The sequence below is a fragment of the Methylobacterium sp. E-066 genome (assembly GCF_022829635.1).
GTDB lineage: Bacteria > Pseudomonadota > Alphaproteobacteria > Rhizobiales > Beijerinckiaceae > Methylobacterium.
The window spans coordinates 1-55,203 of sequence record NZ_JAKSYO010000100.1 but is presented as its reverse complement, the minus strand read 5'-3'; the positions used below and the strand labels follow the sequence as shown (position 1 = coordinate 55,203).

Annotated in this window: 53 protein-coding genes, 1 other RNA gene and 1 riboswitch (1 of these 55 only partly in view); of the genes, 16 read left to right on the top strand and 38 right to left on the bottom strand. The window is 69.4% G+C overall.

Annotated features, from left to right (window positions below):
• On the top strand, nt 1-744 hold the 3' portion of the coding sequence (locus tag MKL20_RS14165; RefSeq protein WP_244037200.1) for a dienelactone hydrolase family protein. Its footprint begins 810 nt before the window's first position; only the last 744 of its 1,554 coding nucleotides appear in the window; its start codon lies beyond the left edge, outside the window; its stop codon occupies nt 742-744.
• A 54-nt stretch (nt 745-798) separates the two neighbouring features.
• Here MKL20_RS14165 and MKL20_RS14160 read toward each other — a convergent pair whose 3' ends face one another.
• Complete coding sequence (locus tag MKL20_RS14160) at nt 799-1,296, bottom strand: MarR family winged helix-turn-helix transcriptional regulator (protein ID WP_244037199.1); 498 nt, start codon at nt 1,294-1,296, stop codon at nt 799-801.
• 109 nt (nt 1,297-1,405) lie between these two features.
• On the opposite strand from MKL20_RS14160, the gene MKL20_RS14155 reads away from it, so the two are divergent.
• Nucleotides 1,406-2,308, top strand: a complete 903-nt coding sequence (locus MKL20_RS14155; RefSeq protein WP_244037198.1) for a DMT family transporter — start codon at nt 1,406-1,408, stop codon at nt 2,306-2,308.
• Nucleotides 2,309-2,456: 148 nt separating this feature from the next.
• Here the strand turns inward: MKL20_RS14155 and MKL20_RS14150 are convergent, their stop codons facing one another.
• The 4 genes from MKL20_RS14150 to MKL20_RS14135 form a co-directional block, all read right to left on the bottom strand.
• Nucleotides 2,457-2,780, bottom strand: coding sequence for a YbaB/EbfC family nucleoid-associated protein (locus MKL20_RS14150; RefSeq protein WP_243944965.1), 324 nt, complete (start codon nt 2,778-2,780; stop codon nt 2,457-2,459).
• Between the two features lie 80 nt (nt 2,781-2,860).
• On the bottom strand, nt 2,861-4,741 hold the full coding sequence (locus MKL20_RS14145; protein ID WP_244037197.1) for a DNA polymerase III subunit gamma/tau: 1,881 nt from the start codon (nt 4,739-4,741) through the stop codon (nt 2,861-2,863).
• Nucleotides 4,742-4,787: 46 nt separating this feature from the next.
• Nucleotides 4,788-4,886: signal recognition particle sRNA small type (gene ffs / locus MKL20_RS14140), an RNA gene on the bottom strand.
• A gap of 41 nt (nt 4,887-4,927) precedes the next feature.
• Nucleotides 4,928-5,188 (bottom strand): PepSY domain-containing protein, encoded by a 261-nt coding sequence (locus tag MKL20_RS14135; RefSeq protein ID WP_244037196.1) that lies wholly within the window; start codon nt 5,186-5,188, stop codon nt 4,928-4,930.
• Nucleotides 5,189-5,345: 157 nt separating this feature from the next.
• Here MKL20_RS14135 and MKL20_RS14130 point away from each other — a divergent pair, with 157 nt between their 5' ends.
• Together MKL20_RS14130 and MKL20_RS14125 are read left to right on the top strand one after the other, a co-directional pair.
• Nucleotides 5,346-6,884: a YifB family Mg chelatase-like AAA ATPase gene (locus MKL20_RS14130; RefSeq protein WP_244037195.1), complete on the top strand. Its 1,539-nt coding sequence runs from the start codon at nt 5,346-5,348 to the stop codon at nt 6,882-6,884.
• Complete coding sequence (locus MKL20_RS14125) at nt 6,881-8,623, top strand: bifunctional protein-serine/threonine kinase/phosphatase (protein WP_244037194.1); 1,743 nt, start codon at nt 6,881-6,883, stop codon at nt 8,621-8,623. The genes MKL20_RS14130 and MKL20_RS14125 overlap by 4 nt, the downstream gene beginning before the upstream one ends.
• 276 nt (nt 8,624-8,899) lie before the next feature.
• Here the strand turns inward: MKL20_RS14125 and MKL20_RS14120 are convergent, their stop codons facing one another.
• From MKL20_RS14120 to MKL20_RS14100, 5 genes are all read right to left on the bottom strand, one after another.
• Nucleotides 8,900-9,619, bottom strand: a complete 720-nt coding sequence (locus tag MKL20_RS14120; RefSeq protein ID WP_244037193.1) for a glutathione S-transferase family protein — start codon at nt 9,617-9,619, stop codon at nt 8,900-8,902.
• Between the two features lie 59 nt (nt 9,620-9,678).
• Nucleotides 9,679-10,125: a hypothetical protein gene (locus tag MKL20_RS14115; protein ID WP_244037192.1), complete on the bottom strand. Its 447-nt coding sequence runs from the start codon at nt 10,123-10,125 to the stop codon at nt 9,679-9,681.
• 136 nt (nt 10,126-10,261) lie between these two features.
• Nucleotides 10,262-10,651, bottom strand: coding sequence for a hypothetical protein (locus tag MKL20_RS14110; RefSeq protein WP_244037191.1), 390 nt, complete (start codon nt 10,649-10,651; stop codon nt 10,262-10,264).
• A gap of 34 nt (nt 10,652-10,685) precedes the next feature.
• A complete protein-coding gene (locus MKL20_RS14105) occupies nt 10,686-12,566 on the bottom strand; it encodes a methylmalonyl-CoA mutase family protein (protein WP_244037190.1) in 1,881 nt (626 codons plus the stop codon).
• A 96-nt stretch (nt 12,567-12,662) separates the two neighbouring features.
• Nucleotides 12,663-13,466, bottom strand: coding sequence for an undecaprenyl-diphosphate phosphatase (locus tag MKL20_RS14100; RefSeq protein ID WP_244037189.1), 804 nt, complete (start codon nt 13,464-13,466; stop codon nt 12,663-12,665).
• Between the two features lie 253 nt (nt 13,467-13,719).
• On the opposite strand from MKL20_RS14100, the gene MKL20_RS14095 reads away from it, so the two are divergent.
• On the top strand, nt 13,720-14,412 hold the full coding sequence (locus MKL20_RS14095) for a glutathione S-transferase family protein (RefSeq protein WP_243966410.1): 693 nt from the start codon (nt 13,720-13,722) through the stop codon (nt 14,410-14,412).
• A gap of 2 nt (nt 14,413-14,414) precedes the next feature.
• On the opposite strand, the gene MKL20_RS33150 is transcribed toward MKL20_RS14095, so the two are convergent.
• Nucleotides 14,415-14,564 (bottom strand): hypothetical protein, encoded by a 150-nt coding sequence (locus MKL20_RS33150; protein ID WP_244037210.1) that lies wholly within the window; start codon nt 14,562-14,564, stop codon nt 14,415-14,417.
• Between MKL20_RS33150 and queG the strand changes: the two genes are divergently transcribed.
• Both queG and MKL20_RS14080 read left to right on the top strand, forming a co-directional pair.
• A complete protein-coding gene (gene queG / locus MKL20_RS14085; protein WP_244037208.1) occupies nt 14,496-15,587 on the top strand; it encodes a tRNA epoxyqueuosine(34) reductase QueG in 1,092 nt (363 codons plus the stop codon). The genes MKL20_RS33150 and queG overlap by 69 nt on opposite strands.
• Complete coding sequence (locus MKL20_RS14080; RefSeq protein WP_244037188.1) at nt 15,584-16,447, top strand: SDR family oxidoreductase; 864 nt, start codon at nt 15,584-15,586, stop codon at nt 16,445-16,447. Before queG ends, MKL20_RS14080 begins: the two co-directional genes overlap by 4 nt.
• On the opposite strand, the gene MKL20_RS14075 is transcribed toward MKL20_RS14080, so the two are convergent.
• Genes MKL20_RS14075 through MKL20_RS32980 form a run of 3 tightly spaced genes read right to left on the bottom strand, consistent with a single transcriptional unit; the run spans nt 16,448 to nt 18,260 of the window.
• Nucleotides 16,448-17,272, bottom strand: a complete 825-nt coding sequence (locus MKL20_RS14075; protein ID WP_244037207.1) for a metal ABC transporter permease — start codon at nt 17,270-17,272, stop codon at nt 16,448-16,450. It lies immediately after the preceding gene.
• Nucleotides 17,273-17,319: 47 nt separating this feature from the next.
• The gene (locus tag MKL20_RS14070) at nt 17,320-18,129 is read right to left on the bottom strand and encodes a metal ABC transporter ATP-binding protein (protein WP_244037187.1); all 810 of its coding nucleotides are present in this window, start codon (nt 18,127-18,129) and stop codon (nt 17,320-17,322) included.
• On the bottom strand, nt 18,126-18,260 hold the full coding sequence (locus tag MKL20_RS32980) for a hypothetical protein (RefSeq protein WP_279594748.1): 135 nt from the start codon (nt 18,258-18,260) through the stop codon (nt 18,126-18,128). The genes MKL20_RS14070 and MKL20_RS32980 overlap by 4 nt, the downstream gene beginning before the upstream one ends.
• Before the next feature lie 123 nt (nt 18,261-18,383).
• Here MKL20_RS32980 and MKL20_RS14065 point away from each other — a divergent pair, with 123 nt between their 5' ends.
• Entirely contained in the window at nt 18,384-18,869 is a 486-nt protein-coding gene (locus MKL20_RS14065) for a transcriptional repressor (protein WP_243966405.1), read from the top strand.
• Between the two features lie 4 nt (nt 18,870-18,873).
• Here MKL20_RS14065 and MKL20_RS14060 read toward each other — a convergent pair whose 3' ends face one another.
• Nucleotides 18,874-20,382 carry an undecaprenyl-phosphate glucose phosphotransferase gene (locus MKL20_RS14060; RefSeq protein ID WP_243966404.1) on the bottom strand — a complete coding sequence of 503 codons (1,509 nt, stop codon included), beginning with the start codon at nt 20,380-20,382 and terminating at the stop codon, nt 18,874-18,876.
• A gap of 492 nt (nt 20,383-20,874) precedes the next feature.
• A complete protein-coding gene (locus tag MKL20_RS14055; protein ID WP_244037186.1) occupies nt 20,875-21,222 on the bottom strand; it encodes an antibiotic biosynthesis monooxygenase family protein in 348 nt (115 codons plus the stop codon).
• A 484-nt stretch (nt 21,223-21,706) separates the two neighbouring features.
• Here MKL20_RS14055 and MKL20_RS14050 point away from each other — a divergent pair, with 484 nt between their 5' ends.
• Nucleotides 21,707-22,117 (top strand): helix-turn-helix domain-containing protein, encoded by a 411-nt coding sequence (locus MKL20_RS14050; protein WP_243966402.1) that lies wholly within the window; start codon nt 21,707-21,709, stop codon nt 22,115-22,117.
• 90 nt (nt 22,118-22,207) lie between these two features.
• On the opposite strand, the gene MKL20_RS14045 is transcribed toward MKL20_RS14050, so the two are convergent.
• The 4 genes from MKL20_RS14045 to cbiE are packed head-to-tail and all read right to left on the bottom strand — an operon-like array spanning nt 22,208 to nt 25,918.
• Entirely contained in the window at nt 22,208-23,527 is a 1,320-nt protein-coding gene (locus tag MKL20_RS14045) for a cobyrinate a,c-diamide synthase (protein ID WP_244037185.1), read from the bottom strand.
• Nucleotides 23,524-24,300 carry a precorrin-4 C(11)-methyltransferase gene (gene cobM / locus MKL20_RS14040; protein WP_244037184.1) on the bottom strand — a complete coding sequence of 259 codons (777 nt, stop codon included), beginning with the start codon at nt 24,298-24,300 and terminating at the stop codon, nt 23,524-23,526. Before cobM ends, MKL20_RS14045 begins: the two co-directional genes overlap by 4 nt.
• Nucleotides 24,297-24,701: a cobalamin biosynthesis protein gene (locus MKL20_RS14035; RefSeq protein WP_244037183.1), complete on the bottom strand. Its 405-nt coding sequence runs from the start codon at nt 24,699-24,701 to the stop codon at nt 24,297-24,299. Before MKL20_RS14035 ends, cobM begins: the two co-directional genes overlap by 4 nt.
• Complete coding sequence (gene cbiE, locus MKL20_RS14030; RefSeq protein ID WP_244037182.1) at nt 24,698-25,918, bottom strand: precorrin-6y C5,15-methyltransferase (decarboxylating) subunit CbiE; 1,221 nt, start codon at nt 25,916-25,918, stop codon at nt 24,698-24,700. The genes MKL20_RS14035 and cbiE overlap by 4 nt, the downstream gene beginning before the upstream one ends.
• Between cbiE and MKL20_RS14025 the strand changes: the two genes are divergently transcribed.
• A complete protein-coding gene (locus MKL20_RS14025; RefSeq protein ID WP_244037181.1) occupies nt 25,917-26,714 on the top strand; it encodes a cobalt-precorrin-6A reductase in 798 nt (265 codons plus the stop codon). The genes cbiE and MKL20_RS14025 overlap by 2 nt on opposite strands.
• On the opposite strand, the gene cobJ is transcribed toward MKL20_RS14025, so the two are convergent.
• From cobJ to MKL20_RS13975, 10 genes are all read right to left on the bottom strand, one after another.
• Nucleotides 26,681-27,442 carry a precorrin-3B C(17)-methyltransferase gene (cobJ, locus tag MKL20_RS14020; RefSeq protein ID WP_244037180.1) on the bottom strand — a complete coding sequence of 254 codons (762 nt, stop codon included), beginning with the start codon at nt 27,440-27,442 and terminating at the stop codon, nt 26,681-26,683. The genes MKL20_RS14025 and cobJ overlap by 34 nt on opposite strands.
• Nucleotides 27,439-28,218, bottom strand: coding sequence for a precorrin-2 C(20)-methyltransferase (locus MKL20_RS14015; RefSeq protein WP_244037179.1), 780 nt, complete (start codon nt 28,216-28,218; stop codon nt 27,439-27,441). The genes cobJ and MKL20_RS14015 overlap by 4 nt, the downstream gene beginning before the upstream one ends.
• Entirely contained in the window at nt 28,218-28,898 is a 681-nt protein-coding gene (locus tag MKL20_RS14010; RefSeq protein WP_244037178.1) for a precorrin-8X methylmutase, read from the bottom strand. Before MKL20_RS14010 ends, MKL20_RS14015 begins: the two co-directional genes overlap by 1 nt.
• Complete coding sequence (cobG, locus tag MKL20_RS14005; RefSeq protein WP_244037177.1) at nt 28,895-30,328, bottom strand: precorrin-3B synthase; 1,434 nt, start codon at nt 30,326-30,328, stop codon at nt 28,895-28,897. The genes MKL20_RS14010 and cobG overlap by 4 nt, the downstream gene beginning before the upstream one ends.
• On the bottom strand, nt 30,325-33,828 hold the full coding sequence (cobN, locus tag MKL20_RS14000) for a cobaltochelatase subunit CobN (RefSeq protein ID WP_244037176.1): 3,504 nt from the start codon (nt 33,826-33,828) through the stop codon (nt 30,325-30,327). The genes cobG and cobN overlap by 4 nt, the downstream gene beginning before the upstream one ends.
• Nucleotides 33,829-33,839: 11 nt before the next feature.
• Nucleotides 33,840-34,445 (bottom strand): Uma2 family endonuclease, encoded by a 606-nt coding sequence (locus tag MKL20_RS13995; RefSeq protein WP_244037175.1) that lies wholly within the window; start codon nt 34,443-34,445, stop codon nt 33,840-33,842.
• Nucleotides 34,446-34,588: 143 nt separating this feature from the next.
• Nucleotides 34,589-35,623, bottom strand: coding sequence for a cobalamin biosynthesis protein CobW (gene cobW / locus MKL20_RS13990; RefSeq protein WP_244037174.1), 1,035 nt, complete (start codon nt 35,621-35,623; stop codon nt 34,589-34,591).
• Entirely contained in the window at nt 35,620-36,018 is a 399-nt protein-coding gene (locus MKL20_RS13985; protein ID WP_244037173.1) for a DUF1636 family protein, read from the bottom strand. The genes cobW and MKL20_RS13985 overlap by 4 nt, the downstream gene beginning before the upstream one ends.
• Nucleotides 36,011-36,745: a CbtA family protein gene (locus tag MKL20_RS13980; protein WP_244037172.1), complete on the bottom strand. Its 735-nt coding sequence runs from the start codon at nt 36,743-36,745 to the stop codon at nt 36,011-36,013. The genes MKL20_RS13985 and MKL20_RS13980 overlap by 8 nt, the downstream gene beginning before the upstream one ends.
• A 16-nt stretch (nt 36,746-36,761) precedes the next feature.
• The gene (locus MKL20_RS13975; RefSeq protein WP_244037171.1) at nt 36,762-36,938 is read right to left on the bottom strand and encodes a CbtB domain-containing protein; all 177 of its coding nucleotides are present in this window, start codon (nt 36,936-36,938) and stop codon (nt 36,762-36,764) included.
• A gap of 33 nt (nt 36,939-36,971) precedes the next feature.
• Nucleotides 36,972-37,167: riboswitch (cobalamin riboswitch) on the bottom strand.
• 239 nt (nt 37,168-37,406) lie between these two features.
• Between MKL20_RS13975 and MKL20_RS13970 the strand changes: the two genes are divergently transcribed.
• The 3 genes from MKL20_RS13970 to MKL20_RS13960 all read left to right on the top strand — a co-directional run bounded on the left by MKL20_RS13970 (nt 37,407) and on the right by MKL20_RS13960 (nt 41,677).
• Nucleotides 37,407-38,426: a DUF4424 domain-containing protein gene (locus MKL20_RS13970; RefSeq protein ID WP_244037170.1), complete on the top strand. Its 1,020-nt coding sequence runs from the start codon at nt 37,407-37,409 to the stop codon at nt 38,424-38,426.
• A gap of 179 nt (nt 38,427-38,605) precedes the next feature.
• Nucleotides 38,606-39,961 (top strand): discoidin domain-containing protein, encoded by a 1,356-nt coding sequence (locus MKL20_RS13965; RefSeq protein ID WP_244037169.1) that lies wholly within the window; start codon nt 38,606-38,608, stop codon nt 39,959-39,961.
• A 369-nt stretch (nt 39,962-40,330) separates the two neighbouring features.
• A complete protein-coding gene (locus MKL20_RS13960; protein WP_244037168.1) occupies nt 40,331-41,677 on the top strand; it encodes an MFS transporter in 1,347 nt (448 codons plus the stop codon).
• Between the two features lie 245 nt (nt 41,678-41,922).
• Here the strand turns inward: MKL20_RS13960 and MKL20_RS13955 are convergent, their stop codons facing one another.
• The 6 genes from MKL20_RS13955 to secG all read right to left on the bottom strand — a co-directional run bounded on the left by MKL20_RS13955 (nt 41,923) and on the right by secG (nt 48,796).
• A complete protein-coding gene (locus MKL20_RS13955; protein ID WP_244037167.1) occupies nt 41,923-42,765 on the bottom strand; it encodes a glycosyltransferase family 2 protein in 843 nt (280 codons plus the stop codon).
• A 35-nt stretch (nt 42,766-42,800) separates the two neighbouring features.
• Entirely contained in the window at nt 42,801-43,598 is a 798-nt protein-coding gene (locus MKL20_RS13950) for a class I SAM-dependent methyltransferase (RefSeq protein ID WP_244037166.1), read from the bottom strand.
• A 759-nt stretch (nt 43,599-44,357) separates the two neighbouring features.
• A complete protein-coding gene (locus tag MKL20_RS13945; protein ID WP_244037206.1) occupies nt 44,358-45,947 on the bottom strand; it encodes a S10 family peptidase in 1,590 nt (529 codons plus the stop codon).
• 2 nt (nt 45,948-45,949) lie between these two features.
• Complete coding sequence (locus tag MKL20_RS13940) at nt 45,950-46,402, bottom strand: DNA polymerase III subunit chi (RefSeq protein WP_244037205.1); 453 nt, start codon at nt 46,400-46,402, stop codon at nt 45,950-45,952.
• Between the two features lie 114 nt (nt 46,403-46,516).
• Complete coding sequence (locus tag MKL20_RS13935; RefSeq protein WP_244037165.1) at nt 46,517-48,145, bottom strand: CTP synthase; 1,629 nt, start codon at nt 48,143-48,145, stop codon at nt 46,517-46,519.
• Nucleotides 48,146-48,394: 249 nt separating this feature from the next.
• A complete protein-coding gene (gene secG, locus MKL20_RS13930; protein ID WP_243966369.1) occupies nt 48,395-48,796 on the bottom strand; it encodes a preprotein translocase subunit SecG in 402 nt (133 codons plus the stop codon).
• Between the two features lie 262 nt (nt 48,797-49,058).
• Between secG and MKL20_RS13925 the strand changes: the two genes are divergently transcribed.
• Complete coding sequence (locus MKL20_RS13925) at nt 49,059-49,517, top strand: nuclear transport factor 2 family protein (RefSeq protein ID WP_244037164.1); 459 nt, start codon at nt 49,059-49,061, stop codon at nt 49,515-49,517.
• 17 nt (nt 49,518-49,534) lie between these two features.
• Here the strand turns inward: MKL20_RS13925 and ppk2 are convergent, their stop codons facing one another.
• Together ppk2 and tpiA are read right to left on the bottom strand one after the other, a co-directional pair.
• Entirely contained in the window at nt 49,535-50,446 is a 912-nt protein-coding gene (gene ppk2, locus MKL20_RS13920) for a polyphosphate kinase 2 (protein ID WP_244037163.1), read from the bottom strand.
• Nucleotides 50,447-50,654: 208 nt separating this feature from the next.
• Nucleotides 50,655-51,416: a triose-phosphate isomerase gene (tpiA, locus tag MKL20_RS13915; protein WP_243966365.1), complete on the bottom strand. Its 762-nt coding sequence runs from the start codon at nt 51,414-51,416 to the stop codon at nt 50,655-50,657.
• A 185-nt stretch (nt 51,417-51,601) separates the two neighbouring features.
• Between tpiA and MKL20_RS13910 the strand changes: the two genes are divergently transcribed.
• Nucleotides 51,602-53,503 (top strand): peptidylprolyl isomerase, encoded by a 1,902-nt coding sequence (locus tag MKL20_RS13910; RefSeq protein ID WP_244037162.1) that lies wholly within the window; start codon nt 51,602-51,604, stop codon nt 53,501-53,503.
• A 5-nt stretch (nt 53,504-53,508) separates the two neighbouring features.
• Nucleotides 53,509-55,029 carry an anthranilate synthase component I gene (trpE, locus tag MKL20_RS13905; protein ID WP_244037161.1) on the top strand — a complete coding sequence of 507 codons (1,521 nt, stop codon included), beginning with the start codon at nt 53,509-53,511 and terminating at the stop codon, nt 55,027-55,029.
• The last annotated feature ends 174 nt before the right edge of the window (nt 55,030-55,203 follow it).

Genomic DNA, 55,203 nt, shown 5'->3' with positions numbered 1-55,203 from the left:
ATGCCGCTCTGGCAGGCCATGCATCGCGCCTATGTCGAGCAAGGTGGAAAAGCCGAGGTTCTAAATTTCGGGCCTTATAAATCCGACTCTCATCGTCTGCTGTCTGACGGAAGCAGTGTCTATATATTCGGTCCATCTGTCGATAAGTTTTTGAATAAGTTAGGTCTTCCGAGTCAAAAACTGTTTTCAGATTATGTGCCGGGACCGCCGCTTCCGTCGACACATTATTCTGCGCTTGATGATATCGAAGCGGTGCCCTTCCTCAGCAACGAAAATCGGGAAGACTATAGACGATTTCTCAAGTCCCCGAGCCCACGTGTTTTCCTTATCGCACCGAACAAGGCTGTGAGTTGGTACTCGGAAGGGTTTGATCCGCTGGCTAGGGGGCTTGCAACGTGTGAAGCGCTCGGGATCGAGTGTTGGCCTTATGCTTACAACAACGACGTTGTATGGGCGCATTCGACACCTGCACCACCACCAACGCAGTTCGCCAAGATCGAAGATGCCGCCGCTTTGCCCTACGTGAATGACGCTGGCCGCAATGCATACAAGCAGTTCTTGACCCTCTCGCGCCCCCGCGCCTTCGTCATTGCACCGGATGGTCGTTGGGCGTGGTCAGCAAGCACGCCCGACCCGGTTGCGGCCGCATTGGCCCTGTGCGGCAAACGAGGCCCCCCGGATTGCCATGCCTATGCAGTCGACGGGGCGGTCGTGTGGCCCGAATCGGCAGCGATCACGCACTGAGGTGATCGCGCTGCTAAACGGGATTGGGCATCCGAGGCGGGGCGAACGAACCGATCACGCCAGCCCCTTGAGCAGCTTCGCGAGCAGCGCATTCAACGTGCGCTGCTCGTCGTTCGTCAGGGCCGCCAGGATGCCGCGCTCGGTCGCGACATGGGCCGGCAGCATGGCGTCGATCAGCTCCTTGCCCGAGGCGGTCAGCGCGACGAGGGTGCCTCGCCGGTCGGTCGGGTGCTTCTGCCGCGCGATCAGGCCGGCCTTTTCCAGGCGGTCAATTCGCGCGGTCATCCCGCCCGATGAGATCATTGCCGCGTCGCACAGCGCCGTCGGGGTCAGCGCGTAGGGCGCGCCCGACCGCCGCAAGGTCGCGAGCACGTCGAATTCACCCTGCTGGAGACCGAAGCCCGCGAAGGCCGGATTGAGCCGGTCGCGGAGGATGACCTGTGCCAACTCGGTCAGCCGACCCAGAACCTCCATGGGAAACGGATCGAGATCGGGCCGCTCGCGGCGCCATTGCGCGACGGCGCGGGCCGCACGGTCCTCGAATGGCGCCATCTCACGCTCCCTGATATCTTGACGTCAAGATACTTTGCGTCGAGATTTTAGGCACTGCGGGTCCGGCAGGCAATCGCTCCGGCCCGTTTGCCGGACGTGGAGAAACGCCATGGGTGCGACAGCCTCGACAATCACGCCTGCGGTCGCGCCGACGGCTTACGGTCTGCTGCTGTCGACCGGGTTCCTGCTGGGGCTGACCACCGTCATGGCCGGCCTCGCCAGCGGTCTCGGCTGGCATCCGATCAGCTTCCTGTTCTGGTCCGCGTTGGGCGGCGGGCTGGTCCTGGCGACCTTCGCGGGCTTGGCGGGCGAGAGGCTGAAACCGTCCTCGACCCTCCTCCGCTACGGGCTGCAGGCGGGCATGTTGAGCTTCGCCTTGCCGAACATCCTGTCTTTCGCGGCGATCCCACATGTCGGGGCCGGCTTCGTCGCGCTCTGCCTCGCTTTCCCGCCGCTCCTGACCTACGGCCTCGCGCTGATTCTCGGGATGGATCGGGTCTCGGTCCAAGGCGTGGTCGGCATGGGTCTCGGGCTCGGCGGCGCGGTGCTGTTCGCGGCCTCGCGACTCACCGGTGCGGAGGGTGGAGGGCTATGGGCCGGGCTCGCGCTGGCGGCGCCGGTCAGCGTGGCCGCCGGCAACATCTATCGCACGGTCGCGTGGCCCGCTGATACGTCGCCGGGCCTGCTGGCGCCGGTGATGGTCTTGACCGCCGCCGTGATGATCGGGGCCTACGCCATCCTGGCCGCCGTGCCGCTCTTCGCGGTGCCTGCGACCTGGACCTTAGCGCTGCTGCCGATTCAGGCCGCAATCATCGCCGCGACCTACGGCCTGTTCTTCGTTCTTCAGAAAGTGAGCGGCCCGGTCGGGCTCAGCCAGATCGGCTGGATCGGGGCGATCACCGGCAAAGGGCTGGCGGTGGCGTTGCTGGGCGAGAGCTTCCCGCCGATCCTCGCGCTGGCGATCCCACTCATCCTGGCCGGAATCGTCCTGGTCAGCCGACGGCCGCGTTGACGAAGACGCAGCACGCGATTGCTGGACCGGCCTTTTCAATGCTCGCCCTCATCAACCTTCGAGGCCGAGCGATCTTCGATCGCCCGGCACCTCAGGATGAGGGGAGAGATTCGGAGATCCGTGGCTCCGAACCCGTATCCCGGGGCCCCTAGAACGGCAGCTTCATCCCGGGCGGCAGGGGCAGACCCTTGGTCAGTTCGGCCATGCGCTCCTGCATGGTCGCCTCGGCTTTGCCGCGGGCGTCGTTGCAGGCGGCAACGATCAGGTCCTCGAGGATCTCGCGCTCGTCGGCCACCATCAGGGACGGGTCGATGGTGACGCCCTTCATCTGGCCCTTGGCGCTCATGGTCACTCGCACGGAGCCGCCCCCGGAGGCGCCGGTCACCTCGATCTCGTCGAGCTCCGCCTGCAGGGATCCCATCTTCTCCTGCATGGCCTGAGCCTGCTTCATGATGCCCATCAGGTCGCGCATGCAGTCCTCTCGTCGCGTGTCGGTGAGTCTACGTGGGTATGACAGGAGCCGCCTGCCATGTGCGGCCGGCCGCGCGCGCCTCAGAAGTCGTCGTCGGGGGCTTCATCGGCCGGCACCGGGTCGCCGTCGCCGGTGATCGCCTGATCGGGCGTCGGCAGCGGCGCAGTCTCGCGCACGTCCACGATCTCGGCGCCGGGGAAGCGCGTCAGCACCTCGCGGACGAACGGGTCGGCCGCCGCGTTCTCGCGCCGCGTCTCTGTGGCAGCCTTCACGGTGGCGTCGAGGGTCGGTGCGCCCTCTTCCTTCGAGATCGAGACGACCCAGCGCTGGCCGGTCCAGCGCAGGAGCGCGGCGGCGATGTCGGTGGCGAGCGTCGCCCGGCCGCCAGGTGCCAATCGGAACTCGATCCGCCCCTCCTCGAAGCGCACGAGGTGGACGTCGCGCTCCAGCGCGGTCTTCAGCAGGATGTCGCGGTTGGCATCGGCCAGCGCCACCACGTCCTCATAACGGGTGAGGCGCGGCGCGGGTGGAGCGGCGGGACGCTCTGCCGGGGCCGCCATCGCGATCGGGGCCGGCGCCGAGGCCGGCATCGCCACGGGCGCCGCCGCGGGGGCGGCGACCGGCATCGGCCTCGGTGCGGTGGCGACGGCGGTCTGGCCACCGCCGCGCAGGTCGGGGATCGGCGGCAGGGAGGGGCGGGCGGATGGAGGCGCTCCCTCCTCGGGCGACGCCGCTGCGGCTTCGGCCTTCAACTGGCGCAAAGCCTCGTCGGGGGTGGGCAGGTCGGCCGCGTAGGCGAGGCGCACGATCGCCATCTCGGCCGCCGCCAGCGGGCGCGGCGCGGCCTGGACCTCGGGGATCGCCTTGAGCAGGATCTGCCAGGCCCGCGACAGAGCGCGGATCGACAGCTTTTCCGCGAACTGGCCGCCGCGGACCCGCTCGGTCTCGCTCAGCGTCGGATCGGACGCGGTCTCGGGCACGAGCTTGAGCCGGGTCACGAGATGCGTGAACGCGGCAAGATCGGACAGCACCACCGACGGGTCCGCGCCGGAATCGTACTGCGCCCGCAACTCGGCGAAGGCCGCCGGCACGGCACCGCGCATCACCGCCTCGAACAGGTCGAGGATCCGGGCCCGGTCGGCGAGCCCGAGCATGTCGCGCACGCTCTGGGCCGTGACCGCGCCGGCCCCGTGGGCGATGGCCTGGTCGAGGAGTGAGAGCGCGTCGCGCACCGAGCCCTCGGCGGCGCGCACGATGGCGCCCAACGCCTCGTCCTCGGCCTCGACTTTTTCCGCCGCGCAGACCTTGGCGAGATGCGCGTGCAGGATCGGGGCCTCGACTCGGCGCAGGTCGAAACGCTGGCAGCGTGACAGGATCGTCACCGGGACCTTGCGGATCTCCGTGGTGGCGAACACGAACTTGGCGTGGGGCGGAGGCTCCTCGAGCGTCTTCAGGAAGGCGTTGAACGCCTTCTCGGAGAGCATGTGGACCTCGTCCACGATGTAGACCTTGTAGCGCGCCGAGACCGGCCCGTAGCGGATGCCGTCGATGATCGCGCGCACGTCGTCGATGCCGGTATGCGAGGCGGCATCCATCTCCAGCACGTCCATGTGCCGGGATTCCATGATCGCGGCGCAGTGCAGCCCGAGCTCCGGCATCGACACGGTCGGCCCGGTATCGGGAACGCCGGCGCGAGCATAGTTGAGGCCGCGGGCGAGGATGCGGGCGGTGGTGGTCTTGCCGACCCCGCGCACGCCGGTCAGCATCCAGGCCTGGGGAATGCGGTTGGCCGCGAACCCGTTGGCCAGGGTCCGGACCATCGCGTCCTGGCCGATCAGGTCGCCGAAATTGGTGGGTCGGTATTTCCGCGCGAGCACCCGATAGGGCGTCGCCGCGCTGGCGGGGCTTGCGAACCCGGGCAGGCCCGGCTCGTCGTCAGGCGTGCCGGTCGAAGCGTCCATGCCGTGTCGGGTCGGGCTTCCGAGCGCCAAGAAACGAGACAAAATGAGGTGGGAGGCTGGACGAAGACCCGCTCGGTCTCGTTAGGGCTGCTTCCTTCCGGACCTGACCCGGTTGGCGAGTGAAACGTCCCTCGCCAACCCCCCGCCGGCTATATGGCCGGGCTCTCGGACGAACGCAAGCGCCGGCTACTCGGCCTTGCGCTTGACCACAGCCAGGGTCTTGGGATCGAGCTTCAGGTCGAACTGCTTGCCGTTGGAATCCACCGCGTCGTCGACCTCGATCATCCCGTCATCCAGCTCGATCTCCTTCCACGTGGTGAAGCCCTCCTGGCGGAGCACTGCCTCGACCTTGGCCTGCTGGTCCGGCGGCAGTTTTTCGTCGGCCCGGGCGGTGGCGGTGACGCCGGCGGCGAGGGTGAAGGCGAGCAGGGGGATGGTGAGGCGCATGGCGGTCTCCGGTTTTTATCGCGTGCCGGCTTTGAACAGGAAGACCGCGCCCGGGTTCCGCGCGAACCGCGATCCTCTTGAGCCCGCTTCGATTTTCCAGCACAGCTAAGGTTGCCCGTCGCGCCGCTCCGGCTCCGGGGCCCAGGACTGCCGACCTATGGTCACACGCGTCGCCACCGTGGCGTTCGAGGGGATCGAGGCCCGGTCCGTCGATGTGCAGGTCCAGATCATCCCGGGCAACGTCGTGTTCAACGTGGTCGGCCTGCCCGACAAGGCGGTGGGGGAATCGCGCGAGCGGGTACGGGGCGCCCTGATCGCCTCCGGGCTGGCACTGCCGGCCAAGCGCATCACCGTCAACCTCGCCCCGGCCGACCTGCCGAAGGAGGGGTCGCATTACGACCTGCCGATCGCACTCGGCGTCATGGCAGCGATCGGGGCGATCCCGGCCGACGCGCTCTCCGGCTATTGCGTGCTCGGCGAGCTGGCGCTGGACGGCAGCATCACGGCGGTGAACGGCGTGCTGCCGGCGGCCATCGCGGCGGGAGCCCGCGGCCTCGGGCTGATCTGCCCGGCATCCACCGGGTCCGAGGCGGCCTGGGCCGGGGGCGATCTCGACGTGCTCGCCCCGCGCTCGCTGATCCAGCTCGCCAACCACTTCAAGGGCAGCCAGGTCATGGCCCGGCCGGAGCCTTCCGTGGCCGGTCTGGCGGGGCCGCTGCCGGACCTGTCCGACATCAAGGGCCAGGAGGGCGCCAAGCGCGCCTTGGAGATCGCAGCCGCCGGCGGCCACAACCTGTTGATGAACGGGCCGCCCGGCTCCGGAAAATCGATGCTCGCCGCCCGGCTGCCGTCGATCCTGCCGCCGCTCACGCCCCGGGAACTGCTCGACATCTCGATGATCCAGTCGGTGGCCGGCGAGCTGAAGGATGGGGCGCTCTCGAACCGCCGGCCGTTCCGGCAGCCGCACCATTCCGCCTCGATGGCGGCGCTGGTCGGCGGCGGCCTCGGGGCTCGGCCCGGGGAGGTGTCGCTCGCCCATGGCGGGGTGCTGTTCCTCGACGAGCTGCCGGAGTTCACCCCGCAGGTGCTCGACAGCCTGCGCCAGCCGATGGAGACCGGCGAGGTGATGATCGCCCGGGCGAACCACCGGGTGACCTATCCCGCCCGCTTCCAGCTCGTCGCGGCCATGAACCCGTGCCGCTGCGGCCAGGGGCTGGAGCCGGGCTATGCCTGCCGGCGGGGGCCGAACGCGCGCTGCATGGCGCAGTATCAGGCGCGGATCTCCGGGCCGATGCTCGACCGGATCGACCTGCGCATCGAGGTGCCGGCAGTCACGGCCGCCGACCTGATCCTGCCGCCGCCGGCCGAGGGCTCCCGCGAGGCCGCGGCCCGGGTCGCCGCCGCCCGCACACTCCAGACGACGCGCTACGCCGCCCGGGCCCTGCCGGCCGCCACCACCAATGCAACCTGCCCGGCGAATCTGATCGAGGAGGTCGCGAGCCCCGACGCCGAGGGCACGGCGCTGATCCGGCAGGCGGCCGAGAGCATGCGGCTCTCCGCCCGCGGCTTCCACCGGACCCTGCGGGTGGCGCGCACGCTCGCCGATCTCGACGGGGAGGCGCAGGTGCGGCGGCTGCACCTGGCCGAGGCCTTGTCCTATCGCGGCCGGGGCGACGCGTCGGCGGCGGCCGCGTGAGCGCGGAGCTGACGATCACGATCGGCCAGGCCAGCGAAGCCGGCCGCAAGGAGGCCAATCAGGATTTCCACGGCGTCCTGGTGCCGTCGCCGCCGGCGCTCGGCCTGAAGGGTATCGCGGTGGCGCTCGCCGACGGGATCAGCAGCAGCGCGGTCGGCGCCCTGGCGAGCGAGACCGCCGTCAAGAGCTTCCTCAGCGACTTCTACGCCACCCCCGACACGTGGTCGGTGAAGTCCTCGGCGCAGCGGGTGATCGCGGCGACGAATTCCTGGCTCTACGCCCAGACACGACGCGGCCTCGATCCGCACGATGCCGACAAGGGCTACGTCACCACCTTCAGCGCGCTGGTGCTGAAGGCGCGCACCGCGCACCTCTTCCATGTCGGCGATGCCCGGATCTGGCGGGTGGCCGGCCGGTCGCTGGAACAGCTCACCGAGGATCACCGGGTCGTGGTCTCGGCCGCGGAATCCTATCTCGGCCGCGCCTTGGGGGCGGGCGGGCATGTCGAGATCGACTACCACACGGTGAGCATCGAGGCCGGCGACGTCTTTGTGCTCACCACCGACGGCGTCCACGAGCATGTCCGCCCGCGGGACGTGGCAGCCATGATCGCGGCGGCCGGGGACGATCTCGATTCTGCCGCACGGGCGATCGTGGAAGCAGCCTACGAGGCCGGCAGCCCGGACAACCTGACCGTCCAGATCGTGCGGATCGACTCCGTACCGGAGGGCGAGCCGGCCGACCTGCTCGGCGGGGTCGAGGGGCTCGATCCGGCGCCGCTGCTCGATCCACCGGCCGAGTTCGACGGCTATCGGCTGCTGCGGACCCTGCATTCCGGTCCGCGCAGCCGGGTCTACCTGGCGGTCGATGCGGAGACGGGGGACCAGGTCGCGCTGAAGGTTCTGTCGCTCGACCTGCGCGACGACCTGGCCCAGCGCAAGCGCTTCGCCCTGGAGGAATGGATCGCCCGGCGGATCGACAGCCCGCACGTGCTCAGGGCCCATCCGCAGACGCGCCGACGCAGCCACCTCTACACGGTCATGCGCTACGTCGAGGGCCAGACCCTGACCCAATGGATGCGCGACCACGCGGCCCCAGAGCTGGAGGCGGTGCGCTGGTTGATCGAGCAGCTCGCCAAGGGCGTGCAGGCCTTCCACCGCCGGGAGATGGTCCACCAGGACCTGCGGCCCGACAACGTCCTGATCGACAAAGCCGGGACCGTCCAGGTCATCGATTTCGGCGCCACCAAGGTGGCCGGCGTGGTCGAGGGCGATCCGCGGATCGACGCCGCCGAGATTTTAGGGACGGTGCAGTACACGGCCCCCGAATGCTTTCTGGGCGAACCCTCGACCTCGTCCTCCGACATCTTCTCGGTGGGCGTGATCGCCTACCAGATGCTCACCGGCCGGCTGCCCTACGGCGATCGGGTGCCCCGGGCGTTGACCCGGGCCGCCCAGCGCAAGCTCCGCTACGCCTCGGCCCGGGGCGTCCGGCCGCTGCTGCCGGCCTGGGTCGACGGAGCGCTGCGCAAGGCGGTGCATCCCGATCCCGCCCGGCGCTACCAGGCGCTCTCGGAATTCGTCCACGACCTCCGGCATCCCAACCCGGCCTTCACGGAGACGCGCCGGGCCTCGCTGCTGGAGCGGGACCCGCTGCTGTTCTGGCGGCTGCTGTCGCTGGTGCTGGGGCTCATAGCGCTGACGCTGGCCGGCATTCTGATCGCCCACCCGCCCCAGTGACGTGTAATAGCCTGTTTGACCGGCCTTTCCCATCCGCGCCCTCATCCCGAGGCGGCTTCACACGTTTCCCCTTGATGCCAACGCTTTGAAAAATGGGCGGTTTTCCCTTCCCCCTTGCGGGGAGGGGTCAGGGGTGGGGGTGGTGCAGGATCGAATGGAACGGTGCCTTCTGCACCACCCCCACCTCCAACTCCTCCCCGCAAGGGGGAGGAGAGCGCGTCGCGTCTCGCCCGAATCGCTGTGCCAAACACCTTGAAAGGGCTGAGGCTCTAAGGTTCAGCCGTCGAGCTCCGGATACCGGCGAAAGATCCCGTCCTCGTTGAACGGGATGCGCCGGTCGCTCGCGAGGTAGGCGGCGATGCGCGGGCGCCGCGCCACCGCCTCGTGCAGCCGCGCCACGTAGCGCGTATCGCGCAAAGCCGCGGCGGACGCCTTCGGGAAGGCGTAGCGCAGGCCTGCGACGAGCTGGAACAGGGACAGGTCAGCATAGGACAGCCTTGAGCCGACAAGGTGCTCGCCGCCGTTGGCCGTCAGCACGAGCTCGAAATAGCTGAGGAGTTTGGGAATGCGCTCCTCGCGAAAACCCTGGGCCCGGCGCAACGCCTCCGGCTTCTGGTCGGCGTAGTACAGGCTGACGCCCAGGGGATGGTGGGTGTCGTGCGCCTCGTTCACCGCATCCGCGATGGTGAGCTGGAGCTGGTGCGTCCAGATCCGGTCCGTCTCGGACTCGCCGACGAGGCCGAGGCGCGGCCCGAGGTAGAGCAGGATGGCAGCGGTCTGGCCGATCACGACGGCGCCGTCGCGCAGGAACGGCGGCGCGAAGGGCGGGCGTGGGTTCTGGGGATCGGCGAGGCGGTCGAGCATCGGCGCGATGCCGCCGTCTTCATCGTCCCGACGCGCCACGTCGACATAGTCGGCGCCGGATTCTTCGAGGGCGAGGCGGACGAACTCGCCGCGCCCCTGGATCATCGGCCAGTAGTGAAGCTCGTAGGGCATCGCATCTCCTCGACCGAGTGCTCGACCGAGACAGTTCACCCCAAGCGGGCTGTTCCCGCTCAGTTGGCCGGGGATTCGCTGTCCAAAACCTTCTCGGGCGGCGGCTCGGCGCTGGCGACGGCCTTGTGGGCCAGCATCGGCTGGAGCCGCTCGGCGAGCTGCTGGTCGAGATGCTTGACGTAGGCGCCCTTGAAGTAGCGCTCGCCGGTCCGCGCGCCGTAGATCCGGTCATGGGCCTGGATCATCGCGGCGACCTCCGGGCGGCACAGGAAGCCGGTGATGCCCACGGCCTCGTACCAGTGCCCGGCCCGGGCCTCGGCCGTCGCCTTCGGGTTCGCCAGCACGGTGTCGGCGAAGCATTCCGTCGCCGCCTGCCGCAACGGGGCCAGGGCCTTCTCGGCCTCCGCCTGGTTCACGACCGGAGTGGCCGGGTGGCGGTGGGGACGGGCCTGCGCCGTCGAAGCGAGCGCGAGGACGGCGAAGGTGGCGAGGATCGTGGACTTCATGCGGGCGGCCTCGTCGGGTGTCCGAACGGCGTTCAGCATTCCCTCATGAATGCGTCGGGATCGGGGCTGAAGGGCCGCTGCATCCGCCCGATCTCGGGCAAGATGCGGACCATTTCGCGACCGTGACCGCGCTGCCTCAGCCCCGCCGCTCGGCTTTCCAGCGGCCGCGGCATGCGAGGGCGCCGGAGGCGACCCAGGTGCCGGTCCCGAACCCGTCCGGGCCGAGGCGGCCGGCGACGTTGGCGGTGGCGATGCCGCTCGCGATAGAGCCGCGCACCACGCCGTTGCGGGCGACGCTGCCCTGCACGACGAAGGCGGTGCCGATGAACCGGGCCTGCCCGTGCTCGATCCGCACCGGATAGCGATAGGCCCGGTCGCAGGCGCCGGATTCGGTGAGGATCTCGACGCTCCAGGTGCCGTCGAACCGGTCCGGTATCGGGACGCCGCGGGGGACGGCCTCCGCGGGGATCGTGCATCCGAGGATCAGGGCGGTGCCGATCAGGCACCCGAAGCGGTTTCGGCTCATGGCAGGGGACGAGGCAGGCGCGTTTCGATGTGGCTTACTGGGCCGCCGGCGGGCGCATGGCGGCGCGCAGCGCTTCGTTGAGCAGAACCACCAGATCGCAGCCGACATGCAGGAAGGCGTGCACGCCCGCCGCCTTCAGCGGATCGAGCAGATCCGTCGGTTTGCCGGCAAGGTAGATCGTGCCGGCCCCGGCCTGCTTCAGCGCCTCCGCGGCCGGCACGGCCTGCTCGGCGTAGATCGCGTCCGTGGAGCAGATGCAGACGAGCGCGGCGCCGGACTCCCGGAACGCCGTCGCGAGGGCTGCCGGATCGGTGAAGCCGTCATTCGACAGCGCCTCGATGCCGCCGGCCGCGAAGGCGTTGGCCGCGAAGGTCGCCCGGGCATTGAAGGCCGAGACCGAGCCGAGATTGGCGAGGAACACGGCCGGCCGGCGGCCGGTCTTGGCGAGGTAGGCATCGGAGGCGTCGCGCAACGCCTCGAAGGGCTCCGCGAGACGGATCGAGGGCAGCGCATCGCAGGCGACCGCCGAGCCGGAGCCGAAATTCGAGCTGGGTCCGGCCGTGACCGGCTTCACGTCGAGGACCGTGACCGGCTTCTCGGCGAGGTTCGGGAATTCGCTCGCGCCGGTCAGCGGCTCGCGGCGGGTCGCCACGGCCTTGGCCCGGGCCTCGCGGGTCAGCTCGATGCGCCGCTGCAGCTTGCCGACGCTGAGCGAGGCGACGATGCCGCCCTCGGCCTCGATCGCCTGGAACGCCGCCCAGGCCGCCTCGGCGAGCTGATCGGTCAGGGCCTCGAAGCCGCCCGCGCCGGCGGCCGGGTCGCTCACCCGGGCGAGGTGCGATTCCTCCAGCAGGACGATCTGGCTGTTGCGCGCCACCCGGCGGGCGAAGGCGTCGGGCAGGCCGAGGGCCAGGGTGTAGGGCAGGACCGTGACCGCATCGGCGCCGCCCATGCCGGCCGAGGCGGCGGCCATGCCGGTGCGCAGGATGTTCACGAACGGGTCGCGCCGGGTCATCATCCGCCAAGCGGTCTCGGCGTGGAGGCGCAGGGGCTTCGGCTCCAGCCCGCAGGCCTGCTCGATCCGGGCCCAGAGCCGGCGCAGGGCGCGGAACTTCGACACCGTGACGAACTCGTCGGCATCGGCGGCGAGCAGCACGGAGATCCGGTCGCGGGCGGTGGCGAGATCGTGACCGGCCGCTTCCAGGGCGCGCAGGTAGGTGACCGCGGTGGCGAGCACGGCGGCGAGTTCGGCCGCCTCGCCGGCGCCGGCCTCGTGGTAGGGGCGTCCGTCGGCCACGAAGGCCCGGCCGTTGAAGCCCGCCGCTTCAAGATCCGAGACGGTGGCAGCCAGCCGCGGGGCGATCTCGCTCCAGACCGCGCCGAGGCTGCCGGTGGCGGCGAGCGTCCCGACCGGATCGATGCCGAGGTCGAGATCGTAGCTGGACAGGTCCTCGCCCCGGTGTGCCGCCAAGCCCTTTATCAAGCCGGCGACTTCGAGGCCGCGGGCGCCGGCGTCGAGGCGCAGGGCGATCAGCGGCAGCATCACGCCCTTCAGAACGGCGTCGAGATCTTCGACAGTCTGGGCGGTCAGGCCGTAGCCGCGGGCGGCGAAGGAGCCGGCAAACACCAGGGCCAGCGCGTCGGTGCCGCCTTCGAGGTCGGTCATCGCCTGGGCGTTGGCGGCGGCGATCTCCGGATGGTCGACCCGCTGGGAAACCCGCCAGGGTCCCGGCTCGCGGAAGGGCTGAACGGTCGGCTCGGCCCGGGGGTAGAGCGGTTCGATCCGCAGGCCGTCGCTCGTCCGGGAGACCAGCCGCTTCTCGAAATCGGCGCCCTTCAGGACATTGTCCACGAGGCCGAGCCAGCGCGCCCGGTCGGCGGGCTCGAACAGGTCGGCGAGCTTTGTGTCTTCCATCGGAACGTCCCTGGGCGCGGCGTCTTGTGCACCGCTTTCAGGGACGTGCGTCGCATGCCGCTCGGCCGGAGGCAATCGCCCGACGGCTGAGGATTGTTATCCGAGGATGATCAGCCCGGCGAAGCCCAGCGCGCCGACGATGATCCGCCACCAGGCGAACAGCCGGAACCCGTGGCGGGACACGTAGTCGAGCAGAACCCGCACCACGAACAGGGCCGAGAGGAACGATACGACGAAGCCGATCACGATCAGGCCGACATCGTCGCGCGACAGGAATTTGTAGTTGTCGAACAGGTCCTTGGCGAAGGCGCCCGCCATGGTCGGCATCGCCAGGTAGAACGAGAACTCGGTGGCGGAGCGCTTGTCGGCGCCCATCAGCATCGCGCCGACGATGGTCGCGCCCGAGCGCGACACGCCCGGGATCATCGCGAGGCACTGGAAGATGCCGATCTTCAGGTCCATCGGCAGGGTGAAGTCGTAGACGTCGGTCTTCTTCACCTCGAGGTCGGTGTCGTCGATGACCAGCAGCACCAGGCCGCCGGCGACCAGGGTCGCGCAGACGATCCACGGGTTGAACAGGTAGGCCTTGATCACCTTCGAGAAGAGGCCGCCGATGATCGCGGCCGGCAGGAACGCCACCAGGATGCCGATCACGAAGCGGCGAGCCTGCGGGTTGGTCGGCAGCGCGGTGGCGATGCCGATCAGCCGGCGGAAATACACCGCCAGGATCGCCAGGATCGCCCCGAGCTGGATCAGCACCTCGAAGGTGTTGTTGGGCGAGTGAAAGCCGATGAAGTGGCCGACCAGGAGCTGGTGACCGGTGGACGAGACCGGGATGAACTCGGTCGCGCCCTCCACGAGGGCGAGCAGGATCGCCTTGCCGATGCTTACCGGATCCATTGTCGAGCCTCGCGCCGCGGGCGCACGACTGCCCGTCTTGGGTGCATCGCGCGCCATTGGGAAATTGCGCCCGGAGGCATCGCCCATCAGGGTTGACGGGCAGTTACCGGAACAGGCCGCGCGTGTTAAGGGCTCGGCAACGATCGAGCAATAACGCTCGCTTTGAAGTCCTGCGCGCCGAAGTCCTGCGCGCCTGGGCCGACGACCGGCGCGGGACTGGCCGCGCCGTCAGACCGAGCAGTCCTGACGGCCAATGGCGACCCTCTACCACTTCCCCTTCTGCGCGAATTCCCGGTTCATCCGTCTCGTGCTGGCCGAGATGGGCCTGGAACCGACGCTGTTCGAGGAGCGCCCCTGGGAGCGCCGGGACGACTTTCTGCTGATCAATCCGGCCGGGTCGACGCCCGTGCTGCTGGAGCAGACCGGCCTGGTGGTGCCGGGCGCGGGAGTCATCGCCGAATATCTCGACGAGACCCGTGGCCTCGGCCTCTCCGGGCGGCGGATGCTGCCGGACGATACGGTGGAGCGGGTCGAGGTCCGGCGCCTGCTCGACTGGTTCCTGATCAAGTTCGACTCGGAAGTGACCGGCTACCTGGTCAACGAGAAGATCTCGAAGCGCTTCATGTCGGCCCACGAGGGCGGCGGCCCGCCCGACATGAACGCGATCCGGGCGGCGCGGACCAACGTCCGCTACCACCTCAAGTATATCGGCTACCTGATCGCCCGCCGCCGCTGGATCGCGGGCGACAACCTGACCTATGCCGATCTCGCGGCGGCCGCCCACCTCTCCTGTGCCGACTACCTGGGCGATGTCCCGTGGGACGAGGACGAGATGGCCCGCAACTGGTATGCTCGGGTCAAGTCGCGGCCCTCGTTCCGGGGGCTGCTGGCCGACCGGGTGGCGGGTATGCCGCCGGCGGCCCATTACGCGGATCTGGATTTCTGAGCTCACGACGGACCTCTTTCGGCGCCGACCTGCGCCGCCTCGTCGAGGCGCGGGCGCAGCATCTCGGCTTCTGCGGGCTTCGGATCACCCGACCCGACCGCCTGCCGGACCTGCCCGGCCGCCTGACGGCCTGGCTCGAAGACGGCGCCCACGGCACGATGGACTGGATGGAAGAGCGCGCCGACCAGCGCGCCAGCCCGGTCGGCCTGTGGCCTGGCCTGCGCAGCATCCTGGTGCTCGCCATGAGCTACCGCCCGGACGACGACCCCCTCGACCTCGTGACCCGGACGGACCGCGGCGCCGTCGCGGCCTACGCGCGGCGACGGGACTATCACGAAGTTTTGAAAGGCCGGCTGAAGGAGCTGGGCGGGTATCTATCCGCCAAGGGCGACGTCCGGGTGAAGGTGTTTTGCGACACCGCGCCGGTGATGGAGAAGACCCTGGCCGAGGCCGCCGGGCTCGGCTGGCAGGGCAAGCACACGGTCCTGCTGTCGCGGGACCACGGCAACTGGCTTCTGCTCGGGGCGATCTACACCAGCGCGGAGTTCGAGCCCGATGAACCCGGACGCGGCCATTGTGGCTCCTGCCGCGCCTGCCTCGACATCTGCCCGACCGATGCGTTCCCGGCGCCCTACCGCCTCGATGCGCGGCGCTGCATCTCCTATCTCACCATCGAGCATGCCGGGCCGATCGCGGAGGAATTCCGGACGGCGATCGGCAACCGCGTGTTCGGCTGCGACGACTGCTTGGCGGTCTGCCCCTGGAACAAGTTCGCCCGCACCGCCGCCGATGCCCGGCTGGCGGCCCGGGCCGATCTCGCGGCGCCGGCGCTGGCCGATCTCGCCGAATTGGACGATGGGTCCTTCCGCAAACTCTTCGCGGGCACGCCGGTGAAGCGCACCGGCCGGGACCGATTCCTTCGCAATGTCATGATCGCGGTCGGCAATTCCGGCGATCCGCGACTCGCGGATTCCGCGATCGCGCGGCTGGACGATGATTCCTCGCTGGTGCGCGGCATGGCGGTCTGGGCCTGTGGGCGGTTGCTGGAGCCCGACGCCGTGCAGGCCCTGCATCGGCAGCACGCGCCGGCCGAGACGGATTCGCATGTGCGCGACGAGTGGAGCGCCGCCACCGCCTTGACGGAAACCCGGGCCGGGGAGACATCCCCGGCATGAATCTCTTCGTCTTCGGGCTCGGCTTCACCGGCCGCCGCTTCGCCGAGCGGGCGCGCGACCGCTTCCAGACCGTGCGCGCCACCGTCACCGATCCGGCGGCCGCTGCGCGGCTGACCGCAGAGACCGGCTTCGCCCTACGCGCCTTCGGGCCGGAGGCCGACGATCCTCGCATCGCGGCCGATCTCGCCGACACGGACGCCCTCTTGGTCTCGGCGCCGCCCTCCGAGCAGGGCGACCCGGTGCTGCGGCGCTACGCGGAGGTGATCGCGACGAGCCGGATCGGCTGGATCGGCTACCTTTCGACCATCGGCGTCTACGGCGACCAGGGTGGCGCCTGGATTGACGAGACGACGCCGGCCGCGCCGCGCAGCGCCCGGTCGAAGGTCAGGCTCGAGGCCGAGGCGGCCTGGCTCGATCTCGGCGCCCGGACCGGGAAGGCCGTGCAGGTGTTCCGGCTGTCGGGCATCTACGGGCCAGGGCGCAACCCGATCGTGAAGCTGCGCGAGGGCCGGTCGCAGCGCATCGTCAAGGCGGGCCAGGTGTTCAACCGCATCCACGTCGACGACATCGCCACGACGCTGCTGGCCTCGCTGGATCGCCCGCGGCCGGGGGCGGTCTACAACGTCACCGACGACGAGCCGACGCCGCCGCAGACCGTGACAGAGCACGCCGCCGCCCTCGCCAACCTGCCGCTGCCCCCCGAGATCGACTTCGAGACCGCCGACCTGTCGCCGATGGCGCGCAGTTTCTACGGCGAGAACAAGCGCGTGCGGAACCGGCTGATCCGGGACGAGCTCGGCGTCACGCTGGCCTATCCGACCTATCGCGAGGGCTTGGCCGCGCTGAAGGACCAGGCCTGATCAGGCTTCGAGGTGGCGCGGCCGGATGAGACGGCGGAGCAGGCCGCCGCGCGGGCCGGCGAGCATCGAGACGAGGTAGAGCGCACCGGCCGCCAGCACGATCGCCGGGCCGCTCGGCAGGTCGAGATGATACGACAGGCTGAGGCCCGACACGCTGGCGATCACCGCGATCAGCATCGAGACCGGGATCAGGCCGCCGAGGTCCCGCGCCCAGAACCGGGCCGCCACCGCCGGCAGCAGCATCAGGCCGACCGCCAGCAAAGTCCCGAGCGCCTGGAAGCCGCCCACGAGGTTCACCACCACCAGCGCCAGGAAGGCGAGGTGCACCGGGCCACCGCTGCGGCTCACCGTGCGCAGGAACAGCGGATCGACGCATTCCATGACCAAGGGCCGGTAGATCACAGCGAGCGCCACCAGCGTCAGCGTGCTGATGCCGCCGAGCAGGATCAGGGCGGCGTCGTCGAGCGCCAGCACCGAGCCGAACAGGAAGTGCATCAGGTCGATCTGCGAGCCGCGCAGGGACACCAGCAGCACGCCGCCGGCCAGCGAGATCAGGTAGAAGGCCGCGAGATTGGAATCCTCCCGCACCACCGTGGCCCGGGTGACGGCGCCGGCGAGCAAGGCCACGACCAGACCGGCGACCAGTCCGCCCAAGGTCATCGCCGGCAAGGACAGGCCGGCGACCAAAAATCCCGCCGCGGCGCCGGGCAGGATCGCGTGGCTCATCGCGTCGCTCATCAGGCTCATCCGGCGCAGGGTCAGGAACACCCCGACCGGCGGCGCCGAGACCGACAGCGCCAGGCAGCCCGCCAGCGCCCGGCGCATGAAGCCGAACTCCACGAAGGGCGCGAGGATCGGCCCGAACGGATCGATCACGCGGCGTCCTCGTGGTGATGGTGATGGCTGTCCGGGCCGTGGTCGTGCCCGTGCGCGCCGGGCTTCGTAGGGCCGATACACACCGCGGCATCCTCGTCCCAGGCTTCAGAGAGATTGCGCGCACGCGCCAGATTCTCCGGTGTGAGCACCCGGGCGGTCGGCCCCCAGGCCACGGCCTCGCGGGCGAGCAGGAGCGTCGTCGGGAAATGCTCGCGCACCTGGGCGAGATCGTGCAGGGCGGCGATTACGGTGCGTCCTTGGCCGTGCCAGAGCTGGATCAGCGTTAACAGGTCCTCGACGGTGCGGTTGTCGATGCCGGTGAACGGCTCATCGAGAAGCACCACCGGGCAATCCTGCAGGATCAGCCTTGCGAACAGGGCCCGCCGGAACTGGCCGCCCGAGAGGGTGCTGATTGGCCGGGCCTCGAATCCGCCGAGCCCGACCGCGTCGAGGGCCGCCCCGATCTCCGGCCGCCACCGCTCCAGGCTGCGCCAGGACCCGGCCTTGCGCCACAGACCCATCCCGGCGAGGTCCATGACGCTCAACGGGAAGCTGCGGTCGATCTCGTCGGCCTGGGGCATGTAGGCGAGGTCACCGGAGCGATCGATACGCCCCTCCAGGCAGCGGATCTCGCCGGCCATCCCTTTGAGCAGGGTCGACTTGCCGGCACCGTTCGGCCCGACCAGCGCCAGCAGGTCGCCGGCGCGCACGGTCCCCGACAAATGGTGGACCGCCGGATGCCGATCGTAGCCCAGGGTCAGGCCGACCAAGCGGATCGGATCCTGTGTCGACGGACGGATGCTCATGCGGCGAGCGCCCAGGCGATCACCAGCCAGACCACAGCCGAGAGGCTCGCGGCAAGGGCGAGGCGCGGGCCGATGCCGCTGCGGAACAGGGATCGCGGGGCCACGTGTCGTGAACTAGAGGTGGTGGACAAGATGTCCTCGTCGCGCGCTCGGGCCGGCGCGGGGACCCGTCGGGCACTGGCATGGTCCGGGGCCGCGGTGATACACTGTAACAAACCCGCCGGACAACCGGCGGTTTTCCGGTTGGAGCAATCATGCACCGTCACGAGAGTCACGACGCGTGCCATACAGGCGTCGGCGACATGCTCGCCCGGGCGGAGGCCGTCTGCCGCGAGCGTGGGCTGCAATTCACGCCCCTGCGCCGCGAGGTGATGGAGGCGGTGGCCGAGGCTGGCAAGGCGCAGGGCGCCTACGACATCGCCGAGACGCTCAGCGCGCCCGGCAAGCGGGTGGCGCCGGTCTCGGTCTACCGCGCCCTCGACTTCCTGATGCAACAGGGGCTGGTCCACCGGATCGCCAGCCGCAACGCATTCATCCCCTGCGCCCATGGGCACGCCCCGGGGGAGGGGGTGGTGTTTCTGATCTGCCGCACCTGCGGCGGCGTCGACGAGGCCTCGTCGGGGGAGCTGGAGGACGGTCTCGACCGCACCCTGAAGCGGGCGGGCTTCACGCCGGCCCACACCATCCTGGAGGTCGAGGGCGATTGCGGGGCCTGCCGGGAGCGCCAGCAAGCCGGCTGAAACCTCAGCGCGCGTTCTTGTAGGCCCGGCGCGAGACGATCGTCTGGATCATGATCTGCATGTCGAACCAGATCGACCAATTGTCGATGTAGTGCAGGTCGCAGGCGACGCGCCGCTCCATGTCGAGATCGGTCAGGGTCTCGCCGCGATAGCCGTTGACCTGGGCCCAGCCGGTGATGCCGGGGCGCACGTTGTGCCGCCTCGCGTAGAGGGCGATCCGCCGCTCGAAGCTGCGGTCATGCGCGAGCGCGTGAGGCCGCGGACCGACCAGGGACATCTCGCCCTTGAGAACGTTCAGGAGTTGGGGCAGCTCGTCGAGATTGGTTCGCCGCAGGATCGCGCCGACCTGGGTGATGCGGCTGTCGTTGCGGGTCGCCTGCTTGAACACCGCGCTGGCGGCATCCGCTCGCATCGAGCGGAACTTGAACACTCCGAAAGGCTGCTGGTTGAAGCCGTAGCGCTTCTGGCGGAAGAAGACCGGCCCCGGGCTGTCGAGCTTGATCGCCACGGCGATCGCTGCGAGCAACGGCGACAGCGAGACGAGGGCGATCGCCGCCACCGTCAAGTCGAGGGCGCGCTTCAGCACGATCTCGGCGACGTTCAGCGGCCGGCGGCCGATATTGATGCCGGAGACGCCTCCGACCCGGGCGACCTGCATGTCGGGGAACCGGTCGAGCACGCTGCCCGGACGGAGGTGCAGGGCGGACGGAACCCGGAGGAACGCGTCGATGCAGCGCTCGACCTCGGCGGTGTCGGTCCACGGCACCAGCACGAAGACGTCGTCCGGCCGCAGGAACCGCACCACCGACACGGCGAGGTCGAGGTCCTCCTGGAGCTGGTCGTGGCGCGACACGGTGTCCGCGCCCGGATCGACCCGGCGCAGGTAGCTGGTGCCGACGATCCGGGAGCCGAGCTGATCGGCCTCGTGGCTGGCATAGAACCGGGCGATGTCCTCCTCGTAGCCGACCAGGTGGACGCGGCTGGCGGAGGCCGATCCCGAAACGAGGCTCCGACGCACCAGGCGGGTCGCCGCGGCACGGGTCGCCAGCAGAGCGGGCAGGCCGAGCAGGAACGCGGTGATCGAGACGATGCGCGAGTAATCGTTGGTCGTCTTGGTGAGGAAGCCGACTACCAGCACAGCCGCCCAGGCGACCAGCCAGAGCGAGGCCATGCGCTGCACGTTCAGCTTCTGCGCCATGATGCCGTCGAGGCTGTAATCCTCCCGGAGCGCGTTCGTGGCGACGATGATGGCGCCGAGCAGGGCGGCGAGCCGCAGGCTGCGGAAGCCGGTCACCCAGATGCTGTCGCCCGCGAAGACGACCTGATAGCCGAACTCGACCGTCAGGATGACGGCGAGGATCGCCGCGATGTCGGCAAGAGCCAGCGACGACGACAGGGCAATCCGCGCGAAAGCCCGACCGCGACGCGGCAGAAGCGCAGACCACACGCTGCGGCGGCGATCGGCCGAGGTCGGCAAGGCCTGAAACGTCTCCGGAACCCGTTCGTGAAACATCTGGCCCGCCACGTCCCGGTTTGATCGGACTTTGTACCGGTCTGAAACACGAAAGATTTCAGCGCCGGCATCTGCCGATGACGGAGCAAGGGGTGAGCCGCGAAGTCCGATGATTCGGCCGCTTCGGAATGGCCGGTCATTTATGCGAACGTCCGGCTGCGGGCAATACATGGTAAATGCTGAGTCACCGAAATACAGACACATGCGATCCGGCTGGGTGCGGTGGCCCGTTACCAGTGGTTGCGTCCTAATGCTCGAACATTGCTGGACGGTTGAATTCCCTCGGAACTTGAAGCTTGGCCGATGCTGCGGCGGTCGCTCCGGATCCTCATCCGGGAGGGTGGTTACCGGCCTTCGGAACACGATGAGGCCAGACCAGAATTCTGGCGCATCGGCGGCACGAGCCGCGCGCGCCGGTCGCCGCGTCCTCGAATAGGAAAGCGCCCGCCGCCGATTCGGCAGCGAGCGCGCTGAATACCGTTAGTCGTGATGTCAGACGGCGTCGGCCTGCTGCCGGGTCTCGCCCGCGCCACCGACGGTCTGCACCATCTCGAAACCCTCGAATTGCGGATGGCCGAGATACATCGGCTTGGTCGAGGGCGCCCGGCTATGCGCCTTGCGGAACTGCTCGGAGCGCGTCCAGGCCTCGAATTCGGCGCGGGAGCGCCAGACGGTGTGCGAGGCGTAGAGCACGTGATCCTCCTGCTCGGGCCCGCGCAGGAGGTGAAATTCCACGAAGCCCTCCATCTCGCTGAGATGGCTGTCGCGGCCGAGCCAGACGGCTTCGAAGTCCTCGGTCGCGTCCTTAACGACCTTGAAGCGATTCATCGCGATAAACATGCTGTTCTCCGTTGAAACGTCGAATCTAGGCCTTGAACCCGCCTCGGGCGAGCCCTGCTGCGGCGACGCGGCGCGCGGAATGGACTGCGCACAGTCTGCGGATCGACATTTCCGCAACAATGTTTTGGAGATACGTCAGGTTAAACCACAAGATGTAGACTTAGACTTGCGGAGCTTAACAACTTGGTGTCCAATTGTCTGACGGTTCGTATTGTGTCGCAGTCGGGCTGTTGACCGACTGCTATAGCCCTCACCGTCGATGTGGATTCTTGGTCGACGCAAGAGAGCGGATCACAATAAGGGCTTGGCGCTGTAGCCGATTGCAATGCAAGCGGCCGCTGCTCTAGCGTGTGGCACCACACTTCAGGTGTAGACGGACTATGAGATTGAGGGTCGGACGGTGAAGCGGCGCGATGGCGAGGCCAGAACACCGGATCCGCAAGGGGACGCTGTTCAGGCGGCGGAAAAGGATGCGAGCAGTCCGATGATGCCGAAGCAGACCACCGACGTGGATCGTCTGGTGGGTATTCGCATCACCGCTTTGCGGAAGGCGCGAGGCCTGAGCCAGACCGCCCTCGGCAATGCCGTCGGCGTCACGTTCCAGCAGGTGCAGAAATACGAGAAGGGCCAGAATCGGGTCGGTGCCGGCCGGCTGCGCGAGATCGCGCGCCTGCTCGAAGTGCCGGTCTCGGCCTTCTTCGAGGAGAGCGAGCCCCGCGAGAACGCCCAGGAGGACGTGTTCGGCTTCCTCAGCGCCCACGGGGCGATCGAGCTGCTCCGCGCCTACGCGCAGATCGAGGACGAGCAGATGCGCCGGGACGTGCTGGCACTGGTCCGGAGCGCCGCGCGCCTCGCGCAGGCCCGCACTGCCCCGCCCGCGACGGATCCCGCCTGATCCTGTCCAAGTGTCGGATCGGCATAGCGCTCCCCGATCAGGCCGATCGGGGAGCGCTTTTCGTTTCAGGCCTGCCACTCCAATGGTCGCTCACGCCTCGTCCGCCGCGATGAGGTGGAAGAAGCTCCCGCCCACGTATCCGACCCGGTGGCCGGCCAAGCCTTGATCGGTGCCCTCCGCGTCGGTGACGCGGGCCAGGGCATCCGCCTCCGCGGCAGCCGGCGAAAGCTCGCTGGCGTAGTGGAATTCGTGGCCCACGACCCGGGCACCCCGGTGGCCCAACGGACCGTCGCTGCAGAGCCGCGCGACGCGATAGCCGAGATGCAGCCTGCGCTTGCGGTACGAGGTGGCGACCGGCAGCAGCCCTGCCATGGCGTGCGTGGTGCCGTCCGCGTCCTCCAGGGTGCGCCCGAGGACCATGTAGCCGCCGCACTCGCCGTGGACCGGGCGTGTGGCCGCGAAGGCGCGCAGGCCGTCGAGGAACCGGCCGGCCGCCGCGAGCTGGCCGGCGTGCAGTTCCGGATAGCCGCCCGGCAGCCAGCAGGTGTCGCACTCCTCCGGTGGCGCCTCGTCGGCGAGCGGCGAGAACGGCACGATCTCGGCCCCGGCCAAGCGCCAGCCGGTTTCGAGATGCGGGTAGAGGAAGCTGAACGCCGCATCCCGGGCGACCGCGATGCGCTGCCCGGGCGGCCGCGGCAGCAGGCCGGCCGAGGCGGGGGCGGCGCCCCCCGCGGCGGCGATCACGGCATCGAGGTCGATGCCCGCCTCGGCCAGGTCGGCCAGACGGTCGAGGCGCGCTTCCAGGTCGGCGGTCTCGCCGGCCTGGACCAGGCCGAGATGACGCTCGGGCAGGACCAACTCGGCATCGCGCATCAGCACGCCGAGAACTGGAAGTCCTACGCGCTCCATGCCGGCCTCTACCAAGCGGCGGTGGCGGGCGCTCGCGACCTTGTTGAGGATCACGCCCGCGATCTGGATTCGTGGGTCGTAGAGCTTGCAGCCCAAGGCGACGGCGGCGGCCGATTGCGCCGCCCCGGAGACGTCGACCACCAGCACCACCGGCCAGCCGTAGCGGGCTGCGATGTCGGCATTCGCCCCGGTCCGGCTCTCGGCGGCCCGGACGCCGTCGAACAGGCCCATCGAGCCCTCGGCGACCACGATGTCGGCCTGCGCGGCCGTCTCGCCCGCCAGGGCGTCGAGGAGGCCGGGCGCCATGGCGAAGCTGTCGAGGTTGAAGCTCGGCTGGCCGGTCGCCGCGTGGTGGAAGGCCGGATCGATATAGTCCGGCCCGCATTTGGCGCCGCGCACGCGCAGGCCGCGCCGGGTCAGCGCCCGCATCAGGGCCAGCGTGACGGTGGTCTTGCCGGAGCTGGAGCGCGGCGCCGCGACCAGCAGGCCGGGGGCGCTCAAACCGCGCTCCCTACGGTGCCACCCGGCCGGTAGCGCCGGTCGTAATCGGGGGCGTAGAGGGCGCTTTCGCGGAAGTCGGCGGCGCCGAGCGCCGGCCCGACCAGGATCAGGGCGGTGCGTTCGAGACCAGCCTCGGCCACCAGCGCCGGCAGCCCGGCGAGGTCGCCGATCAGCGCCCGCTCATCGGGCCATGAGGCGCGGAACACGGCGGCCGCCGGGCAGGATGCGCCGTAGAACGGGATCAACTCGGCCGCGACTTTCTCAACCACGTGGATCGAGAGGTGGATCGCCAGGGTCGCCCCGGTCGCCGCGAAGGCCGCCAGGGTCTCCCGCTCCGGCATCGCGCTTGCCCGGCCGGAGGTCCGGGTCAGCACGACGGATTGCGACACGCCCGGAACGGTCAGCTCTCGGCGCAGCATCGCGGCGGCGGCCGCGAAGGCCGGCACGCCGGGCGTCACCGTGTAGGCGATGCCGAGCCGGTCGAGCCGGCGCATCTGTTCGGCGAGTGCGCTCCAGATCGACAGGTCGCCCGAATGCAGCCGCGCCACGTCCTGCCCGCTTGCCTCCGCTGCCTCGATCTCGGTGATGATCGCGTCGAGGTCGAGGGGCGCGGTGTCGACGATGCGGGCGCCCGGCGGGCACCAGCCGAGGATCTCGGGGGCCACCAGGGAGCCGGCATAGAGGCAGACCGGACAGGCGGCGATGCGGTCGCGACCCCGCACCGTGATCAGGTCGGCGGCGCCTGGTCCGGCGCCGATGAAGTGGACGGTCATGCTGGCCGCGCGTTGTGTTGCAGGATCGCGAGGGCGCAGGTCGCGCCGGCGCTGGCGATGCGAGGGAGGGCGAGGCGGCTTTCGGGACCCGCTGCCGCCAGGGCCGCGGCCTCGGCCAAGGAACCGACGCCGCGCAGCCGCGCGATCCGGGCGGAGCGCGTGACGACGTTTGGGTCGCAGGCTTCCAGGGCCGCCGGTTCGACCGGGCAGGGCGACAGGCCGAATTCCGATGCCGCCTGGCGGATGGACGGTTCCGCGGCCCGGTCGGCTGCGGTCGCGATGGCCGCGAGATCGGCATGGGGCGCGCCGATCGCCCCGAGGGCGCGGGCGATCAGCGCAGCGATCTCGTCGGCGCCCGTGCCGCGCCGAAAGCCGATCCCGGCGACGATCCGGTCGCTCATGGCTTGGTCCAGGCCCATTGGGTGACCGGCATCGCCGGCCGCCAACCGTGCAGTCCGCCGACCGGGCTCGCGCGGTCGACCGAGAACCGCCGCAGGCTGCCGCCATGGTCCGCGAAAGCCGCGAGCAGGGCGGCCTCGCCCTGGAGCGTCACCGCGTTGGCGACGCAGCGCCCACCCGGCCGCAAAGTCGCAAGCGCGGCCGCCAGGATTCCGGGCTCCGAGACGCCGCCGCCGATGAAGACCGCGTCCGGGGCGGCCAGGCCGGCGAGCACCGCCGGCGCTGCGCCGGTCACCACCGCGAGGTCCGGAACCCCCAGCGATTGCGCGTTCCGAAGAATCCGTTCGGCCCGGTCGGGTCGCGCCTCGATGGCGGTGGCGCGCAGGCTCGGGTGGCGCAGCATCCATTCGATGGCGATGGAGCCCGCGCCGGCCCCGATATCCCAGAGATGCAGCCCCGGATGTGGGCGGAGCGCCGCGAGCGTCAGCGCCCGGATCTCGGCCTTGGTGAGCTGGCCGTCATTCTCGAACAGGCCGTCGTCGAGGCCGGGCGCCAGCGGCAGGGCCTGGCCGGCACCGGCGACCGCGATCGCCACGGTGTTGAGCGGGGCGATCGCCGTAAGGTCGAAGGCGTCGGCCTGCGCCGCGCGGATCCGCTCGCGCGGGCCGCCCATCGCCTCCAGGACGATGACGGTCGAGGCGCCGAAGCCGCGCTCGGTCAGCAGCGCCGCTAAAGCGGTCGGCGTCGTGCCGTCCCAGGACAGCACGAGGAGACGCGCGCCCGGCTGGATGTCCGGGACGATCCGGGTCAGCGCCCGGCCGTGCAGGGTGACGAGGCCGCATTCGGCCAGCGGCCAGCCGAGCCGCGCGCAGGCGAGGCTGAAGGCCGAGGGTTGCGGGAAGGCGCGGATCTCGGCCGGCGGCACCAGCCGGGCGATCTCGGCGCCGATGCCATAATGGAACGGGTCGCCGGTGGCGAGGATGCAGGTCGGCTGCCCGCGCCGGGCCAAGATCTCCGGATAGGCCTCGTGGATCGGGCTCGGCCAGGGCCTCGTCTCGGCATCGAGGGCGCCAGCCAGCGCGAAATGGCGTCGTCCGCCATAGACGACCCGCGCGGCGTCGAGCGCGGCGGCGGCGGCGGGCGCGAGCCCGGCCCGTCCATCCTCGCCGATGCCGACGATCGACAGCCAGCGGCCGCTCGACAGGGGGTCAGCGCTCATGGACAAGGCCCCCATGACCGGCGGCGCGATGCGAATCCTGATCCTCGGCGGCACCGGCGAGGCGAGCGCCCTGGCGCGGGCTTTGGCCGGCCGGCCCGATCGCGCCGTGACGCTGTCGCTCGCCGGCCGGACCGCCGCGCCGAAACCCGAGCCGGTGCCGATCCGGGTCGGCGGGTTCGGCGGCGCCGAGGGCCTCGCCGACTATCTGCGCAGCGAAGGCATCGACCGTTTGATCGATGCGACGCATCCCTTCGCGGCCACCATCTCGGGCAACGCCGCCCGCGCCGCGGAGGCCGTAGGCGTGCCGCTGCTCGCGATCCGCCGACCGGCCTGGTGCCGCGAACCCGGCGATCTTTGGACCGAGGTCGCCAGCATGGAAGAGGCGGTCTCCGCACTGGGGACGGAGCCCCTGCGGGTGTTCCTGACCATCGGCCGGCAGGAAGCCGGCGCCTTCGCGGCGGCGCCGCAGCACGCCTACCTGGCGCGTACGGTCGAGCCGCTGGACGGCGTGCTGCCGGTCCCACATCTCACGGCCATCGAGACGCGCGGCCCGTTCGACGCTGGAGCCGAGGCGGACCTGATGCGCGCTACCGGCACCGAGATCCTGGTCAGCAAGAATTCCGGCGGGGCGGCGACCTACGGCAAGATCGCCGCGGCCCGCAGCCTCGCGATCCCCGTCATCATGGTGCGACGGCCCGAAAAACCCGACGTACAGAGTGTTCCGGATGCCGCCGGCGCGCTGCACTGGCTCGATGCCGGCGCTCATGCCGGCCCCGCGACTTTGCGCGACGTGTAGACGAAGGGCGGGCCGGAGGTCCGCGGGATCAGCCGCGTCGTCGAGGCGCCGAGGATCACCATCGTGGCCATGTCGGCCGGGACGTCCCGCGCCTCGGCAAGGGTCGAGACCCGGATCGCTTCGTCCGGCCGGCTGATCGCCCGGGCGAACATCACCGGGGTCTTCGGCGCCCGGATCCCGGCGGCGAGTTCCAGGGCCGCGCCGAGCTGCCAGGGCCGCGCTGTCGAGATCGGGTTGTAGAGCGCGATGACGAAATCGGCGCGCAGCACCGCTTCAAGCCGCGCGGTGACCACCGGCCAGGGCTTCAGGTTGTCCGAGAGCGACAGGGCGCAGAAGTCACCGCCGAGCGGCGCCCCGAGCCGGGCTGCGGCGGCCAGCATGGCGGTGATCCCGGGCTCCACCGTGATCGCGAGATCGCGCCAGCCAGCCTCGCCGTGCTCCACCGCCTCGAACACCGCCGAGGCCATGGCGAACACGCCGGGATCGCCGCCCGACACCACCGCCACCCGCCGCCCGGAAGCGGCGAGCTGCAGGGCATGGCGGGCGCGGTCGACCTCGACGCGGTTGTCGCTGGCATGCCGGATCAGGCCCGGGCGCTCGGGCACGCGGGCCACGTAGGGAAAATACCCGACCAGATCCTCCGCGGCGTCGAGGGCCCGGCGGGCGGAGTCGGTCAGCAATCCCGCATCCCCGGGGCCGAGGCCGACCACCGTGAGGCTGCCGCTCACGGCCGCCGCCCCTCGCCGGGCAGGAGCACCATGGAGAAATAGGGGGCGTCGTCGTCCGCCTTATCGGCGAGCATCACCACGCGCTCGCCCGCCATGGTGCCGCGCTCGACATAGACCGCCCGCTCGATGAGCCCGGCGGCGGTGAGCGCCGCCCGGACCTTCGGAAGGTGCCGGCCGAGCTTCATCAGCACCGCGGCGTCGGTGCCGCGCAAGCGTTCGGTGAGCGCTTCCAGCGGCAGCGTCGCCGGCAGGATTGTCAGGATGTCGTCGCCCCAGGTGATCGGCGTGCCGGCCCGGGTCCAGCAGCCGGACATGCCGGTGACGCCGGGCACCACCTCCACGGGGAAGCGGTCCTTCAGGCGCCGCCACAGGTGCATGAACGAGCCGTAGAAGAACGGGTCGCCCTCCGACAGGATCGCGACGTCGCGGCCCGCGCCGAGATGGTCGGCAAGCTGCCCGGCCGCGTCGTCGTAGAAACCCGCCAGCGCCGCCACGTAGTCCGGGTGCTCCGGGTGGATCTCGGTGGTGTAGGGATAGGCGAGCGGCATCTCGCGGGTGGGGTCGCGCAGGATCGCGTCCGCAATGGTGCGGGCGTTGCCGCGCCGGCCGCGCTTGCAGAAATGCACCAGCACCGGCGCGCGCATCAGGATGCGCTGCGCCTTCACGGTGAGCAGCTCCGGGTCGCCCGGGCCCATGCCGACCCCGTAGAGGGTGCCGGTTACCAAAGCGGCGGGACTATCCTCGACAGGCGCTTCGACCCGCTCGAATCCGTCCATCACTCGACCTCGCTGGCGAGCGCGTTGACCGCCGCCGCGGTCATGGCGCTGCCGCCCCGCCGGCCGTGGACGACGACGAACGGGACGCGGCCGTCCCGGGCCAGGGCCTCCTTGGACTCGGCAGCGCCAACGAAGCCCACCGGGATGCCGATCACGGCGGCCGGGGGTGGCACGCCGGCATCGAGCAATTCGAGCAGGCGGAACAGGGCGGTCGGGGCGTTGCCCACCGCCACGATGCTGCCCGGCAGGTGCTCGCGCCACAGCTCCATGGCGGCGGCGGAGCGGGTCGTGCCGAGGCTCTTGGCGAGATCCGGCACGCGCGGGTCGCCGAGGGTGCAGACGACCGGATTGTTGGCTGGCAGCCGCGCCCGGGTGACGCCGTCGGCGACCATGCGGACGTCGCACAGGATCGGGGCCCCGGCCTGGAGCGCCGCGACGCCGGCCTCGGCGAAGCCTTTCGACATCTCCACATCGACGGGCAGGTCGGTCATGCCGCAGGCGTGGATCATCCGGACGACCACGCGCTCGGCCGCCCCCGACCAGCGCGCGAGGTCGGCCTCGGCCCGGATCATCGCGAAGGAGCGCGCGTAGATCGCGGCGCCGTCGCGGATATAATCGTAGCGAGAGGTGGCCTCTGGCTCCGAACCTGCCTGGCGCAGGGCATTCTGGCTCGCGCTCATGCCGGTCTCCTGGTCCTCCCGATATCAGTCGTGGCGCGATCCGGTGCGAAGGCAGCGGCGAGCCCGATTGTCTTGGCCCTTCCTAACCGCTCCAGCACCGCCTCGATAGGGAGATGCATCGCCGGCTCATCGCCGGGGGCACCGGCGACGACGGCACCGTAGAGGCCGTCCCGGCCGACAAGGGTGAGGTCCGCCGGGCCCGGCCGGGCGCAGCCCTTAGCGCAACCGGAGACGTGGGCGGAGAGCCCCTTTAAGCCGAACGGTGCGAACATCTCCGCGAGAAGCGCGGCATCGTTGAGCGTCGGCGTCGACCCGGAGGCGCAGGCCGGCGCGCCCGTGCAGGCGGCGACGCTGCGCCGTGGATCATCGGGGGCGATGATGAAGTTTCGGGCCAGAGCCGTCAGATCTGCGGCGGACGGGTCCTGAAGCGGCAGCAAAACGAAGCCGCGCGCCGGTGACAGGCGGATCTCATCCGCGCCTAAGCGGGAGGCGAGAGTGGCGAGGCAATCGAGGGCATCGGCCGTGCAACGACCGAAGGGCGCATCCACGGTGAGCGCTGACTGGCTCGCTGCCAGCCGCGCGATGCCGGCCGGTGGGGAGAAAGGCGCAACGCTTGGAGAGACGCCACCCCGCCCCCTCTCCCGTGCGGGAGAGGGTTGGGGTGAGGGGCCAGGTTTGTCCGGAGAGGTCGCATCCCTCACCCTGTCCCTCTCCCGCACGGGAGAGGGGACCTGCGTCTGGATTTCGACCCGAACGGCATTGTCCAGTGCGCTGAAGTCATCGGGCGACAGATCGCGCATCCGCCGCAATCCGGTCCGGGCGAAGGCCTGCAGCAGTGCCGCTATCGCGGCCTGCGCCTCCTCCGCAGCGCAGGTGGCGAGATCGTGAAAGCCCTGCTCTACGGCGACCGCGATCCGGATGTCCCCGGAGACATGTGGAATCAGGTACGCGTCGGCCTCCGGCACCTCCGCACCCAGGCGCCCTTCGACCACCACTAGGGTCTTGGCCGGCAGCCCCGCCACGGCGAGCCCCGCCGCCTCCACCGCACGCGCGAGGGCCAGCACGTCGAACGTTTCGGCCGGATCGTGGCCGGCGAGCGGGCTGGTCAGCGTCAGCCGCTGCGGGCCGCCATCGGCGCGCCTGTCGCCGAGGCCGGCGGCTTCCAAGAGACGAGCCAGTGGTGCACCCGTCGCCTCGGTGACGCCCCGAATCTGGAGGTTGGCCCGGGCAGTGAGGTCGAGATGGCCGTTGCCGAAGCGGCGCGCGCTCTCGGCCACCGCGCGGGCCTGCGGCAAGGTCAGGATTCCGAGGGGCGGATGCACCCGCGCGAGCAGGCCGTCCCCGGTCGGCATCGGGCGGCTGAGCCCGGGGCACCAGCCCCGACGGGCGGGGGCATCGGGCAGCGTGCGGCGATGGGCGGCGACGCTCATTCGGCCGCCTCCGGCATTAGCGCGTCGGCCGGCAGCGCGTTGCGCCGGCTGTGCCACAGGCCGCGGTCGCGGGCCTCGTCGAACCGCTCCAGGATCGCGCGGGTGGCGGCGGGGTTGGCGGCGCGCAGCCGGTCGAACACGTCGGGGTCGGCGATCCAGGCGGCGTAGAGCCGGTCGAAGCCCGCATCGGTCACGGCGTCGCTCGCGGCGGCGAGCACGAACACGGCGTCGAGCCCCTGGGCCAGCTCCTGCGCGCCCCGGTAGCCATGGCGGAGCTGGGCCGCGATCCAGCGGGGATCGGCCAGGCGCCCGCCGATCAGCCGGGCGGCATCCTCCCGGGCGGTGCGGGTCTTGGGGCGCTCGGGAACCGAGACGTCGAGGCTGTACAGGGCAGGGCTGGCGCCCTGCAGCGTGGCGGCGGCCGCGAAACCGCCCATAGCGTCCACGGCGGCGTCGCCGTCGAACAGGTCGCGCTCGGCCACGTCGAAGGCGTGCAGATAGGCGTCCGCCGCCGCGACCCGGTCCCCGAATGCCGCGTCCGGCCCCTCCCGGTCGCCGTAGGCGTGGCTGCTCGCTGTGAGATAGGCCCGGCCGAGATCGGCCCGATTATCCCAGGCCCCGTCGAGGGCGGTGGCGGCCGTGCCGGCGCCGTAGCGGCCCGGGGCCGCGCCGTAGACACGGGCGATGGTCTCGCCCCGGCGTCGGGCCGCGGCCAGGGGATTTTCGGAGTCTTCCTCCTCCCGCTCGGCCACCGAACGGGCGGCGCGGTCGAGCAACGCCAGCGTGTCCGGGAAGGTGTCGCGGAACGCGCCCGAGACGCGGAGTGTCACGTCGATGCGCGGCCGGTCGAGCATGGCGAGCGGCAAAACCTCGAAGCCGGTCACCCGGGTGCTGGCATGGTCCCAGACCGGCCGCACACCCATCAGCGCCAGCGCGTGGGCGACATCCTCCCCGCCGGTGCGCAGGGTCGGGGAGGCCCAGAGATCCATGACGATCCGGGCCGGGTATTCGCCCTCGTCCTGGAGATAGCGGGTCACCACGGAGGCGGCGGCCTTCTCGCCGAGGAGGGCCGCGGCGCGGCTCGGGATCGCCCGCGGGTCGAGGGTCGCGAGGTTGCGCCCCGTCGGCAGCACGTCGGCGCGGCCGCGCGACGGCGAGCCCGCGGGACCCGGCGGCACGAAGCGCCCGTCCAGGGCCGCCAAAAGGCCGGCTCGCTCGCCGGCGGCGCTCGCCAGGACTGGCTCGGATGCACCGTCGGGGGCGCGGCCGAAGACGTGCAGCCCGTCGCGGAACGTGGTCTCGCCGAGGTCGCAGAGATGGGCATCGAGGCGGGTCAACGCCTCCTCCATGGGCGTATCCGGGCCGATGCCGGCGCCGTCGAGCAGGCCGGCGGCGTCCGCATCCTCCAGGATCGCGCTGGCGATCAGTCCGGCCCGGCGCGGATCGAGCACGCTGGCGGCGGAATATTCCTCCACCAGCTCGCGCAGGCGTGCGGCCTCCGGCGACAGAGCGTGGAGCTGCGTGTCGGGGGTGAGATGGCCGAGGGCGATCCCGCCCAGCCGGCGCTTGAGCGGGGCGGCCTCGCCGGGATCGTCGACGATGAACGGGTAGATCACCGGCAGCCCGCCGACGCACAGCGCCGGGAAGCAGCCGGGCGACAGCGCCACCGCCTTGCCGGGCAGCCATTCGGTGGTGCCGTGCGTGCCGAGCTGCACCAGCGCGTCGAACCGGCTGCGCAGCCCGAGGTGGAATGCCAGGTAGGCGTGGGTCGGGACCCGATCTGGGTCGTGGTAGCCGGCCTTGCGGTCGGAATCGCGGCCACGGTCCGGCTGGAGGAAGAGCGCAAGTTTCCCTCCCCCCTTTGCGGGGGAGGGTGGCCCGCGAAGCGGGTCGGGAAAGGGGAGCGCCGTATCCGGAGAGGGCGCGACGGAGGTGAAATCCTGCACCGTCGCGCTGCCCCTCTCCCGACCCCTGCTGAAGCAGGGGCCACCCTCCCCCGCAGAGGGGGGAGGGCGCGCAGCGGCAGGCGACGTGACCATCCGAAACCGGAAATGACCGTCGCGACACGTCGGGTCGTCGGCCGGCTCGCCCCAGGCTGCTGTGAGCGCTTCACGCAGCGCCGCCGGCAATCCGGCGAGCCAAGCGACATAATCCGCCAGCGGTACCGCGAACCCCGCCTCGCCCTCGGTGAGCGCCTGCATCAGCATGGCCGGTTCGGGCAGAAGGCCGGTCGCGTAACCCGAAGCGGCAAGATCGGAAAAAATTGCGCGGGCGCTCTCGGGCGTGTCGAGGCCGACCGCGAAGCCGGCCCGACCGCCGCGGGCGGGATAGTCGGACAGGACGACGGCCACCCGCCGCTCGGCCCGGGGGAGGGCGGCCAGACGCAGCCAGCCCGCCGCCCGCTCGGCCAGGGCTTCGATGCCGTCGGGGTACGGTACGGCCCGGCGCTCGGCGAAGCCGGCGACCGCCGGGGCCTCTTCCTTGAACGAGATCGGGAAGCCGGAGAGCCGGCCGTCGAATTCCGGCAGGGCGATCTGCATGGCGAGGTCGGCCGCGCCGAGGCCTCGGGCCGAGGCCTCCCAGGCCGCCCGGGGGGCGCCGACCGTGAAGGCCTGGAGCACCGGGCAATCCGCGCCGTCGAGGACGAAATCGATCCCGTCCTCCCGCGCCGAGAAGGCGGTGGCGGCGATCACGAGATCCGGCTTTCGCACCCGCACGGCCTCGGCGACGGCCCTGGCAGCCTCCGGCTCCTTGAGGCTCGACACCGCCATCGGCAGCACGCCGATGCCGCGGGCGCGCAGAGCCGCAGCAAGGGCGACGAACGGCGCGGTATCGCCGCCGAGCACCGCGGAGCGGTAGACCAGGAGCAGGGCCAGCGGGGTTGCTGTGACGCGCGGGTCTGAGAGCGGTACCGCCGTTTCGGCGGCTTGGATCGCCGTATCCAGCGCAAGCACGCTGCAACCGGGACACCAGGGAAAGCCCCGCGGCAGCGGCTGCGGCGGCTCGACGGTTCCACCCGCGCCGATCCGGGCGGCGAGCAGGCGCAGCATCCGTCGCAGATTCTCCGGGCCTCCGGCGCGGAAATACGCATCGAGCTGCTGTGCGAAATCCGGGTCGGTGGAGAAGCCGGCCAGCCGCGGGTCCGGCCGGTCATCGCCCGGCAGCACCGCCAGAACGACCCCGTGCGCCCGCGCCGCGGCAGCACAGCGCTCGATCCCGTAGCGCCAGTAATCCAGGCCGCCGAGGCAGCGGATCACCACGAGCTTCGCGCGAGCCACCACGCGCTCGACATAGAGATCGACCGACATCGGGTGTCGGAGCTTGGCGAGCTTGGCGAGCCTCAGGCTCGGCAGCCCCGGCTCTACGGCCTGGGCCTGCCCGATGCCCGCGAGGTCGCTGTCGGTGAACGAGAGCACGACCAGATCCCCGGGCTCCTGCCCGAGATCCACGGCCGCCTCGCCCTCGTCGAGGGAGACGCTATCGATGCGGACGAGATGCATGGCGCCCGGGCCTATTCCACCGGACCGGGCTCGTCCGCCACAAGGCGCGGCCGGGCCGGGAAGGTGACCCCGTCGTAGATCTCGGTCAGCGGCAGGCTCAGGCCAAGGGCCGAAAGATCGACGGTGCCATCGAGGCCGGTGACGCGCTGCTCCTGCCAGGCGCCCGAATCGTCGCGCCACCAAGACCGGATCTCCGGGGCGTTCGGCTCGATCAGCAGGATATGGGCGAGGCTGGCGACGGTCTTGTATTCCGCGAGCTTGGCGAAGGCGTCGAAATCGCGTGTCGTGGGCGACAGGATCTCCGCGACGAGCCGCGGCTGCGCGGCCATCAGGGCATTCGGATCGCGTGCGCCGCAATCGACGCCGACATCCGGCCGGCGGATCTGTCCCGGAAGGGTCTCGACGCTGCCATCGCCGGTGAAGGGCCGGCATCCGCTGCCGCGCAGATGCGTGCGCAGGAGCGCGAGCAGGTTCACCACGATGTCGTCGTGGACGTTGCGGGCACCCGCCATCATCCGGACGGGTGCGCCGCCGACGAGTTCGTACCGCTCGGCCTGGGTCTCGGCCCAGGCGAGGAACGCATCGACCGGCATCGGTTCAGTCTTGCGATCCAGCATGGTTCGAGGCGCTCCCTCGGCCCCAGCATTCGTCAGTTCGCGACGCGCTGCCGCCGTTCCTTAACGCGCAAGATGGGCGGACAGCGATCGATTGTCTGCGAACACGCCGCGATGACAACATAGCCGCGCCTGCGCTCAGGCGATCATCCCGCCAGCGCCGCGGCGACGGCGTCCTGGTCGAACCCCTTCAGGCCGATCACCACGAGGCGTCCGTCGCGGCTCTCGCCCGATCGCCAGGGACGGTCGAAATGGTGGGCGACGCGCTGGCCGACGCCCTGCACCACGAGGCGCATCGCCTTGCCCTCGACCTCGGCGAAGCCCTTGATCCGTAGGACGCCCGCCGCCTCCGCAGCCTTCTCGACCCGCGCAGCGAGGTCGCCGGCGGTGACGGCCGGGCGGACCGGCAGGGCGACGGTCTCGAAGTCGTCGTGGTCGTGATCCTCGCCGTCGCCGTGATGCGAGGGACGCGCGTCCAGATCGTCCTCGGCGGCAGCGCCGAGGCCGAGCAGCACCAGCGGGTCGATCGCGCCGTTCGCGGTCTCGACCACCTTCACGGCCCGGGGCAGATGCCCCTCGACCTCGGCGCGCACCCGCGCCCGGGTCTCGGCATCGAGCAGGTCGGACTTGTTGAGCACCACGAGGTCGGCGCAGAGGAGCTGGTCCTCGAACACCTCTTCCAGCGGATTGTCGTGATCGACCGCCGTATCGGCGGCGCGCTGGGCGGCCAAAGCTTCGGGATCCTCAGCGAAGGCACCGGCCGCCACCGCCGGCCCGTCCACCACCGCCACGACCCCGTCCACGGTGACCCGCGAGCGGATCGCCGGCCATTGGAACGCCTGGACCAGCGGTTTCGGCAAAGCGAGGCCGGAAGTCTCGATCAGGATGTGCTCCGGCGGCTCGGCGCGGCCGAGCAATGTCTCCAGCGCCGGGACGAAATCGTCGGCCACGGTGCAGCAGATGCAGCCGTTCGGCAGTTCGACGATGGACTCCTCGGTGCAGCCCTCGACGCCGCAGGCGGCCAGGAACGACTTGTCGAAGCCGACATCGCCGAACTCGTTCACCAGGATCGCCAGGCGGCGGCCCTTGGCGTTCTCGACGATGTGGCGGACCAGCGTCGTCTTGCCCGCACCGAGGAAGCCGGTGACGATGGTGCAGGGGATCTTGGTCACGATGGTCATTCCGCAGCCTCCAAGGTGCCGGCCGGAAGCGGGCGGGGATCGGGAAAGGGCGGGATCCGGGCGATCACGCCGGTCTTGAAGGCGGCGGGCCGCTCCCGCCACGGCACGATGCCGTCCTGGGTCGCCGCATAGGCCGCGAGGCCGTCCAGGATAATGGCGGCGGACTCAGCCGGGTCCATGTCACCGTAGACGTAGGTCCAGCGGTTCGCGGAGGCGACCGCCACCGAGCAGGGCCGCTTGCACACCGACAAGCACTCGACGCCTTCGATCCGCAGATCCGGGGCCGCATTACCCGCGCGCAGGGCGTCCAGCAGGCGCGTACCGGCCCGGGGGCCGTCCGGGTCGTCGCCCGGGCGGCGGCAGGTCGTGCAGACGTACAGCACGGTCTCAGGCATGGACCGTCCCGCGCGCCGTGCCCCGGGCGAAGGCCTGCCAGGCCCAGCCGAAGCCAAGGCCGATCAGCATCCAGAAGACGAAGCTGATCGCCAGGGACCGCGCCGCGAACTGCGCCGCGAGCGCCGCGGGCAGCTCGGAGGCCGCCTCCGGCGCCTGCGGGGCGCCGGCCACGTGCGGCGCCACGATCAGCACGAGCCCGCCCAGGATCGCGATCAGCGAGCGCCGGATCGTGATCAGGTACAGGCCCATGCCGGTGGCGGCGGCGGTCATCACCCACCAGGCCTGCCGGGTCGCAAGCGGTGCCGCTTCGCTGCCCGGCAGTTCCGGCGGCAAACCCAGGCCCGGAGCCAGGGCGACGCTGGCGAAGCCCGCGATCGCGAAGGCGACGCCGATCTGCCGGGTCGGCTCACGCCCGCAGGCCAGGATCGCCGCGCCGAGGAGCAGAGCGTAGCCGACGGCGCCCACGAGCGTCGCCAGGGCTGTGAAGGCCATGCGGGGCAGGCCCTCGCCGGGCTGCCACTCGGGGGCGGAATCCGGCGCGGCATGATCGTGCCCGGCATGCGCCACCACGATCGGGAGACCGCGATCGGCCTGATGCGTCTGGTGGTTCTCGTAGCGCTCGGCCGCAACGATCAGCGGCGAAGTCAGCGTCAACTCGAGGCCCGTCACGACGATGGCCGCGAGGAAGCCGGCGGCCAGGGCCGCCGACAGAAGCCGGATGATCATCCCTGCGCCAGGGGCGTCAGTGACAGGGGAAGTTCTGGGTGTGCCGGAAATCGTGCGCGGCGTTGTGCAGCGCGATCGCCGGCGAGAAGCCCGCCATGAACAGCAGGCCCAGGCCCAGGAAGGCCGCAAGCGCGACGGCGACCGGGCGCTCGCCGGCGCGGGTGCCGGTGGCGGCGAGGATCGAGGTGGTCATCAACATGTCTCCAGCCGCCCCACCGGCGGCATTGCGGGATCTCATCGCGACGGCAGGTCTCCTGGCTCGCGGCTCGGCGCGCCTGCCGCCTTCCCGGATCGCTCCGGTGGCTTCCTGGCAGACGCTCGCCGCTCACAGTTGCGGGGGCAGCCGCGGATTCAGGGCTCGCACCCCTCACCGCATTCCCTTTTCACCCCGTCGCCGGGGCACCGTCACGCCATCGTTGTAGACGCATGACAGCTCTCGCACAACGGAGGCGCGGCGGAATCGTTTCCGACTCTTTGGGCACGGCGTGAATATGCGGGTCGGGCAGTTGCCGTGACGGTTCGAACGCTTCCGGGCGATGGACGCCAAAGTCCCTCCGCCGCCCCCGCCTCCGAGGCTTGGCCATCGCGACCACCTGCGTGTAACGGCCGATGCGGACGGCCCCGGTGGGGCAGGCCGCTGATTCTCAACTCTTCGAGCGTGATGTCGATGCGTAGTGTGTCGCTGGCCTTCGCCATCCTGGCGGCGGCGTCTTTCCCGGTCCGGGCCGACGACAGTAGCGTCGCGCTCGCGGCCGGCGGTCTCGTTCTGGAGAAGACCGACGGGATCGCCCTCGCGGCGGAGGACCTGTACCTCTCGGAGAAGGCCGTGCGGATCGACTATCGGTTCCGCAACCTGACCGACGCGGACATCGAGACCACGCTCGCGTTTCCGATGCCCGACATCGCCGGCGATTCCGCGACGCTGGTCTCGATTCCCGATCCGGCAAACGACAACTTCCTCAAGTTCGAGACCGTGGTCGACGGCCGGCCCGTCGATTGGCAGGTCGAGCAGCAAGCTGTCCTGATGCGGAGCGACAAGCCCCCCGTCGCGATCACCGATCGGCTGAGGACGCTGGGGATTCCGCTGGTGCCGACCGTCGAGGCGACGGAGGTCGCCCTGCGCCGGCTCGGGGAGAGGCAGCGCCGCGACCTCATCGCGGCCGGCATCCTGGAGCGGCAGGAGCACAAGGACGGGACGATCACGGATGCCCCGCTCTGGACGCTGAAGTCGAAATTCTGGCGCCGGCAGGTCTTCCCGGCCGGCCGGGAGATCGCGGTCCGCCAGAGCTACGTGCCGAGCCTCGGCGGTCTCTCGAGCCTGTCCTACGGCGCGCCGAACCTCGACCCGTCACAAAAGGCGCACTACGCGACCCGGTACTGCACCGATCCGGCCTTCGAGCGGGCGGCCCAGGCCCTGTACCGGCGGGCGAGTGCCGACGGCAGCCGCGCGTTCCAGGCCTACGAGCAGTCCCTGTCGTACGTGATCACGCTCGGGAACAACTGGGCCGGGCCGATCGGCCTGTTCAAGCTGGTGGTCGGCAAGGGCGATCCGGCGACCCTGGTCTCGTTCTGCGGCGGCACAGCGAAGAAGATCGGCCCGACCACCTTCGAGATCGTCGTGAAGGACTACGTCCCGCAGCGCGACATCGACATCCTGTTCCTGAAGACGACGAAGGGTTGACGCGTCGTTTGTGGGCCGACGGCCCGCGCCGCGGGAGCATCGTGAATTCGGTCCCGGACGCGATCCCGGGCTCGTTGCGCGCTGGCGGGCTTGACGGGCCGGTCTCGATGCGGGCACCGCCGGGCGCGCCGTCCGGCCGCGTCCCCGGCGCGATCGGTCCAGACCGCTTTGGAGACACGATGGCCCCGGCAGACGCCCCGAACCCCGCCCTCGTCGATCTCGCCGCCGGCCGTGTCCTGCAGACCGTCGTGGACGCGGACACGACTTGGCTGGAGATCGATCTCGGCGGCCGTTTCCCGGTCCAGTCCGTCGTCCTGGCCGCGGGCGGAGAGGGTGGTTCGGCCGCAGACGGCGCGATCCTGTTCTCGCAGGACGGCGCGTCCTGGTCCGAGCCCGGCATCGCATCCCACCAAGTCGAGGCGGGCACCGTCACGGTCGTCATCGAAGCCGACGAGCGCGCCTGGACGCGGTTCGTGCGCGTGGCGGTGCCGACATCGATGACGGATGCCGCGGTCCAGATCCGGTGCGAGGAGGCTGCCTTCGACCTGATCGCCTTGCGGGCGATGCTGAATCTCGACGTGACGCTCCTGAACGAGAAGCCCGGCGCTAACGCCTTCACTTCCTACAGCCTGGAGAGCAGCCCCGGACGCACGAGCCGAGCGCTCGTGGGCGTGTCGACGTTCCAGAACGGCGCGTTCGGCAATTGCCTAATCCAGTACATCATTGCGCTCTCGGTCGCGAAGGCGCTGAACCTGAAATACGTGGCGGTCCCAAAATTCGACCGCAGCAAAGTCATCTTCCTGACCGAGCGGCTTACCCGCGACGGCGTCACCTTCCTGCCACCGGACGAGCCGCTTCCGACGGACGGCTATTTCCTGTCCGGCCTGTTCTTCGATCCGACGCAGTTCCAGCGGCAGGTGAGCCTCGACGAGCCGCCGGATTCGCGGGCGATCATCCAGGGCATGATTCGCCCCCTGTTCAACGGCCTTCCGGCGACGTTCCCGGCCAAGCCCGACGACCAGCTCCTGATCCATATCCGCTCGGGCGACATCTTCAGTACTTGGGTCGACCCTCACTATCCGCAGCCGCCCTTCGCGTTCTACCGCATGGTCATCGACCGGCTGCTCGGCGAGGGCCGGATCCGCTCGGTAAAATTGGTCTTCGAGAACCGGCTGAACCCGGTGATCGCCGAGGTCGAGGCTTATGCAAGCCGCCTCGGCCTGCCGGTGGAGACGCAGAGCGAATCCCTGATCGCCGACGTCGCGGCGCTGGTGAATGGTCGCTATCTCGTGTTCGGCCTCGGCACCTTCGGTCCGGGGATCTGCCACCTGTCCGAGCGGGTCGAGCAGGTGTTCTACTTCGCGTCCAATTGGCCGCAGATCTTTCGAGGGATCCCGACCATCGACAAGGTGATCGAGGTCCGCGACCTCGAAGAGCGCTACATCAAGGTCGGCGAGTGGCAGAACACCGACGCGCAGCGCCGCATGATGATCGATTATCCGGCCGAGGCTCTGGCATTCGACGACGTGGCCTGAGCATCCCCCCGAAGTTCATTGCCGGCTTTTGAGTGGAGCGCCCAAGGCCCGCAGGACGTCTGCCGAGGGAGGTTTCCAGGCAGAAGACCAGTTAGGCGGCCGCTCAGCGAGCGTGACGAAGCATCAGGCGTTGCGCGTGTGATCTGCCGGGTCTCCTGGGAACGCTCTGGCGCCGCGAGCCGGGAACGCCTGGACGCTGGTTGTCCCCCCGCGAGCGAGCAGCCGCCGAGCCACAGTGGACCTTACAGATCGTAGTCCATACATATTCAATTTATTGGCAGGTGACTCTCACGCCTAATCAATCCTATTGCCGAATTTTGTCTCTTTATATAGCCTTCATGACTGATATAGGCGACAGGCTATCCGTTCATGAAACTCGCCCCTCTCGGCGGTGCGCCGTCTCCCGAGCATGGCCGCATCGGTGCCGAGATGAGCGTGGCTCCGGCTCCGTCGCTACGAAGTCGATCCGTCATCGCCGGCGCCATCGGCAACATGCTCGAATGGTACGATTTCGCGACCTACGGCTATTTCAGCGCCGTCATCGGCCGGAACTTCTTCCCGTCGGACAGCCCGGCGACATCGTTGCTCTCGGCCTTCGCGGTCTTCGCCGCGGCGTTCTTCATGCGCCCGATCGGGGGCGTCGTGTTCGGGCATATCGGGGATCGCTACGGCCGCAAATCGGCGCTGCTGCTGTCGGCCGGCCTCATGACTGTTTCGACCTTCGCGATGGGGTGCTTGCCCACCCACGCCTCCGCGGGACTGCTCGCTCCGGTCCTGGTGGTACTGCTGCGGCTCGGCCAAGGCCTCTCGGTGGGCGGTGAATACACCTCATCGGCGGTCTTCCTGTCCGAGACCGCCGAGCCGGGCCGCCGCGGCCTGACCGGCAGCCTCGCCTGCATCGGCGCGGCCGGCGGGATCCTGCTCGGATCGATCGCCGGTGCTCTCGTCACCGGCCTGCTCACACCCGAGGAGGTTGACGCCTGGGGCTGGCGCCTGCCGTTCCTCGCCGGGATTGCGCTGGGCGCCTTCATCGTCGTGCTGCGGCGGCACATGGACGACCGGCACATCGACGAGGCGCTTGGGTCCGATCCCGCCTTAGCGGATCATCGGTCACCGTTGCGCGCGGCGATCGCGATCGACGGACCGGCCATGGCGCGCGCGTTCGCCATGAATCTCGGCATCGCCTGCGCCTTCTACGTCGTGTTCGTCTACCTCGTGACCTACCTGCACACCGTAGCGAGCATCCCGCAGCACACGGCCTTCCTGATCAACGCGCTCGCGATGGTCACACAGGCCGTCTGCATTCCGATCGCGGGTGCCCTCTCGGACCGCATCGGACGCAAGCTGGTTCTGATCCTGACCGCGGCAGGCCTCGCCCTCCTCTCGTGGCCTCTGTTCGCGCTGATGGCCGGCGGACAGGTCGTCCTGATCGTCGTGTGCCAGATCATCTTCGCGGTGTTGGTCGCCGGATATGCCTCGGTGATCCCGATCGCGTTCGTGGAGATGTTCCGGCACCGCACACGCTGCACGGCGTTGGCAATCAGCTTCAACGCCTCCATGGCGCTGGTGGGCGGGACGGCCCCGATGGCGGCCACCTGGATCGTTCATCACCTGCAATTCACGACGGGGCCGGGCCTCTACGTCGCCTTGCTCTCGGCGATCTCGCTTGCCGCGGTCCTGACGATGCGGGATCGAACAGGGGAGGCTCTCACATAGCCGCGTCCGCCCAGCAGACGGCCACCGCACGCGCCGGCGCTGGGCGGACTTCATTGCGCCGAACACCCGCGCATCCGACGTGAGAGATGCGTGTCCGCCTGCCGAACGATGAAGCGCCGGTCGCGGATACGCTTTCATCGGACAGTCCGTGACCGCCGGGGCGGTTTGCGGCGAGCCGGCGTAAACCCTGCTCGAAGACCGGCCGTGTCGCCATGTAAGCCTGTGCCGGGGTGCCAAACTCGAATTCAGAAAACGCCGGCAAAGCGTGCCGGGATGCGCCAGAGATCGGGCTCCACGGACCAATCTTTCCGTTCGATAGCGTCCGAGAATCTCAGCTTGGTGTTCTCAAAATGCGGCTCGCCCCGTCGCATCTGGACATCGCGTCGCGGAAGGAGCGCCACCTCGGAGCGCATATGATCGGCAAACACATCCGGTGTTATGGTGTGATGGGAATGCGGTATCCCGATCGGCGCGGCCGCGTTTCTCTTTTTCTGTCGTTCGTAAAGGATGTCGATATCACAATGCGCAACATGAAATAAAAAAATGTCACCAAAATTCGGACGATGATCGCCGGTTATGCAATGAAACCCATGCATCCAATCCGTTCGCCCCGCTATCAGAGTCGGTTTACAGAGCGTGGATATGGGACGTGCAAATTGACGCTGATGTGAAATGGGTCGGCTCAGGTCGATGTGCTTCTCTTCAGCGACGTGTACGACATCGACACCAAACAAGGTCAGAACGTGAGGCAGGTTCTGCGTAGCGGCACAATAATTCAGCGACGGGGATACGCCTGGATCCGGAACAACCAACTCGTCCGCGTCCGTGTAGAGCACACGCTTGTATCCCAGGAATAACGCTGAGCAAAAATCTCGCACGGTCGTCGCACGGGCATCTTCGTCCATGGGCGTGCGTGGCAGATGTATGACATTCGCACCGATGTTCCGGGTCGATCCGTCATCGGACCCGTGGTCGATGACGTAGCAGTGCTCCAACCCGACTTGACGCTCGTAATGTCTCAGCCAGACCGGCAGAAGGACCGTCTCGTTGTAGGCCATCGTGACGACGGCGAGCGGTTTCTTATCCATTGCAGTCCCCCACCGCGGCTCGAATCCCGCAGGGCTTAGCGGCGGCGCGTGGCTATGATTGAGGGTCGGGTGGCGAGCTGGGGGCCGGATGCATCGTCGTTATGGAGTGCATGCGCCTGCGTGAATGCTATGTCGAAGCCGAGATTGTCGAATATTTTCGTGTAGAGACCGCGCGAGAGGTGCCACCAAACGTAGAAGATATTCGGATTGTCGAGATTCGTGATCGGGTGGATGACCAGATCGTCCAGCGGCAGAACGTTGGTGAACGGGATCAGGACCGCTTCCTTGGCGAGCCGAGCCCAGGCACCAATGGCGTAGACGGGATCTGACAGGTGCTCGACGATAGCGCCAGCCATCACGACATCGAACATCTTCTCCGGCCACTCGTACAGCTCAGCCATCGGCGCATAGACGCATTTGGATTGACTATTGAATTTTCGCCAAGCATACCACCACGAATTCTTGATCGGAATAAGGTTTTCGCGCTCCCATACGTCTCGTGAGGTTATGATATCTTTGTAGGACAAAGACGATGCGAACGGGAAATGCCGGAATTCATGAGTCGTCGCAGCATCAAAGCCAGTCACGACAGCACCGGATCGCTCGGCATTGAACGCGAGGAAGCCGGAAGCAGTACCGACATCAAGAACGGTTTTCCCGTTTAAATCATATCCACCAATATACTGATCGAAATTTTCGATCGTCCAGCTTCCTCGCACGGCCTCGCCGTCGGGAAATGACATGGAATGATACCAGTAACGCTTATCATGCTCCGTGCTCAGCCAAGGCTTTTCATAGCTAGGAGAGCGAATACTTTGGGATTGATCAACCACGTCAGCTCACCCTTTCGGACCGTGACTTACGCTGAGTTGCGTGTCGAACTCCTACACGGCTTGTGGGTCGATCTTCAATACGGTGAACAACAGCTGTGTGCGCGTGCCTCATCAAAAATCTTACGCAAGTTGTGTAAAAATTTCCCACTTATTACGAGCTGAACTGCTGTTTGGGCGCCGAATGGTATACAGTAGCCCTCACCGCTCAAGTGGATACAAGTTAAGCGTAGGCGCGGTTTGATGCGAAGAGCGGCCGAGAGCGTCATCCGGCCTGATCGAAGGCGTTGAGACCTGTGCCGCATCGCGTGGACGCGTCGCAGATGTCGAATCGGCGTACCGAAATCGGGTGGACGCGGTCGAATCGAGCTTGCATGCCCTCTTCCCGAGCGTGCCGAGGGATTCAGGAGCCAGCGTGGTCGCGGCCGGGCTTCTCGTCGCCGTCGATGCTCATCCGGAGGATGCGGGATACGTTTCCACGAGCGCGCCACCGCTGCCCGTGAGGCTAGGCATCGTGTTCCTCGCCGGCGTGGAGCTTGTCCCGTCGCAACGGGGGGCGACCAGGCCCAGCGCAGCGGAGTTATCGATCACGATACAGGTCAGCGGGCCTATGTCGTCGATCGGTCGCCCGGCGCCCTTCTGGCGGGGCGGCGCATGAAGGGGCGTGCTTTCGGTTCAGGGTTCAGCGGCCACACGTGCCAGCCTCCGCACTGAACGTCGCGATCAGGGCTCAAGACCCGTTCTGCTCGGACTGTCTCGGAATCAGGGCGTGTCCTTGAGGCGTTCGGCCGGTGCCCCAGCCGGCTGCGAAGGCCCGCTATCGCGCGCCGTCAGGGCATCCTGGTAGAGCTTCTGAACATCCCGCTTGAAGGCGGCCCGGGAATCCGAGCGCGAATAGAACATGTGGCCCCCGGGATAGACCGCGAGACTGAGACGCCCGGCGCCGTAGGCCGGCACCTGGGCCAGCAGCAGCTTCGAGGCGTAGTAGGGTGTCACCAGATCGGTGAAGCCGTGGGCGACCAGCACGCGGAGCCGGCCATCGAGGGCCAGCACGCCCTTCAGGTTGGAGAGCACCTCGGGGGCCTGCCGGCCGGAGCCCCAGCTCCAGCCGCGGTTCACCGCGTTGCTCAGGAGCTCGTAGCGCAGGTTCGGCACCGGCCATTTCAGGGTGCGCGCGTAGAGGTCGAGCATCGCACTGGTCAGCGGCGCCTGGAGCGCGGTGAGCTGCGGATCCTCGAAGCTCGCCTGCGCGGCGTCCGGGTTCGGGTCCCAGCCGGTGATGCCGGTGTCGTACGCACTGGTGACGCGACCCTCGGCCCGGTCGACCTCCCGCTGGACGCTGCGGGTGGAGAGCCTCGCGGCCTGCGCGCGGACGATAGCCGGGTCGAGGCCGGTGAGGGGCGCGACCTTGTCGGTCATGCGGGCGACGGCGCCGGTATCGCCGGGGCCCTTGAGCAGGTCGGCGAGATAGGGACCCGCCGCGTAGGCCTCGGCCTCGCCGAGCAGGGCCGGGGTCGGGATGGTGCCGGCCCGTTCCAGGGCGCCGGCCGCCAGGGAGGGCAGCTTCAGCACGTAGCCCCAGGGATTGGCCCGCGGCGTCTCCAGCCACCCGAAATCGAGCACCGGCGAGAGCAGCACCATGCCGGAGAGCCCGATCCCGATCTCTTCCTGCAGTTTCTCGGTGATCAGCGGCCCGCGGAAGCCGCCATAGCTCTCGCCGACATAGAATTTCGGGCTCGCCATCCGCTCGTTGACCCGCAGGTAGCGGGCGATGACGGCGGCCAGCGTCGAGGCATCGCTGTCGATGCTCCAGTAGGTCTTGCCGTTGCCGTCGCTGGCCCGGCTGTAGCCGGTGCCGACGGGATCGATGAACACGAGGTCGGTGAAGTCGAGCCAGGTGCCGTCGTTGGGCGTGAGCGCAACGGGCTGCGACGGGCTGATGCTGTCGCCGCCGGTGGGCAGCCGCCAGGGGCCGATCGCGCCGATGTTCAGGTAGGCCGAGGCCGCGCCGGGGCCGCCATTGACCGCGAAGGTGACGGGCCGCTCGCGGCCGGCTTCCGGGGCCATCGTATAGGCGACATAGGCGATCTCGGCCTGGAGCTTCCCGGCTTCGTCGACCAGCGGCAGGCTGCCGGCCGTGGCGGTGAAGTCGAGCGTCCGTCCGTCCGGAAGCTTGATGCTTTGCCGGGTGGTCGAATCCGGCGGGAGACGCCGCCCCTCCGGACCGCGCGGTGCCGGCTTGGACTCCGCTTGCGGACCAGGATGGTGGGCATCCTGCGCCCGAAGCGGCAGCGGCGCCGCCGCGAGGGTGAGGGCGAGCGCGGCCTGCGCGAGACGCTTGCTGAGGAGCACGGTCAAGCCTTCTTGTTCCAGCGGCCCGAATCGTCCTGCTGCCAGTAGGCGACGGCATGACCCGCCTCCTTGGCCTGGCGCCACTGCTCGCGGGCGCGCAGCAGGGCATCCTGGTCGGTCCCGTCGAACAGGATGCAGATCCGCTCGTAGCTCTCTGCATCGGGCGGCAGGTCGGCCCCCTCGACCAGGAACCGGATCGAGGCGGCGTTGGGGTTCACGTCGCGGAGCGTCAGCACCACCGGCTGACCGGCCGCATCGGGATCGCGGTCGGTGCCGTGCGGCAAAAAGCTCTCGTCGGAATAGGTCCAGAGGTGGTCGTCGAGGGCCTGCAGCCGCTCCTCGGAAGCCGCCTGGATCGCGGCCTGCCAGCCCCGGCCGAGCGAGCGCTCGACGAGGTTCGGCAGCACCTTTTCCAGGGGCTGGCGCTGCATGTGGTAGAACAGGATCTCGGTCACGATCCGACCGATATAGGGTTCCGGCCCGGGGAGCGAGCAGCGGCGCGCAGCCGCGCCCCGGCGCATCGCATCATCTTTGTCCGAAAGCCGGCAACCACCTTTCGGGATGATGCTCTAGACCAGCCGGCTCTGCTCGATCGCCGCGCCGACGAAACCCTTGAACAGCGGGTGCGGCTCGAACGGGCGCGACTTCAGCTCCGGGTGGAACTGCACGCCGATGAACCACGGGTGCCCGACATGCTCCACGGTCTCGGGCAGGAGCCCGTCCGGCGAGAGCCCGGAAAAGCGCAGGCCCTTGGCCTCCAGCCGTTCGCGATAGGCCATGTTGACCTCGTAGCGGTGGCGATGGCGCTCGGAGATCCGCTCCGAGCCGTAGATCTGGGCGATCTTCGAATCGGGGTCGAGCTGGGCGTCGTAGGCTCCGAGCCGCATCGTGCCGCCGAGATCGCCGACCGCGGCGCGCCGCTCCAGCTCGTTGCCGCGCAGCCACTCGGTCAGCAGGCCGACCACCGGCTCGGAGGTCTCGCCGAACTCGGTGGAGTTGGCGTCCGGCACGCCGGCCAGGGAGCGGGCGGCCTCGATCACCGCCATCTGCATGCCGAAGCAGATGCCGAGATAGGGGATGCGCTTCTCGCGGGCGTAGCGGGCCGCGCGGATCTTGCCCTCGGCGCCACGCTGGCCGAAGCCGCCGGGCACCAGGATGCCGTTCAGGCCTTCCAGGAACGGCGCGGGATCCTCGCGCTCGAACACCTCGGCCTCGATCCATTCGAGGTTGACCTTGACCCGGTGGCTGATGCCGCCGTGGATCAGCGCCTCGGTCAGCGACTTGTAGGCGTCCTTCAGCCCCGTGTACTTGCCCACGATGGCGATGGAGACCTCGCCCTCGGGATTGCGCACCCGGTCGGAGATCGTGGTCCAGCGGCCGAGATCCGGCTCCTCGCCGTGCTCCAGGCCGAAATGGCCGAGCACCTCGCGGTCGAGCCCGGCCTTCCGGTAGGAGAGCGGCACCTCGTAGATCGAGGCCACGTCGAGGGCCTCGATCACCGCGCTCTCGCGGACGTTGCAGAACAGGGCGAGCTTGCGCCGCTCCTCGACGGGGATCGAGCGGTCGCAGCGGCACAGCAGGATGTCGGGCTGGATGCCGATCGAGCGCAGCTCCTTCACGGAGTGCTGGGTCGGCTTGGTCTTCAGCTCACCCGCCGACGGGATGTAGGGCAGCAGCGTCAGGTGGACGTAGGCGCAGGTGCCGCGCGGCAGCTCCTGGCCGAGCTGGCGGATCGCCTCGAAGAACGGCAGCCCCTCGATATCGCCGACCGTGCCGCCGATCTCGACGAGGACGAAATCGAACGTGTCGTTGCCGTCGAGGACGAAGTCCTTGATCGCGTTGGTGACGTGCGGGATCACCTGGATCGTGGCGCCGAGATAGTCGCCCCGCCGCTCCTTGGCGATGATGTCCTGGTAGATCCGGCCGGTGGTGATGTTGTCGGCCCGGCTCGCCGGAACGCCGGTGAAGCGCTCGTAATGGCCGAGATCCAGGTCGGTCTCGGCTCCGTCGTCGGTGACGAAGACCTCGCCGTGCTGGGTCGGGCTCATCGTGCCCGGGTCGACGTTCAGGTAGGGGTCGAGCTTGCGCATCCGGACCCGGTAGCCCCGGGCCTGGAGCACGGCGGCGAGCGCCGCAGAGGCGAGTCCCTTACCGAGAGAGGAAACCACGCCGCCGGTGATGAAAACGTACCGCGTCATGGGCCTCGGTCCATAAAGAAGGTGCTGGCATTTGCCAAACGGCAAGCTAGCCGGCGATGAAATGTCTGGGGATCGGGCGGGCGCGGGGAACGGCCTGCCAGGGCGGACCAAAGCCGAGCCGACTCGTCGTCTCCGCGCTCACCCGCCGCCGGCCCTCTTGCGGCCCCCCGGCCCGGATGTCACGCGCGTCCGGCGCAGACCCTGGATGCCCGCACCAGCTATGCGCGCCCGTCATCGATCCGCGAATCGTCAGCGCGACTGCGGCGCCTCGGGCACGGCGGGCTGGGCCGGGGCGGTGGCGGGCGCCCGGTCCTGCTGCTGGCGCAGGGTGTCGAGCAGGTTATCGGCGCCGGTGGGCTGCTTGGCCGGCTGGCCGGCGGGGGTCGACGCGCCGGTATCGAGGATCGATTTCGGTGCGGCGGTGCGGTGCGACAGCACGGCGAGCAGCATGCTGGTGGCGAAGAACAGGGCGGCCAGGATCGCCGTGGCGCGGGTCAGCGCGTTGGCTTGGCCGCGGCCGGTCATGAAGCCGGCGACGCCACCGCCGCCGCCACCGCCGAGCCCGAGGCCACCCTCGGAGCGCTGCAGCAGCACGACGCCGATCAGCGCCAGCACGATGATGAGGTGGACGACGATCAGGACGGTCTGCATCGGTGTTCCGGAATCTCGTTCGGCTTCGCGCGCCGGCCCGAGAGGCCGGTCCGGCGGCGGGCGCCCGGCGACAGGTGCCAAGCGTTCGACTTGGTGCGCCGGTCACAAATCTGCGCCGGCCATACACCACTCGCCGGCCACCGCCAACTTGACGATCGGCCGCCCACTGTTCCCGGCACCCCTCGCGCCCGGCTGCGCGCCGTGCTCTGTCGGGAGGGAAGGGCGGCTCACCAAACGCGCCGCCCCGCCCGGGAGGCCCGCCATGACCATCTCACGCCGTTCGGCGCTCGCCATCGTTGCATCCGCGCCGATCCTGACGCAAGCGAGGGCCGCCTTCGCCGCCGGCCCGGGCGAGTCCGCCCAGGGCACCGAAGTCGAGGCGGCGGTCGACAACCTAACCAAGGCGCTGCTCGCGGCGGACGGCACCGCCCTCGACGCGCTCACTCTCGACGGTTTGAGCTACGGCCATTCCAGCGGCGTGGTGCAGGACAAGGCAGCGTTCATCGAGGCTTTGACCAGCGGCCGTTCGCGGTTCCCGAGCATTGTCCTGTCGGACCGCTCGACCTCGGTGATCGGCGACGACGCGATCGTCCGCCACGTCTTCACCGGCGAAACCGTCGCGGGTGGCAAGACATCCCCGGTCCATATCGGCGTGTTGCAGGTCTGGCACCGCGACGGCGGACGCTGGCGGCTGATGGCGCGCCAGGCGTTCAAGCTCTGACGCGCCGCAAGCGCGGCTCAGTAGCGCGTGGGAACGAGCATCTCCGGCGGGGTCGGCGTGCGGATGTAATCGGCATGGCGCACCCGCTCGGGCAGGTGAACCGGCGGATGCTCGACGTCCTGGTAGGGGATCTGCTCGAGCAGGTGGCTGATGCAGTTGAGTCGGGCGCGCTTCTTGTCCACGGCCTCGACCACCCACCAGGGCGCCTCGGGGATGTGGGTGCGCGCCAGCATGTCCTCCTTGGCGCGGGTGTAGTCCTCCCAGCGGCGGCGGGATTCGACATCCATCGGCGAGAGCTTCCACTGCTTCAGCGGGTCGGTGATGCGCATGTTGAAGCGCAGCGCCTGCTCCTCGTCGGTGATCGAGAACCAGTATTTCAACAGGATGATGCCCGAGCGCACGAGCATGCGCTCGAACTCGGGCACGGACCGGAAGAACTCCTCCACGTCGGCTTCGGAGCAGAAGCCCATGACGCGCTCGACGCCGGCGCGGTTGTACCAGGAGCGGTCGAACAGCACGATCTCGCCGCCGGCGGGCAGGTGGGTGACGTAGCGCTGGAAGTACCATTGCGTGCGCTCGCGCTCGCTCGGTGCGGGCAAGGCCACGACGCGGCAGACGCGCGGGTTGAGGCGCTGGGTGATCCGCTTGATCACGCCGCCCTTGCCGGCCGAATCGCGCCCCTCGAACAGGACGACGACGCGCAGCTTGCTGTGCTGCACCCAGTCCTGGAGCCGGACCAGCTCGTGCTGGAGGCGCAGGAGTTCGCGGAAGTAGCGCCTGCGATCCTGGACGGATTTGGTTCCGCCTTCGAGGCTGTCGAGGCGGTCGTCCTCGAATCCGAGTTCCATCTCCTCGTCGTAGCTGTCGAGGATCTCGCGGCGGATCATGTCCACCATCGTGGGGTCGGCGCGGTCGTAGTCGATGGTCATGGCAGGCTTCTGGGTCGGATGTCGTCACGACTCTAAAGCAGGATCATGTGACAGCTCCGAGAACCCCTGAAGCCTCATGCGTGGTGCAATCGCCCTCCGGCAACTCTTCGTCTTTGGAATTGGGCGGCTGCTCGAAGCTAGTCTTCGACCGGCGCCGTGGCCGCTCCCGGATACAGCACCCTGTCATTCCAGGGCCGCGCTCAAACCCTCAGGCGTAAGCGGCGCAGATCCCCAGAAAATCCTCGGCCACGAGGCTCGCGCCGCCGACCAGGGCGCCGTCGACATTCTCCACCGCCATCAGCTCGCGGGCGTTGCTGGGCTTCACCGAGCCGCCATAGAGGATGCGGATCCGGTGGGCCTCGTCGCCGACGAGCTTGTCGAGCATCTCCCGTAAGGACGCGTGGACCTCGGCGATGTCGCGCGGCGTCGGGGTGCGGCCGGAGCCGATCGCCCAGACCGGCTCGTAGGCGATCACCGTGTCGGCCGCTTTGGCGCCCTTCGGCAGGCCGATGGCGAGCTGGGCGCGGACGATGTCGAGGGCGCGGCCCTGCTCACGCTCCTCGATGGTCTCGCCGACGCAGATGATGCCGCACAGACCGGCGCGGCGGGCGCCGAGCGCCTTAGCGTGGACGCCGTCATCGGTCTCGTGGTGGTAGGCCCGGCGCTCGGAATGGCCGACGATCACGTATTTGGCGCCGAGATCGGCCAGCATCTCGGCCGAGATCGAGCCGGTGAAGGCGCCGCTCGGGCGGGCGTGGAGGTTCTGGCCGCCGATGGCGATCGGCGACCCGGCGGTGGCCGCCACGCAGGACCCGATCAAGGTCGCGGGCGGGCAGATCAGCACGTCGACGCGGGCGGCGAGCTCCGGCGTGAGACCGTCGCGGATCGCCTCGACCACGTGGATCGATGCCCGCGTTCCGTTCATCTTCCAGTTGCCGGCGACCAGCGGCTTTCGCCCCGTCTGCGTCATCCCTATCCCTCACTTCGCCTCGGTTTTCCGGGGTCGGCGCGGCCTACCAGAGCGAGCTTGGGCGCGCAAACCGTCCGAAAGGCTGAGCCTTTGCCTGCGGGCGCGAATGGTCTATCGCGGTCGCCTTTCAGGGATGGCATCGGCCCGGCGACGGGTCAGGTGCCGAAGGTATCCGATCACAGATCATGCTTCAGGGCATCCGCAACGCCAGCCAGCATTGGCTCGGCAAGATCGTCTTGACGATCATCTTCGCGCTGCTGATCGCGGGCGTGGGCATTTTCGGCGTGGAAGAGTTCTTCCGCGGCGGCTCCAGCAACAACGTCGCGACCGTGGGCAGCACGCCGATCACCGGCGAGCAGGTGCGCCAAGCCTATCAGAATCAGTTGCAGCGCTATCAGGTGCAGCTGAAGCGCGCGCTCACCCCCGATCAGGCGCGGATGCTCGGCCTCGACCGGCAGGTGATGTCGCAGCTGATCACCGAGGCGGCGCTCGACCAGAAAACGCATGATCTCGGCCTCGGCGTGCCGGACGCCTCCGTGATCCGGGCGATCCACGACGAAAAGAGCTTCCAGAACGCCCAAGGCCAGTTCGAGCCGACCCTGTTCTACCAGACCTTGCAGCGGGCCGGCCTGAACGAGGGCCTGTTCGTGCGCGAGCAGCGCGCCGTGATCGCCCGGCTGCAACTGGCCGAGGCGGTGTCGTCCGACCTGCACGTGCCGGCGGCAATGCGCGAGGCGGTCCACCGCTACTCGACCGAGCGCCGCTCGGCCGCCTACCTGATGCTGACGCCCTCCGTTGCCGGGCAGATCCCCGACCCGACCGAGGATGAACTGAAGACCTGGTACGAGGCTAACAAGTCCGGCTTCCGGGCGCCGGAATTCCGCGCCGCCACCCTGCTGGTGGTCGATCCGGAGGCGATGGCCAAGCCGGATGCGATCACCGACGCGGATGCCAAGGCCGCCTACGAGCTGAACAAGGGCCGCTACGGTAGCCCGGAAAAGCGCACGATCCAGCAGGTCGTGTTCCCGGACGCGGCCTCCGCGGAAGCCGCCCGCAAGGCGATCGAGGACGGCTCGAAGACGTTTGAGGCCGTCGCCGAAGAGCGCAGCACCGGCGGCACCGACCTGACGCTGGGCACGCTGACCAAGGCCGAGTTGTTCGACAAGGTCGTGGCCGATGCCGCCTTCGCGTTGCCCGAGGGCGGCGTCAGTCAGCCGGTCCAGGGCCGGTTCGGCACGGTGCTGCTGCGTGTGACCAAGATCGAGCCCGGCACCGTCAAGCCGTTCGAGGCGGTCGAGGGCGAGATCCGCAAGAGCCTCGCGCTCACCCGGGCTCGCGACGCGATGGAGACCACCCGCGATGCCATCGAGGACCAGCGCGCCGGCGCCAAGCCCCTCGCCGACATCGCGGCCGAGCGCGGGCTCAAGCTCGTGACCGTCAAGGCGGTCGACCCCCAGGGCAAGGCCCCCGACGGGCAGCGCGTCGCCGACATCCCCGACCCGGACACCACGCTGCCGGCCCTGTTCCGCGCCGAGATCGGCGGCGACAACGAGCCGCTGCGCACCAAGTCCGGCGGCTATGTCTGGTACGACGTCACCGGCATCGACGCCGCCCACGACAAGCCCCTCGACGAGGTCCGGGACGGCGTGAAGGCCGGGTGGACCGCCACCGAGATCGCCAAGCGGCTTCAGGCCAAGGGCCGCGAGCTGGTAGAGAAGCTCAACGGTGGCGCGACCATCGAGGCGGTCGCCCAGGAGGCCGGCGTCAACACCCAGGAGGCGCAGGACCTGTCCCGCAACCAGGCGAAGGACATGCTCACCGCCGACGACGTGAACCTGATCTTCGCGACCGCGGTCGGCAAAGCCGGGACCGCGGCGGCGGGCGATTCGCGGGCGGTGTTCAAGGTGACGTCGGCGACGATGCCGGCCTTCGTGGTCGACACCCAGGCCGACAAGACCATCACCAAGAACTTCCAGGCCGCGCTCGCCGACGACGTGCTGTCCCAGTACATCTCGGAGGTCCAGAAGAACGCCGGCGTGAAGATCGACCAGACGGCCCTGCGCCGCGCCATCGGCGGAGAGTATTGACGGCCATGGCCGAGGCGCCTGACTACGCGGCGTTTGCCGGACGCTACGAGGCCGGGCAACCGAGCCTCGTCGAGCTGAGCTTGGTGGCCGATCTGGAGACGCCGGTGGCGGCGTTCCTCAAGCTGCGCGCCCGGCATGCCGGGCCGGCCTTCCTGCTCGAATCGGTGGAGGGCGGCGCGGTGCGCGGCCGCTACTCGATGATCGGGCTCGATCCGGACCTGATCTGGCGCTGCCGCGACGGCATCCCCGCCATCGCCCGCGGCGTCGATCTCGACGCCTTTCAGCCGGACGACCGGGCGCCGCTTGCCAGCCTCCGCGCCCTGATCGCCGAGAGCGCCATCGGCGAGAGCGACGGCCAGGACCTGCCCCCGATGGCCGCCGGCCTGTTCGGCTTTCTCGGCTACGACATGGTCCGGGCCATGGAGCGGCTGCCCGAGCCGAACCCCGATCCCCTGGGCCTGCCGGACGCGATCCTGATCCGCCCGCGCGTGATGGTGGTGTTCGACTCGATCCGCGATCAGATCACCGTCATCTCACCCGTCCGCCCGGCGCCCGGCGTCACCGCCCGTGCCGCCTACGAGGCCGCGCTTCTGCGGATGGACCGGGTGGCGGAAGCCCTCGAAGGGCCGCTGCCGGTGGACGCCCGGGTGGACCTCCCGACGGTGGCGCATCCCGAGCCGGTCTCGAACACGTCGCCGGAGGCCTTCGCCGCCATGGTGGCGCGGGCCAAGGAGTACATCGTCGCGGGCGACGTGTTCCAGGTGGTGCTGTCCCAGCGCTTCTCGGCGCCGTTCACGCTGCCGGCCTTCAGCCTCTACCGGTCGCTGCGGCGCACGAACCCGGCGCCGTTCCTGTGCTACCTCGATTTCGAGACCTTTCAGATCGTCTGCTCGTCGCCGGAGATCCTGGTGCGGGTCCGCGAAGGCACCGTCACGGTGCGGCCGATCGCCGGAACCCGGCGCCGAGGCGCGACTCCGGCCGAGGACGTCGCGCTGGCCGCCGAGCTGCTGGCCGATCCGAAGGAATGCGCCGAGCACCTGATGCTGCTCGATCTCGGCCGCAACGATGCCGGCCGGGTCTCCAAGATCGGCACCGTGCGGGTGACCGACTCGTTCTTCATCGAGCGCTACAGCCAGGTGATGCACATCGTGTCGAACGTCGAGGGCGAGCTCGACCCGCGCCACGACCCCCTGGATGCGCTGGCGGCGGGTTTTCCGGCCGGCACGGTCTCGGGCGCCCCGAAGGTGCGGGCCATGGAGATCATCGACGAGCTGGAGCACGAGAAGCGTGGGCCCTACGCCGGCTGCATCGGCTATTTCGGCGCGCGCGGCGAGATGGATACCTGCATCGTCCTGCGCACCGCCCTGGTGAAGGACGGCCGGATGCACGTCCAGGCCGGCGCCGGCATCGTCTACGATTCCGACCCGGCCTCCGAGCAGCAGGAATGCGTCAACAAGGCCAAGGCGCTGTTCCGGGCGGCCGAGGAGGCTGTGCGGTTCGCCGCGCAGGCCAAGCGGGGACAGTAGGAAGCTGCGCTCGGGGCTCTCCCAAACACGACCTCATCCTGAGCAACCGTTATGCGGGCTCGGCCGCGGCACGCCATGGCGTGCCGCGGCCGAGGACGGTGTTGGCGTAGATGAGCAGCTTTCGGGCGCAGGCGATGAGGGCCTGCTTGTGGGTCTTGCCGCGGGCCTGGAGGC

What these genes read in the sequence shown, in the direction of transcription:
- MKL20_RS14160 (WP_244037199.1), bottom strand. Translation starts at nt 1,296, where the DNA reads ATGGCGCCATTCGAGGACCGTGCGGCCCGCGCCGTCGCGCAATGGCGC.
- MKL20_RS14155 (WP_244037198.1), top strand. Translation starts at nt 1,406, where the DNA reads ATGGGTGCGACAGCCTCGACAATCACGCCTGCGGTCGCGCCGACGGCT.
- MKL20_RS14150 (WP_243944965.1), bottom strand. Translation starts at nt 2,780, where the DNA reads ATGCGCGACCTGATGGGCATCATGAAGCAGGCTCAGGCCATGCAGGAG.
- MKL20_RS14145 (WP_244037197.1), bottom strand. Translation starts at nt 4,741, where the DNA reads ATGGACGCTTCGACCGGCACGCCTGACGACGAGCCGGGCCTGCCCGGG.
- MKL20_RS14135 (WP_244037196.1), bottom strand. Translation starts at nt 5,188, where the DNA reads ATGCGCCTCACCATCCCCCTGCTCGCCTTCACCCTCGCCGCCGGCGTC.
- MKL20_RS14130 (WP_244037195.1), top strand. Translation starts at nt 5,346, where the DNA reads ATGGTCACACGCGTCGCCACCGTGGCGTTCGAGGGGATCGAGGCCCGG.
- MKL20_RS14120 (WP_244037193.1), bottom strand. Translation starts at nt 9,619, where the DNA reads ATGCCCTACGAGCTTCACTACTGGCCGATGATCCAGGGGCGCGGCGAG.
- MKL20_RS14115 (WP_244037192.1), bottom strand. Translation starts at nt 10,125, where the DNA reads ATGAAGTCCACGATCCTCGCCACCTTCGCCGTCCTCGCGCTCGCTTCG.
- MKL20_RS14110 (WP_244037191.1), bottom strand. Translation starts at nt 10,651, where the DNA reads ATGAGCCGAAACCGCTTCGGGTGCCTGATCGGCACCGCCCTGATCCTC.
- MKL20_RS14105 (WP_244037190.1), bottom strand. Translation starts at nt 12,566, where the DNA reads ATGGAAGACACAAAGCTCGCCGACCTGTTCGAGCCCGCCGACCGGGCG.
- MKL20_RS14100 (WP_244037189.1), bottom strand. Translation starts at nt 13,466, where the DNA reads ATGGATCCGGTAAGCATCGGCAAGGCGATCCTGCTCGCCCTCGTGGAG.
- MKL20_RS14095 (WP_243966410.1), top strand. Translation starts at nt 13,720, where the DNA reads ATGGCGACCCTCTACCACTTCCCCTTCTGCGCGAATTCCCGGTTCATC.
- MKL20_RS14080 (WP_244037188.1), top strand. Translation starts at nt 15,584, where the DNA reads ATGAATCTCTTCGTCTTCGGGCTCGGCTTCACCGGCCGCCGCTTCGCC.
- MKL20_RS14075 (WP_244037207.1), bottom strand. Translation starts at nt 17,272, where the DNA reads ATGCGCCGGGCGCTGGCGGGCTGCCTGGCGCTGTCGGTCTCGGCGCCG.
- MKL20_RS14070 (WP_244037187.1), bottom strand. Translation starts at nt 18,129, where the DNA reads ATGAGCATCCGTCCGTCGACACAGGATCCGATCCGCTTGGTCGGCCTG.
- MKL20_RS14065 (WP_243966405.1), top strand. Translation starts at nt 18,384, where the DNA reads ATGCACCGTCACGAGAGTCACGACGCGTGCCATACAGGCGTCGGCGAC.
- MKL20_RS14060 (WP_243966404.1), bottom strand. Translation starts at nt 20,382, where the DNA reads ATGTTTCACGAACGGGTTCCGGAGACGTTTCAGGCCTTGCCGACCTCG.
- MKL20_RS14055 (WP_244037186.1), bottom strand. Translation starts at nt 21,222, where the DNA reads ATGTTTATCGCGATGAATCGCTTCAAGGTCGTTAAGGACGCGACCGAG.
- MKL20_RS14050 (WP_243966402.1), top strand. Translation starts at nt 21,707, where the DNA reads ATGATGCCGAAGCAGACCACCGACGTGGATCGTCTGGTGGGTATTCGC.
- cobM (WP_244037184.1), bottom strand. Translation starts at nt 24,300, where the DNA reads ATGACCGTCCACTTCATCGGCGCCGGACCAGGCGCCGCCGACCTGATC.
- MKL20_RS14035 (WP_244037183.1), bottom strand. Translation starts at nt 24,701, where the DNA reads ATGAGCGACCGGATCGTCGCCGGGATCGGCTTTCGGCGCGGCACGGGC.
- MKL20_RS14025 (WP_244037181.1), top strand. Translation starts at nt 25,917, where the DNA reads ATGGACAAGGCCCCCATGACCGGCGGCGCGATGCGAATCCTGATCCTC.
- cbiE (WP_244037182.1), bottom strand. Translation starts at nt 25,918, where the DNA reads ATGAGCGCTGACCCCCTGTCGAGCGGCCGCTGGCTGTCGATCGTCGGC.
- MKL20_RS14015 (WP_244037179.1), bottom strand. Translation starts at nt 28,218, where the DNA reads ATGGACGGATTCGAGCGGGTCGAAGCGCCTGTCGAGGATAGTCCCGCC.
- MKL20_RS14010 (WP_244037178.1), bottom strand. Translation starts at nt 28,898, where the DNA reads ATGAGCGCGAGCCAGAATGCCCTGCGCCAGGCAGGTTCGGAGCCAGAG.
- cobG (WP_244037177.1), bottom strand. Translation starts at nt 30,328, where the DNA reads ATGAGCGTCGCCGCCCATCGCCGCACGCTGCCCGATGCCCCCGCCCGT.
- cobN (WP_244037176.1), bottom strand. Translation starts at nt 33,828, where the DNA reads ATGCATCTCGTCCGCATCGATAGCGTCTCCCTCGACGAGGGCGAGGCG.
- MKL20_RS13995 (WP_244037175.1), bottom strand. Translation starts at nt 34,445, where the DNA reads ATGCTGGATCGCAAGACTGAACCGATGCCGGTCGATGCGTTCCTCGCC.
- cobW (WP_244037174.1), bottom strand. Translation starts at nt 35,623, where the DNA reads ATGACCATCGTGACCAAGATCCCCTGCACCATCGTCACCGGCTTCCTC.
- MKL20_RS13985 (WP_244037173.1), bottom strand. Translation starts at nt 36,018, where the DNA reads ATGCCTGAGACCGTGCTGTACGTCTGCACGACCTGCCGCCGCCCGGGC.
- MKL20_RS13980 (WP_244037172.1), bottom strand. Translation starts at nt 36,745, where the DNA reads ATGATCATCCGGCTTCTGTCGGCGGCCCTGGCCGCCGGCTTCCTCGCG.
- MKL20_RS13975 (WP_244037171.1), bottom strand. Translation starts at nt 36,938, where the DNA reads ATGACCACCTCGATCCTCGCCGCCACCGGCACCCGCGCCGGCGAGCGC.
- MKL20_RS13970 (WP_244037170.1), top strand. Translation starts at nt 37,407, where the DNA reads ATGTCGATGCGTAGTGTGTCGCTGGCCTTCGCCATCCTGGCGGCGGCG.
- MKL20_RS13965 (WP_244037169.1), top strand. Translation starts at nt 38,606, where the DNA reads ATGGCCCCGGCAGACGCCCCGAACCCCGCCCTCGTCGATCTCGCCGCC.
- MKL20_RS13960 (WP_244037168.1), top strand. Translation starts at nt 40,331, where the DNA reads ATGAAACTCGCCCCTCTCGGCGGTGCGCCGTCTCCCGAGCATGGCCGC.
- MKL20_RS13955 (WP_244037167.1), bottom strand. Translation starts at nt 42,765, where the DNA reads ATGGATAAGAAACCGCTCGCCGTCGTCACGATGGCCTACAACGAGACG.
- MKL20_RS13935 (WP_244037165.1), bottom strand. Translation starts at nt 48,145, where the DNA reads ATGACGCGGTACGTTTTCATCACCGGCGGCGTGGTTTCCTCTCTCGGT.
- secG (WP_243966369.1), bottom strand. Translation starts at nt 48,796, where the DNA reads ATGCAGACCGTCCTGATCGTCGTCCACCTCATCATCGTGCTGGCGCTG.
- MKL20_RS13925 (WP_244037164.1), top strand. Translation starts at nt 49,059, where the DNA reads ATGACCATCTCACGCCGTTCGGCGCTCGCCATCGTTGCATCCGCGCCG.
- ppk2 (WP_244037163.1), bottom strand. Translation starts at nt 50,446, where the DNA reads ATGACCATCGACTACGACCGCGCCGACCCCACGATGGTGGACATGATC.
- tpiA (WP_243966365.1), bottom strand. Translation starts at nt 51,416, where the DNA reads ATGACGCAGACGGGGCGAAAGCCGCTGGTCGCCGGCAACTGGAAGATG.
- MKL20_RS13910 (WP_244037162.1), top strand. Translation starts at nt 51,602, where the DNA reads ATGCTTCAGGGCATCCGCAACGCCAGCCAGCATTGGCTCGGCAAGATC.
- trpE (WP_244037161.1), top strand. Translation starts at nt 53,509, where the DNA reads ATGGCCGAGGCGCCTGACTACGCGGCGTTTGCCGGACGCTACGAGGCC.